Genomic DNA, 54,357 nt, shown 5'->3' on the forward strand with positions numbered 1-54,357 from the left:
AAGGAGCCCCTGGACACGCTGGCGATCACGTTCGTGCTCTCGGTGCTGTTCGCCAGCTTCGCGGCCACGATCAACACGCTGTTCCAGAGCACGTTCCAGTCCATCCCGCTGATCGGCATGGCGCTGTTTTTCTTCGTCGTCGTCGCGCCCGCCGAGGAGACCGTCAAGTGGCTTGCAGTCCGGCTCCACGCCTACCGGCGCCCGGAGTTCGACGCCGTCATCGACGGCGCGGTGTACGGCGCCGTCGCCGGCCTCGGCTTCGCGACCATCGAGAACACGCTCTACGTCGTGCAGGGGTTCCTGCGCGCACAGGAGGCCGGCGGCACGCAGGCCATCGGCGCCGCGCTCGGCACGGCCACCTCGCGGGCGCTCGCGGGCCCGGGCCACGTCATCTACTCGGCGTGGGCGGGCTACTACCTCGGGCTGGCGAAGTTCAACCGCGAGAACCGCGGGCCCATCGTGGTGAAGGGGCTGCTGATCGCCGCGCTGATCCACGGCAGCTACAACGTCGTCGTCACCTACGCGCCGCTGGGGCTGCTTCCCGGCTGGGGCTATCTGGGCTTCGTCGTCCTCTTCGACGGGCTGTTTTTCTACTTGCTCTACCGGAAGCTGGCACGCTACCGCGACACCTACGCGGACACCGTCGGCGATGGTGCGGGCGACGATGGGCGCAACACCGAGGGAGATGGAACCGTGGGCACGCAGCGTGACCCCGGCGCTGCACCCGAGCGGGGCGCGCTGGAGCACGAGGCCGAAGACGGGCCCGGCATCGACGAGGAGTCCGGAGCGGAGGAATCCGGACCGGCGGGCGCCGAGGACGACGCCGACACCGAGGCGGCGGAGCGATCCACCGACTCCGACAGCGGCGCCGTCTGGGACGACCCGGACCGCTAACTCACCGGGTCGACCCGCGGATCGATCAGTTCGTAGTAGGCGTCCTGCAGGAAGTTCACCGTCACCACGACCAGTACCGGGAGCAACACCACGCCGAAGATCAGCCCCGGGTGGCGACTCCCCACGGCGTCGATGGTCAACGTGCCGAACCCGGGCGTCCGGGTCACCCACTCCACCACGTAGAGACCGACGAGCACGATACCGAGCATCTCCGAGGAGAGCACCGTCAGCAGCCGCGCCGCCGAGTGCGGGAACACGTGCCGACAGATCCCCCAGACGCCGACGCCTTTCGCGCGGGCCGTCTTCACGAACGGCTCACCCGCGTACTGGGAGAGGTCCGCGCCCGCCGCCCGAAGCTGAATCGCGAACAGGTACGCCGTCATCGTGAAAAACGGCCACAGCATCGCTCGGAGGTTCCGCGGGCGCAGCGGCCCCGCCTGTGAGTCGTAGCCCAACTCCACGATGGAGTTCGTCAGCCGGAACACGAACACCGGGAGGTAGATGTGGATCAGGTAGGCAAAGAGGAAGACGGGCGTGGCGACGGCGGCGGCGCCAAGCACCGTCGCCTTCTTCGTCAGGTCCCCGCGCTCGACAGCGACCGCGAGCAACTGGACCACCGTCCCGGCGACGATGGCGATGAACGCCGCCGGGATCAGGTAGATCAGCGTCACGAGCAGCGAGTCGACCAGCATCGAGGTGATCGACATCACGCCGGTGTACGTCTCGATGCTCCCCAGATCCAGCGTGAGCAGGCGCACGGCCCACGCGAGGAACTGCTCGAGGAGCGACGCCGCCTGCTTGGCGAAGCGCGGCTGCTGGTAGGTCGTCGCGAACGACCGCGGAACGTAGCCAAGCGGCCCCGCGTTGGGGTTGGGCGCGAACGCCATCGCGAGAAAGGAGATGGTGTACGCGACTGCCAACGAGATCGCTGCCCGGCCCGCCCGGGTCAGGAGTGCGCCGGTGCTCATCGTGGACTCGGGTCGGGGGGGCCTCCGAGTGTCGTGGACCGAGCGATTCGACCGGGGGAGGGCGGCCAGCGGGGCGACATCCTATCCCATGTGGGGAACACACAAGCTATTAGTCGTGTCGGCTCGGCTTCGTCTCCGTACCCCCGATGCGTGAGGAGCCCTCCACCGAGCCCGGGCGTTTCGAGGCGATCGACTGGGACAAGCACGACCCGAACGACGCCGCCGTTGCCCTGCCGCGCTGGCTGCCGGCGGCGGCGGCGCTGCTGATCGCGGCGTTCGCGTACGACTATCTGACCGTCGATGGCCTCCCGGTCGCGATGGACGGCCTCGACTGGCTGTTGATCGCGGGGCTGTACGTCGTCGGGAGCCTGATCGTTCTCCCGATCACGCAGAGCCCGGACCAGGTACGCACCTACTGGGCGCAGTTCCGCACCGACCGACTTGCGGTCGCCTGCCTGGCGTATCTGGGGCTGTTCTTCCTCGTCGGCCTGCTCGGCCCGCTCTACTTTCACGAGCCACGGCTGCACGTACTCTACTCCTCCCAGCCGCCGGTCTGGGGGAGCATCGACCCCATCTACGTCCCGCGGTGTTACGGGGAGATACTCAACGGCCGCTGTCAGGGGACGTGGACGTTCCCGCTGGGGACCAACGGAATCGCGGGCAAGGACATGCTGCCGCTGCTGGTGCTGGGGACGCGGACCAGCCTGAGCGTCGTCCTCGGCGCCGCGGCCATCGTCGTCCCGACGGGCGTCGGCGCCGGCGTCGCCGCCGCGGAGTTGGGCGGACACGTCGAGACGGTACTCATGTGGCTGGCCGAACAGCTCCAGACGTTCCCGGCCATCCTGATCTACTTCCTGCTGTTTTTCTGGATGGTCGAGGGACGGCTCCGCCTGCTGATCGCCGTCCTCGGGTTCGTTAGCTGGGGCGGGCTGGCACGCCTGGTCAGAAACGAGATCCGGGTGCGCCGCAGCGAACAGTTCGTGCAGGCCGCGGAACTCGGCGGCGTCGGCTCGGCGCGGCTACTGGCTCGCCACCTCCTGCCGAACATCGCGCCCTCGGTGCTGACCAACGTCACGCTGCAGGTGCCGCTGTTCGTGCTCGTCGAAGTGTCGGTCTCGTTCATCGTCATCGCGCTCTCGGGCGGCACGACGACGTTGGGCGACCCCACGAACTTCTCGTGGGGCGAAATCATCTACAACTCCCTGTTCTCGGTGGGTGCGCCCGCGGCGTGGTGGCTCGCGGGGTTCCCGCTGGTCCTCCTGTTCCTGACGGTCTTCTCGTTCAACGTCGTCGGCGACGCGTTCGTCGACGCCTTGGAGCCCCGGAGCGACTAGTCGCCGGGGCCGGTCTCCACCCGCGGGTCGAACAGCGCGTAGTACGTCTCGCGGGCGGTGTTGACGACGGCGACGACGAACACCGGCAGCAGGACGGCCGCGAAGATGAGCCCCGGCGCGCGACTCCCGGCGGCGTCGATGGTCATCGCGCCGAACCCGGGCGTGTGCGTCACCCACTCCACCGCGTAGAGACCGACGAGCACGATCCCGAACATCTCCGAGGAGAGCACCGTCAGCAGCCGTGCCGCCGAATGCGGGAACACGTGCCGACAGATCCCCCAGACGCCGACGCCCTTCGCGCGGGCGGTCTTCACGAACGGCTCGCCGGCGTACTGGGCCAGATCCGTCCCGGCGGCCCGGAACTGGATCGCGAACAGGTAGAGCCCCATCGTGAGCCCCGGCCAGATCGCCGCCTCGAGGTTCCGCCGGGAGAACGGGCCCGTGGACTCGTCGTAGCCCAGATCCGCGATCCCGCCGGTCGTCTCCATCACGAACCCCGGCAGATACACCTGCAGCACGTACGCGACGAGGAACACCGGGACGGCGACGGCGGCGGCGCCGAGCAGTTTCGTCGTCGTGCTCAGGTCCCCGCGCTCGACGGCGACCGCGAGCAGTTGGACGACGGTGCCGGCGACGACGGCGAACAGCAGCGCCGGAAGCAGGTAGATCAGCGTCACGACCACCGCGTCGACGAGGACGTCGCGAAGGACGACCACGTCGTGGCCGAACCCGATCTGGCCCAGATCGAGCGTGACGACCCGGCCCAGCCAGTCCAGATAGAGGCTCGACAGGGCGGCGTCCTGCGAGGCGAACGCTGGCTGGCGGTAGAGCCCGCTGAACAGCCGCGGCTGGTAGGCGGCGGTGGTCGCGTGGGGGTTCGGAACGTACGCCAGCGCGAGGAACACGCCGGTGAACACCACCCATAGCGACAACACGACGCGGGCGACACGCGTCCCGGTGGCGATCAGCAGGCTACGCATCGCTGGACGGGAGCGCACGAGGAGTGGTTGACGGGACGGGGACGACCGACTGTGGAGGGAGGCGGACCATCGCGGAGCTTTTTGTGACACATTGTCACAAGCTATTAGTTCTTGCTCACCGCGGTTGGGAGTACCCCTCCGCATGAGCGAGCCCTCCCCGCCGGACGCCGGTCGGTTCACGGCCGTCGACTGGGACGAGTTCGACGCCAGCGACGGCGCCCCCGCGGTGCCGCGCTGGCTCCCAGTCGGCGCCGTCGTGCTGCTGGCGGCGTTCGGCTACGACTACCTGACCGCCGACGGCCTCCCGGTCGTGATGAGCGGCCTCGACTGGCTGCTGGCGCTCGGCCTCTACACGTTCGGCTCCGTGGCCGTCGCCGCCCTGCTCGGCGCGCCCGCACAGGTCGCCCACTACTGGGGCCAGTTCCGGAAGAACCGCATCGCCGTGGCCTGTCTCGCCTTCCTGACGGCGTTCGTCACGGTTGGGCTGTTCGGCCCGCTGCTGGTCGGCGAACCCGAGGTGAATGTGCTCTACTCCTCCCAGCCGCCGGTCTGGGGGAGCATCGACACCGCCTACGTCCCCTCGTGTGTGGGTGAGGTCGTCGACGGCCGCTGTCAGGGCTCCTGGCAGTACCCCCTCGGGACGACCGCCATCGACGGGAAAGACATGATCGCGCTGCTGGTGCTGGGGACGCGGACCAGCCTCAGCGTCGCGCTGGGCGCCGCGACAATCGTCGTCCCGACGGGCGTCGGCGCCGGCGTCGCAGCCGCCGCACTGGGTGGCCGGGTCGAGTCGGCGATACTGTGGCTGGCCGAACAGCTCCAGACGTTCCCGGCGGTCCTGATCTACTTCGTGCTGTTCTACTGGCTCGTCGACGGCCGCCTGCGGCTCCTGATCGGCGCGCTCGGGCTGGTGGGCTGGGGTGGGCTGGCCCGCCTCGTTCACGACGAGATCCGGGTGCGCCGGAACGAGCAGTACGCACAGGCCGCCGAACTCGGCGGCGTCGGCGAGCACCGCCTGCTCGGCCGGCATCTGCTGCCGAACGTGCTCCCCTCGGTGCTCTCGAACGTCACCCTCCAGATCCCGCTGTTCGTGCTCGTCGAGGCCACTATCTCGTTCATCCAGATCCCGGTCTCCACCGGGTCGACGACGCTCGGCGACCCCTCGAACTTCTCGTGGGGCCAACTCATCTACAGTTCGCTGTTCACCGTCGGCCTGCCGGCCGCGTGGTGGCTCGCGGGCATCCCCCTCCTGCTGCTCGCGCTGACGGTGTTCTCGTTCAACGTCGTCGGCGACGCGATGGTCGAGGCGCTCGAACCCCGGGACGGAACGTAACGCTTTCCGCCGGCGTCGGCCGACCGGAGGCGTGAAGCGACATCGACTGCCGGGCTACGCCGGCCTGCTGCTCGCCGCGTTCGCCTTGCTGGGCCGCGGTACCGCCGCCGTCGACGGTTTCGCCCCGCGGCTCCCTCTCTTGCTCGGTGCCGCGCTCGCCGCCACCGTGGCCGCCGTCGTCGAGTTCCGCGCACTCCGCGGCGCCGACGCCCTCGCCTTCGACCGCGGTGACGCCGCGGACTTCCTCGCCGTCGTCGCGGGCGCAGTTCTCACCTACTGGCTCAGCGTCGACGCCGGCTTCGGCCCGGTCGTCGCCTCCGCAGTCGTCGGCCTCGCGGCCGGCGTCGCGCTCCCGCGGGTCGACAGCGCAGCCTACTGTGGCTCGTTCGTCGGGATGGTCTCGCCGGCCGTCTTCCCGGACGCCGGTCTCGTCGTCGCCGCCGGCGCCGCAGCAGGCGCGCTGTTCGTCGCCGCCCGCGGCGCGTTCGACGGCTTCGGCGGGAAACTCGGCACGACCGCCTTCTTCGGCATTCTGGCCGTCGCCGCCGGCACGGCTGCGGAGTTCGCGGCCGGCACGGCGCCGCCGTGGAGCGAAGCCGCACTGCTCCTCCCAGTCACGGCCGTCGCCGCCGCGCTCACGGTCGCGCTCGGGTTCCGATACGGTCTCGGGTCCGTCATCGCCTCCGCCGCCGTCGGCCTGTTCGGGGGCCTCGTACTGCCGATGCTCCACCCCGCAGGCGACCTGCTCGCAACCGCCGCGTTCTGTGCCACGTTCGTCGGTATGGTCGCACCAGCGCGGATCGACGGCGAACTCCGGGTTGGCGCGGCGGGCGCGCTCTCCGGAGCCGTCTTCCTCGCTGTCTCACCCGTGTTCGCCGGCGCGGGCGGAAAGCTCGGGACGACGGCGTTCGTTTCCTGTCTCGCGTGCTACGGCGTGAGCGAGGGGTACGAGCGGCTCCGATCTCCCTAAATCCGACACCGCCTTTCGGCTCCGGCCCAACTGACGGGTATGAGCGAACGGATCGAGGGCGAGGTGATCCACGCCGTGCCGCCCGCCGAACTGGGCGAGCACGATCTGGACCCGGACCTGCAGTCGCTGGCCGAGGGAAAGCACGTGCTCGTCTGCCGGCGCGGCGGTCAGCCATCTATCTTCGAACTGGCGTGGGCGATGCTCCGCCGGAAGCCGATCCAGCCGGTGACGCTGATCAGCGAGTCAGCCGTCGCGGAGGGCGATGTCGTCGACGTGGACGCCGAAGAAACGACGATTCCGGGCGTCTACCGCACGATATAGCGTCCCGGCCGGGAAACGAACAGCCCGACCGCGAGCAGGTACGCCGCGGTGCCAACGAGGTACGTCCCGCCGCCGATAGTCGGCGCGGCGCCGAGGCCGAGTCCTGCACCGCCGAGCGCGCCCCCGACCGCGGCCACGAGCGGGAGCGCACAGCCCGCACACGAGCCGAGCGCGAACAGTCCTCCAAGGCCGGCTGAGAGCCCCGATTCCGCAACGTCACGAACTGAAAGCGAGAGCAGGTAGCCGAGCGTCGCCACCCCGACCAGCCGATAGGGCAGCAGCGTGAGCGAGAGTTCGGCGCCGCGGTAGCGCAGCGCCGGCCCCCATCCCGGCGGGAGCAGCGCCACGTCGACGCCCGAGGTGGCGCCCGTCGTTGGCGAAATTCCGCCCATCAGCCACGCGAGCCCCAGCGCGTACGCGACGCCGACGCCGGCCGCGAGCCAGCGAACCCGCCGACTCCCAGCGGGCCGGCGGGCGTGACGAACGGCGACGGCGGCGACGGTCACCCAAACGAACGGCACCGCGAGCATCGCCGGCGTCGAGAGGCCGGCCGGCGTCGCCCAGAGGTAGCACAGCGCCAGCGCCGACTGCGCGCCGAGTGCGAGCACGGCGGTTCTGGCGGGTGCCGGAAGCGACCACGTCGGGGACGAACGGGCGAGGGAGCGGGCGAGACGGCTCATCGCTCCTCACCTCCGTCGGTCGCGACGCTTCCGTCACGAACGGCGGCATCGGGACGCGGCGGCCGTGCCCGCTGGGTAGTCGACGGCTCGGGATCCTCGTCCGGCCCGAGCGAGCGCGCGGTGTTCCCGACCACGAGCAGGCTCGAAGTCGCCATCGCGACGGCCGCGAGCAGCGGCGTGATGACGCCCAGTACGGCCGCGGGCACCGCGACCGCGTTGTAGCAGAACGCCCACGCGAGGTTCTCCCGGACGCGCCGACGGGTCGCCGCCAGCGTGTCGAGCGCGCGGTCGACCGCCGCGAGATCGCGCCCCACGAGCACCGCGTCAGCAGCGTCGGCGGCGAGTTCGGTGCCCGAGGCGACCGCGATGCCCAGATCCGCCGCGGCCAGCGCGGGCGCGTCGTTGCTCCCGTCGCCGACCATCGCGACGGTGCCCTCGGGCCGGAGCCGTCGCACGGTTTCGGTCTTCCCTGCTGGCGGGAGGCCGGCGTACACCTCGTCGATACCGGACGCCTCGCGGAAGCGGTCCGCGGCGGCGCCCTCGTCGCCGGTGAGCACGACCACGCGGCGGTCCTCGCTCAGGCGGGCGACGGCGTCCTGCCACCCCGGGCGTGGCTCGTCAGCAGCGACGAGCACCCCCCGGACGGCGCCGTCACAGCCGACGTACATCGCGAGGTTGCCTCCCTCGTCGGCGTCGATGTAGCGCTCTCGGAGTGCTTCGGGTACCTCCACGTCTTCGAACAGCGAGGCGTCGCCGACGGTCACTCTTGGACCACCCTCCACCTCGCCCGAGACCCCGCGACCGGGGTGGGCCTCGTAACCGTCGACCGACGCGTCGGCACCGGAGTTCGCGGCGTCGACGACAGCCGACGCGACGGGGTGGTCCGAGCGCGCCTCGACCGCGGCCGCGCGAGCGAGCAGCGTCTCCCGGTCGACGCCCGGTGCGGTTTCGACGCCCTGCAGCGCCATTTCGCCGGTCGTGAGCGTCCCGGTCTTGTCCAGCGCGATCACGTCGACCTGCTGGGCCGTCTCGACGGCGCTCCCGTCGGTCAGGACGACGCCGTCCTCCAGCAGCGAGCGCGTGCCGGCCGCGATGGCCAGCGGCGTCGCCAGCCCCAGCGCGCAGGGACAGGAGACCACGAGCACCGCCAGCCCGGTCAGTAGCGCCTCGGTGAGGGTAGCGCCGAGCAGCAGGTGGCCCGCGAACGCGAGGAGGCCGAGCACGAGCACGACGGGGACGAACACCGTTGCGAGCGCGTCTGCTAGCCGCTGGGGCGCACCCTCGCCGCGCACGTCCCAGAGTAGCGAGACCACGCGGTCGAGCGTTCGCTCGGCGCCGTCCGCGGCGCGGATCACCAGTCGGCCGTCGGTGACGACTGTCCCGCCCCGTACGTCGTCGCCGGGGTCGTGCCGGACCGGGATCGACTCCCCAGTCACGAGCGACTCGTCGACTGCGGCGGTTCCCTCGATCACTTCGCCGTCGACCGGCAGGCGCTTGCCCGCGCGGACGACTAGTTCGTCGCCGCCCGAGACCGCCTCGACCGGGACGGTCTCGGTTCCGTTCTGCGCGCCGTTTTTCGTGCGGCGGCGTGCCTCCGAGACGCGGTCGCGGGTGAGGTCGGTGAGTTCACCGACCGCGCGGCGTTTGACGCGCTCCTCGTAGTAGCTCCCGACGGTGACTGCCAGTACGACGACGATGGTCACGTCGAAGTAGACGTCGACGCCGCCGGAAAGCACCGCGAGCGCGCTGTAGAGATACGCCGTTGTCGCCGCCAGCGCGACCAGCAGGTCCATGTTCGGCTGTCGGGTCCGGACGGCGACGTAGGCACCCCGGAGAATCGGCTTGCCGGTGTAGCCCAGTACGATGGTCGCCGACAGCCAGACGTTCGCCAGGAGGAACCGGCCGTCGCCGCCCTGAATGTCGAACAGGAGCATCTCGGGGGGGAGCCCCAGATACGTCGGGTAGAGGAACATCACGTACCAGAGCATCGCCATCATCCCGAAGAGGCCGCCGACGAGCAGGCGCCCGACCGTCGCGTCATCGTCGGAATCGGGCTCCTCGGCCGACGCCTGATAGCCGACGCCGGAGACCGCTTCGGCGACGCCATCGACCGTCGCTTCCTCGGGGTCGTACTGGAGTCGCATCGCGCCGGCGGGGTAGTTCGCGTCGGCTGCGGCGACGCCCTCGCAGTCGGTCGCGCGGCGTTCGAGAAACGCCTCACAGCTCGCACAGTGCATCCCGTCGACCCGGAGATATACAGTCTCGGCGTCGCCGGGGATGTCGGCGGAGTCCGCGACGGACTCGCGAGCCTCCTCGGGGTCGGCGGCCGCCGGGTCGTCGAGGTTCCGGGCGACCTCCAGACAGCCCCGACAGCAGAACTGGCCGTCGATGGACTCGGCCGTGAGCGGCGGGTCCGGCGTCTCGAGGCCACAGAGCGTGCAGTCGGTCATGGCGTCGGCACCTCCGCGTACTGTGGCAGGTGGATCTGCGGAACCGGGACGCCCAGCAGGCCGAGCCCGTGGAGCAACGGCAGCAGCCCCAGCAGCAGGAACGCGGCGCCGAGCGCGCGGTGGAGCCGCGAGCGGATCGCCGCCGGCACCGCGCCGAGCACCGTCGCGTAGCCGACCATCGCCGGCGCCGTGCCGATTCCCAGCGTCCCCAGTGCGAGCGCGCCGGCGAGCGGCGACCCCCGGGCGAACGCGTAGAGATACGCCGGGTAGAGCAGCGGACACGGCAGCAGCGCGTGGATCGACCCCAGTAGCGCGATCTTCGGCCCCTCGGCCCACGTGGTCGCGCGCTCCTGTGCGAAGCCCGCGAACCGTGCGACGGCACCCGAGACGCCGGGGATCGGTAGTTTTCCGGGGTCGACCGGGCGCCCGCGGAGGTAGCCCGCGCCGACAGCCAGCACGGCGACGCCGGCGACGACGCCGACGACGCCACGAACGAGATCAGCGGCGGCGAAGACGCTGCCGCCGGCGACTGTCACAGCGCCCAGCGCGCCGAGCAGGGCGCCGATCAGCGCGTACGTGCCGACGCGACCGAGCGTGAGCAGCCCCTGCTGGCGCACGTCTCGGAGCGTCACCCGGCCCGACTGGCTACCGGCGTCGCCGGCGTAGGCGGTCACCAGCGGCCCGCACATCCCGAGACAGTGGGCGCCGCCGAGCAGGCCGACCAGCAGGAACGCGCCGAGTTCGGCGGCGCCGACGGCTGGGGCCATCGGCTCAGACCCGGTTCACGTCGCGGGTTTCCTCGTGTGGGCCGAACATCAGGTAGAGCCCGCCTGCGATCAGGAGGACACAGATGCTCGAGGTGAGCGCGGTGGTCACGCCGCCGGCGATAGTCAGCGCGTACACCCACACCGGGACGAGCGCCGCGAGCGCGATGGCGGCCGATCTGCGTGCAGACATGTGTACCACCACATAGCGGCCCGGAAAGCTACTCGGCTTCGGCGGTTCCTAACCTGTGGGAACCGGCGGGGCCGGCTTACCAGTTGGGTGGCTACGGGCCGATATGGCATCGATAGGGGATAGACAGCCACGCCCGACACGGCGACAGCTGCTCACCGCCGGCGCGGTGGCGGCTGGCGGATCGCTGCTCGGCGCAGGCCGGGCTCGGGCCCAGAGCGACCAGTTCGACGGCTGGTTCGACGACGTTTCGAACTACGACGGCGTCGTCGACGCGACCGGCCAGTCGGAGGTGACCGTCGATGTGGGCGTCGACAACGGGGGCCAGCCGTACGGCTTCGGCCCCGCCGCGGTCCGCATCGACCCGGGCGCGACCGTCGTCTGGAAGTGGACCGGCAACGGCAACTCACACAACGTCGTCGCCGAGGACGGCTCCTTCGAGTCCGAACTCTCAGCCGAGGAGGGCCACACCTTCTCTCACACCTTCGAGAGCGAGGGGACGTTCAAGTACGCCTGTACGCCCCACAAATCGCTGGGGATGAAGGGCGCCATCGTCGTCGGGGGTTCCGGCGGCGAGGTCGCCGAGCCGGATTACGACGGCTGGTTCGACGGGGTCGAGAACTACGACAGCACCGTCGACCGACGTGGCCAGTCCGAGGTGACCGTCGACGTGGGGGTCGACAACGGCGGCGACCCCTACGGCTTCGGGCCGCCGGCGGTCCGAATCGATCCGGGCGCGACTGTCGTCTGGGAGTGGACCGGCCGCGGGAGTTCCCACAACGTCGTCGCCGAGGACGGCTCCTTCGAGTCGGACCTCGCGGCCGAGGAGGGCCACACGTTCTCTCACACGTTCGAGGAAAAGGGCGTCTACCGCTACGTCTGTACGCCCCACCGGTCGCTGGGGATGAAGGGCGCTATCGTCGTCGGCGACGTCGGCGGTGGCGGCGGCGGCGGCGGTGGCGGCTCCGGTGGCGGCGGCGAGGGCGAGGAAGCCGCCGGCGGCGGCTTCTCGATTCCCATGCCCTCGGACTTCGTCGGCTGGCTGGCCGTGGTCGTCGGCGGCAGTGGCGCGCTCGCGGTCGGGAGTGTGCTCGCCGCCGAATCCTACTCGGCGTATCGCGAACACGACCAAGCCGAGGAAGCCTACGTCGGCGAGCAGGCGACCGACGCGGTCGAACCGGCGCCCGAAGTCGAGATCGGGGAGGGGTACGACCCGACAGGCACGGCCACGCTGGTCGCGGGCTACTTCCTCCTGATCGCGCTGCTCTGGGTGTTCATGTACTTCGTCGAGTTCCTCGGCGGCCCAACTATCACTGGCTAACTATGCACGTTCACCGATTCGAGAGACTCTGGTTCGCCGCATCGCTCGTCCTGATCGTCGCGTTCCTCGGGACCATCGTCTACGGCGCAGTCGGCCCCGGTGTGGCGATGGTCGACGACAGCGGCGGCACGGTCGAGCCGTCGGTCATCGCGAACGGCGACTACGAGGCCGCGGACAACTTCCGCGAACCCGGCGTTTACGACACCGAGTCGGGCGTCGATGTCTACGTCGTCGCTCGACAGTACCTGTTCCAGCCCGGGACGACCGAGCCGATTCGGGTGCCGGCCGGGGAGCCGGTGACGTTCCACGTCACCTCGCCCGACGTGACTCACGGCTTCAACCTCGCGGGGACGAACGTGAACTCGATGGTGATCCCCGGACAGGTCGCGGAGTTCACCGTCACGTTCGAGGAGACGGACGAACACGGCATCGTCTGCCACGAGTACTGTGGCAGCGGTCACCACACGATGGAGGGGAAAGTCGTCGTGGTCGAGCAGTCGCAGTTCGAGGGAGGTGAGAACTGATGGCTACTGAACACACTGACGGGACGGCGTTCGAGAGCGACGAAGAGTACGTCGAGGTCGACGACGGCACGCGCCGCCGCCGCGCGTTCGTCGATCAGTTCCCGGACGCCGCCCGGACCGCCCGGATCTGTCTGGGCATCGCCTTTGCGGCCTTCGGCGTCGGGGCGCTGTTCGGCCTGATCCAGGCGCTCCACCGCACGAACGCGCTGCGGATCATCCCCTCGTCGGACTACTACACGATCCTGACGGGCCACGGCGTGCTGCTCGCGCTCGTGTTCACCACGTTCGGCATCGCCGGCCTGTTCCACTGGGCCAACACCAGAAGCCTCGGCGTCGCGCCGACGAGCAGGCGGTTGACACAGGGCTGGCTCTGGACGATGTCCATCGGGACCGCGCTTGCGGCCGGGACGATTCTCGCCGGCCTCGTCGAGGAGATACCGGCGAGCGCGGACGTGCTGTACACGTTCTACCCGCCGCTGGCGGCCCACCCGCTGTTCTACATCGGCACCGCGCTGCTGATCATCGGCTCCTGGGGGGCGGGCCTCGACTGGTTCCTCCAGTACCGTGAGTGGCGCCAGTCGAACCCGGACTCACGCATCCCGCTGCAGTCGTTCATGGTGCTGACGACGATGCTGATGTGGTATCTCTGTTCGACCGGGGTGGCCATCGAGGTCGTCGTCTTCCTGATCCCGTGGTCGCTCGGCCTCATCAGCCAGGTCGACCCGCTGCTGACCCGGACGCTGTTCTGGTACTTCGGCCACCCGGTGGTGTACTTCTGGCTGCTGCCGGCGTACGTGGTCTGGTACACCGTGCTGCCCAAACTCGCGGGTGGACGGCTGTTCAGCGACCCGCTCGCGCGGGTGACGTTCATCCTGTTCCTCCTGCTGTCGACGCCGGTCGGGTTCCACCACCAGTACACCGACCCCGGCATCGCCTCGGGCTACAAACTAGTGGCGATGACGAACACGTTCTTCCTGCTGTTGCCGTCGTTACTGACGCTGTTCACCGTCGTCGCGAGCATGGAACACGGGGCGCGCCAGGGCGGCGCGACGGGGCGCCTCGCCTGGCTGAAGGACCTCCCGTGGGAGCGCCCCGAGTTCTCGGGCATCGCGCTCGCGGGGATCATGTTCGCGGCCGGCGGCTTCTCGGGCATGATCAACGCCGGGATGAACATCAACTACCTCATCCACAACACCATCTGGGTGCCCGGCCACTTCCACCTCACCGTCGGCACGGCGTACGCGCTGACGCTGATGGCGGTCTCCTACTGGCTGATCCCCCAGATCACGGGCAAGCGCCTGCAGTTCCGCGGGCTGGCGGCGATCCAGCCGTTCGTCTGGTTCGTCGGCATGGTGCTGATGTCGAACGCGATGCATCGTGGCGGCCTCGCGGGCATCCCCCGACGGACCGCCGAACCGCAGTACGAGCAGGTCAGCTTCGACGCCGTCGTCGGCACGGTCGGCGAGATGCGCGTCCAGATCGCCATCGGCGGCACGCTGCTGTTCGTCGGCGCGCTGCTGTTCCTGATCGTGATGGCCGGCACGTGGCTGCTGGGCAAGCCCGACAGCCAACTCCGGGTCAACGGCTCGCTGCCCGAACCGCTCTCCGGACCCGAGGAGTCGCCGCAAGTGCTGGACAACCTCAAACTCTGGACGGCCATCGCGGTCGCACTGGTGCTGCTGGCCTACGGCGTCCCGATCTACGACATGCTCGCCGACGGGATCCTCGCGCCCGGCAGTCCGCTGATCCCGGTGTAGCGAGCCCCCGCTCCGCTTTCCGTGATGACTGACTCACCATCTGAGACCGACGACGCTCCCGAAACCGCCACGAGCGACGGCGACGACGAGTCGGAGATCGACCGCCGGCGCCTGATCCGCTGGATCGCGGTGCTTGCCTTCGCGGTGCCAGTCGTCGTCGAGGCGCTGACGTTCGGCAACATCATCGGCGACGAACTGCTCCCCGGCGGCGACGCGGCGACCGGCACACCGACCGAGACGGATCACCCGGACGCGGTCGGCGTCGACGACGAACTGCTCTCCGAGACGGCCGCCACGGAGACGGTCGCGACCTCGGAGGTTCGGGAGAGCGACTCCGGCCGGACGTACGTGCTCAAAGTCGAGGTGACCAACGACACCGACGCGCCCGTCGAACTGCGCCTCCGGACACTCCGCCTGCGCGACGACTTGACCATCGACGGCGTCTCGAGTACGGGAACCGTCCAGCCCGGGTCGTCGAGTCCGGTCACGGCCGCCTGGTCGGTCCCGACCGACGCGACGCCCGCAGCGGTACAGGCCATCGCGATCCGCGACGGTGGGACGGTCGTCGACGAGTTCGTCCCGCTCTCGCGGCCGCCGATCGTCGGCTGAGCCGCGGCTGGATCGCTGCCGACTTTCGTCGCCTACCGCCAACCGATCACGCTCTGGTAGGAGACGGCCAACAGGATCCCCGCGAAGACTGCCGGGAGCAGGACCGACATGATCGGGCCGATGTCCGTGGCGACGTATCTGGCGACGGCGATCAGCAGGCCGAACATCCCGACCGTGACGAGAACCATGAACAGGAACCGCAGCCACTGGCCGATGGGGTCTGGCCCGAGCCTGCCACCGCCACGGGACGCCGGGGACATGTCTGTTACGTTGATTGTGTGGCAGATAGGTGTTTCCCTGGTAGCGTATGGCGTGGTGAGAGTTGGGGTGTGGCTTCTGGGGGATTGGTTCGAGAGGAGGAGGGATTGTGAACTACGTCCGGACTCGCTACGCTTGGCAGAAGAGCCGGAGGAGGGATTGTGAACCACGGTCGTTCCGCTCGCTATCGCTCGCTTCACTCCCTGGTACAAATCCCACGTGCCGCTCTTCGTCTCACTTCGTTCGACAGAAGAGCCGGAGGAGGGATTTGAACCCTCGACCTATTCCTTACGAAGGAATCGCTCTGCCAGCTGAGCTACCCCGGCGCGTCCATCCCCACGTACCGGCAACGCAGACATAAGGGTTCCGAAACCCGGCGCAGTCAGTCGATCCGGTCCAGCCGCGCGTCCAGACAGACGTTCAGTTCGTGGGGGGCGTAGGACCGCACGACGCGCTCCTCCAACGTCGTCACTTCGTACTCGTCGCCGGCGGCGTCCTCGAGTGCCTCCCGGCCGCGCTCGAACGGATCGTCCTCGTGCTGGATGTCGTACAGATGCACCACCGCCGAATCGTTCGCGAACGCCACCGCGGCGTCGGCGAACTCCGCGGCGGTGTGGGGGAGGTTCATCACTAGCCGATCCGCCCAGTCGGCGTACTCGTCGGTCAACGCCCGGACGTCGCCGACGTGGGCCGTGATCCGGTCGGCGACGCCGTTGCGCTCGGCGTTCTCCCGGAGGTACTCGATGGCTTCGGGGTTGATGTCGCAGGCCACCACTTCGGCGCCCGCGTCGGCCATCGGGATGGCGTACGGGCCGGCGCCGGTGAACATATCCAGCGCGTGCTCGCCGGGTTCGACCTGCTCGACCACCCGATTTCGCTCGGTGGCGAGGCGCGGCGAGAAGTACACCTCCGACACGTCGACGGCGAACTCGTGGCCGTACTCCCGGTGGACCGTCTCGGTCGGCGGGCGCTCCTCGCCCTCGTCGGCCAGCACCTCCCAGTCCCGGACCCGCGTCTCGCCTTTCACTTTCGAGTCGCGGTTGAGCACGCTCCGGACCGGGATATCCGACTCCATGATCGCCTCGGCGATCTCCGCGGCACGCTCGGGGCCGTCCTCGTCGACGAGCACCACGTCGCCCAGTCGCTCGTAGGTCGGCTCCTCGCCCAGTAGGTCCGCGGGCGTGCGCTGGGGGGTGCGTGCGGGCACGTCGTGGCGCTCGATCTCGAGATCCTCAGGCACCGCCTCGGGGTCCGTGACGGGGATGTACAGCTGTCCGTCGTCCTCGGCGGCTCCACTTGCCGCCGAGCCGTCCGAAACGTCGATGCCGAACTCCTGATCGATCACGTCCGCCTCCGCGAGACGCTGTCGGGCCGTCTCGCCAGACTCGCGGGCGACGACGACGCAGGGCCGCTCCATATCGAACCTCGGCGCCCGGTGGGAGTAAGCGTGGCGGTCGGCCCTAGGCGAGCGCTTCCAGTAGCTCCGGCGCCGACGCGGCGACCCCCTCCTCGCCCCGGAGCGCCCGGTAGCGTTCGGCGGCAGCCTGTGAGACCGTCCGCTCGGCCAGCGACCGCTCCTCGACGCAGTAGACTGGCTTCCCGGACTCGGAAACCCGGTCGAGGACGGGCACGAGCCCCGAAGTCAGGTCCACGTCGGCGACGACGACGGCGCCGGCGGCCGCAGCGAGTTCGCCGACTCGGTCGAGCGCCGCCGAATCGACGCCGTCCAGCGCCCCCACGGCGACGGTATCCATCTCTAGGGCGTCCGCCACTGTGGCGTCGCTGTCGCCGGCGGCGACGGGACCGACCGTCGTTTCGACGCCCGCGCGGGAGAGTCGGGCCAGGAGCGGGCCGGCACGACCCCCGCCGGCGACGACGTGAACACGGTCGACGGATGGGATATCCGGCCCGCCGGCCGCGGCGGCGTCCTCGGGGAGGACAGTCACCCGGGGGCGGTCGGTGATTGGGTCGTCGGTAACTACTGTATCCACGTCGAACGCCCGGCGCAAGGTTGGTGTCGTGAGCACCGACTCGGGCGGGCCGTTGGCGATGACGCCGCCGCCAGCGACGACGACGATCCGGTCGCAGTACCGCGCTGCGGTGTCGAGGTCGTGGATGGCAGCGACGGCCGACCGGCCCTCCCGAACCAGTTCCGAGACGGTCTCGAACGTCCGGAGCCGGTGGTTCGGGTCGAGGCTGGCGGTCGGTTCGTCGAGCAGCAGCAGGGGGGTCTCCTGGGCCAGCGCGCGGGCGAGCAGCACTCGCGAGCGCTCGCCGCCGGAGATTTCGGTGATGGACCGACCCGCGAACTCGACGACCTCGGTGCGCTCCATCGCCCGCGTGACGGCGTCGTGGTCGGCTGCCTCCATCGCGCCGAACCGGGGGACGTGCGGGGTCCGGCCCATCTCGACGATCTCCCGGACGCTGAACGCAAAGGAGACCGAGGTGTCCTGCGGGACGGTGGCGACCCGGCGCCCGACAGCTTTCGCCGAGAGACTGGCGACGGGGTCGCCGTCGACGAGCACTTGGCCGGCGTCGGGGGTGAGCGTCCCGCGCGCGGCGCGCAGGAGCGTCGTCTTCCCAGCACCGTTCGGGCCGACGAGGCCGACCAGTTCGCCCCGTTCGACGGTCAGGTCGACGCCGTCGAGCACCTCGGTGTCGCCGAGGTCGACTGATAGGTCGCTGACCGAGAGGACTGGCTGGTCGCTCATAGCTCGTGGACCCTCCGTTTGCGCAGCAGGAACAGGAAAAAGGGCGCGCCGACGGCGGCCGTCACGATGCCCACCGGGAGCTCCTGGGGCCCGCTCCGGGCGGCGGTGTCGGCGGCGACGAGGAACGCCGACCCGGCCAGCGCCGACGTGGGCAGCAGCACGCGGTGGTCCGGGCCCACGACGAGTCGAAGCACGTGGGGAACGATCAGGCCAACGAAGCCGATGACTCCCGAGACGGCGACGGCGGCGCCGGTGATCAGCGCCGAGATGGCGAGCAGCAGTTGTTTGGTGCGTTCGACCTCGATCCCGAGGCCGGCGGCCTCCTCCTCGCCCAGCAGCAGAACGTTCAGGTCCCGCGCGTACGCGAGCAGGACGGCGAAACAGGCGAGCACGAACAGCGGGAGCACCGGCACGCCGGCGACGGGGACGAAGTCGTCCCAGCCGGCGTTGTCCAGATGGCCCATCAGCCAGTACACCACCTCCCGCATGCTCTCGCCGGCGTTGAGCAGGAGGAACGAGGTGATCGCGCCGAGGAACGTCTGGACGGCGACGCCTGCGAGCAGCAGCGTCGCGACGGGCGTCTTCCCGCTCTCGGTCGCGATGGCGTAGACGCCGAAGGCGGTCACGAGCGCGCCTGCGAACGCGGTGGTTTCGAGGCCGAACCCGAACGGGAGTACCGCGGGAGCGACGATGGAGAGCACCGCGCCGACGGCCGCGCCCGAGGAGACGCCGACGATGGAGGGGTCGGCCATCGGGTTGCGGAAAAAGCCCTGCATCACCGCCCCGGCGGCGGCGAGCGCGAACCCGACGAGCGCCCCCAGCAGTATCCGCGGCAGGCGGACGCTCATCACGATGGCCCGATGGGACTGCTGCAGCGAGAACGAGAACGGGTGGCGCCAGGCGAAATCGCCGCCAGCGAAGGTGGGGACCACGACCGCCTCGAGGATCGCCTTGAGGACGGTCTCGGCCGGAACCGGGACGGGGCCGATCCCGGCGCTGAGGACGACGACGGCGACGAGGGCGGCGCCGAGGACCGCCGACCAGCCGGCTGCTCGTCGAGCGGCGTGCATATGCAAAGCTGAGTTGGGTTAGGTAAATACTTATTGCACTAGACGCCAGCTACGGGTGATGCGAACGTATGCGACGCTATTGATCGTACTGTGTACACTGCTCGCTGGGGTCGCCCCGGCCGGCGCCGTTTCGGCGCCAGGCGCGGCGACTGCCGCGGACGCGGGCGCCGCTGACCACACGCTCCAGCCGGACGTGCCGGAGTGTTCCTACCCGTTCACCGCCACCGACGCGACCGGTGAGAACGTGACCGTCGAGGAGGCCCCCGAGACCGTGACCACGCTGGGCGCGAGCGCGTCCCAGACGATGTGGGATATCGGCGGCAAGGAACAGGTCGTCGGCCTCGGTACCCACTCCTACTACCTCGCCGACGCCGAGAGTCGAACGAACGTCTCCGCGGCCGGCTTCGGCTACAGCACCGAGGCCGTCGTGGGTACGGAGGCCGACCTCGTGCTCGCGTCGAACATCGTCAGCGACGACACCGTGGCCGCGCTGCGGGACGCCGGCATGACGGTGTACAAGTTCCGTCCGGCAACGTCCGTCGAGGACGTGGCCAACAAGACCACGCTGATCGGGAAGCTGACCGGCAACTGCGTGGGTGCCGCCGAGGCGAACGCGTGGATGAACGCCAACGTCGAGACTGCCGGGAACGTGACCGCCGACGTCGAACAGCCCGAGGTGCTCGTGCCCCTCGGCGGGAGTTCCCTCGCCGGCGATGGGACGTTCATCAACGCCATGGTGACGACTGCCGGCGGCACCAATCTCGCCGCCGACGCATTCGACAGCCCCTACCCGTACGGCGTCTCCGACGAGACGATCCTCGAACTCGATCCCGAGATGCTCGTACTCCAGGAGGGCTCCGAGAGCCTGATCAATCAGCAGCCCTACGCTGCGACGACTGCCGGGCAGAACAACGCCAGTGTCGTTGTGAACCCGAACTGGCTCAGCCAGCCGGCGCCGCGCTCGGTCGTGTTCGCGACCCGGAACCTCACCGACGGGTTCCACCCCGACGCGGCCGCGAACACCGAGTGGACCGCCCGGAGTGAGGTGACCGTCGATGTCGAGACGGCGACGCCGACCGAGGCCGTGACCGAGACGCCGACGCCCGAGTCGACTGCGACGCCCGAGTCCACCGAGACGACTGAGACCACGTCGACTGACAGCCCCGGCTTCGGCGGCCCCGCCGCCGTCGCCGCCCTCGGTGCCGGCGCGGCGCTGCTCGCCCGCCGGGACTGAGCACCCACCAAAACCGCTTTCCCCGCGGACCGCCCAGTTTTTCGCATGATCGAGAACATCGTCTACCCCGCCTACGTCGACGCGGCGTACAGCCGGTCGGAGGGGCGGCGAGTGCCGGAGGGCGAGGCCGTCGAGGAGCCGACGGTCGACGAGATCGCGAAGGCCGTCCAGCAGGTCGGCTACGACGCCGTCGTCGAGCGGGACAAGACCTACTCCCGCGAGTACGAGCAGCGCGGCCGCGTGCTCGTCCAGGGCGCCGACGACGCCTCGAAGAACGACCTCGTGCAGGCTATCGCGGCGTACGTCGCGATCCTGCGGGACTGATGGAGCGCGTCGGCACGGTCTCCCGGACCGCACAAGGACTCGCCATCGCCCGCTGTCCGGGCGCTGAACACCCGCCCATCGGTCGCAGCGTCGTCGACGAGAACCTCGACACCATCGGGCGAATCGTCGACGTGTTCGGGCCGGTCGAGCAGCCCTACGTGGCCGTGACGGCCAACGACCCTTCGCGGCTCACGTCGCTCGTAGGCCAGAAGCTCTACGCGCGTTGAGGCGCGACCACAACCGCCAAACCCCCCCCGAGCGAACGCCGGGTAATGACTTCCCGCGCGTTTCGGGGGACGGCGTTTGCCGCCCTCCTCTTCCTCCTGGTCCAGTTGGGTGCGCTCGCGCTGATTCCCGCCTTCCAAGCCAACGGCTACCAGCAGTTCGAGAACCCACAGGACCCGACGAACAGTCTGGTGTACGTCGGCCTGATTCTCGTGATGACGGTGCTGATGCTCGCGGCGTTCAAGTACGGCTACGACTGGGTCGTCCGGGCGTTCGTCGTGTTCACCAGCGGCCTGCTCGCGTGGTACGTGCTGGGCGTGTTCCTGCCGGGCGTCGTCGCCATCCCGGCCTCGGCGCTCGTCGCAGTCGCGCTCTGGGTCTACCCGGAGTGGTACGTCATCGACGCCGCCGGCGTGGTGATGGGCGCGGGCGCGGCCGGCCTGTTCGGCATCAGCTTCGGCCTCCTGCCGGCAATTTTGCTGCTCGCGGTGCTCGCCGTCTACGACGCCATCTCGGTGTACGGCACCGAGCACATGCTGGACCTCGCGGAGGGCGTGATGGATCTCCGCATCCCGGTGGTGCTGGTGATCCCGCTCACGCTGGGCTACTCGATTCTCCCTGATGACGAGGAGGAAGATGGGGAGGCCGAAGAATCGGACGACGAATCCGCCGACGAGACGGACAGCCACGACGAGGAGGCGTCGACGCCCGCCGACGAAGCGGCCGTCGAGGGCGAGGGAGAGGCAATCGACGAGCGTGATGCGTTCTTCATCGGCCTCGGCGACGCCGTGATGCCGACGGTGCTCGTCGCCAGCGCCGCGCAGTTCCTCGACGCCGGATCGCTCGGCTTCGCCCCGATTCCGGCGCTGAACGTCCCCGCGCTGACGGCGATGGTCGGGACGTTCGTCGGCCTGCTGATCCTGCTCCGGATGGTGTTCGCCGGGCGGGCCCACGCCGGCCTGCCGCTGCTCAACGGCGGCGCTATCGGCGGCTACCTGATCGGTGCGCTCGCAGTGGGCGTGCCGCTGACGACCGCGCTGGGGCTTTAAGTACGGTTCGCGGTCGCAGTGGCGCGAAGCGGTCGCGCCTCCGTGCGCGACCCGGGCGCGAGGGATGAGCGACTGTATGGGAGCGAATCGGTTGGGGAGGCCGTGGCTGCGGTGCTGCGTTTTGCGGTCACAAGTGGCCGAGGGAACTCCGCGGTGCTGTTCGTGGTCTCAGAAACGATCCGTACCGCCGAAAACCGCCCTCCGAAGAAACAGACCGCTACTCCTCACCGTCGACGTACTCATCGACGCCCTCCCGGACCATCACCGCCATCCCGGTTCCGAAGTCCCGCATCCCCTCCGCTGAAAGCTCCGCCCGCCCGACGCCCAGCAGCTCACCGCCTTCGTGGACCACCATCACTTCGTCGCCGGGGCGGATGTCGTCGCCGCACTCCTCGACGAACTTCGCGAACACGTTCTCGCCGTCGCGGACGAACGGCTCGGACTCGTCGCCGACGACCACGCGATAGGCGGGGGCGTCGAGGTGGTCGTGGAGACGCCGCCCGCCCGCGAAGCCGAGCGTGAAGCGACCGTCGGTGCCCATCGACGCCAGTCGGCCGTCCGGGGCGTGGATCTGGCTCGGCCGGCCGCCGGTGGAGTAGTCGATTTCGAGGTGGGCCTCCGCGGGGAACAGCGCGTCGCCGGCGCCGCGGCCGAACTGGTAGTCGGCCGTGGTCCGCAGGTCCGCACGCGAGGTCTTGGCCATGGGCTATCGACGCGACTCGGTGGAAAAAGCGTCCCGGATGCTGCCCGGGGAGGTTCGATGCGACTACTTCCCGCTAGCGCGGCGGAAGAAGGCGACGGCGGCGCCGAGCAGCGTGAGGTTCTGGAGGAACGACGTGAGTTCCTCGCCGCGGGAGTCCTCGTCGACGGCCCAGAAGTCGTGCATCAGGGGCGTGACGCCGGCGAAGAAGGCGCCGACGGCGCCCGCCGAAAGCTTCGGGAGCGTCCAGGACGCAATGCCGAGGCTCCCGCCGAGCAGCAGTCCGCTCGAAGCGGGAACGAGTCGGTCGGCCAGCGGAACGCCCTTCGCGTCGGCGTAGGCGATGCGTCCCTCGAGGTTCGTGAGGTTCAGTACAGCCAGTGCGGCAAGCCCGCTCGCAAAGAGAAGGCGGCCGAGGAGTGACGGCGCACGGCCGTCAGTCGTCTCAGTATCAGACACAGTAGAGCCGAATCGGTTCACGCTTTTAATCTCGTCCGTACCGGCCGCCGGCCAGCGAATCAGTCACCTGCAAAACTGATCAGCGCGAGGACCCTACAGTAGGAACTCCTCCTCGCGCTCGGACATGTCGTGGAACGCGTCGGCGGCCTCGACCAGTTCGTCGGCGGTCGAACTCTCGAAGGAGAACACCTCGATCCGGACGCCCTCGTGGCGCAGGTGCGAGCAGAGACGCGCGAAGTCGCCGTCGCCGCTGACCAGTACCAGGGTATCGACCTTCTCGGCCAGCGTCACGGCGTCGAGCACGATACCCACGTCCCAGTCGGCCTTCTGGGAGCCGTCGCCGAACGTCTTGATCTCCTTGATCTTGGTCTCGAAGCCGATCTCCTCCAGCGCCTCGAAGAAGGACTCCTCGTTGGGCGATTCGGCACGGATCACGTACGCCAGCGCCCGCACGAGTTCGCGGTCCATCACCGCCTTGTCCAGCAGGCCGGCGTAGTCGATGTTGCGAGAGTAGAGGCTCTGAGCGGTGTGATAGAGGTTCTGCGCGTCGGCGAGCACCGCGACGCGCTGGCCCTCGTGAATCTCGGTCATTATGGATTCGTTGCTCGTCTTCGCTTAAAAAGCACCGTCTCGGCCGAGACCGAGCCAGAAACGTTTTGTCCGTTGGCCACTCGGTCTCACCCGTGACGCAGACGCTGGGGCTCGGCGGCGCCGCTTCGCGGAAAGCCCCGGCTGTCGCCTCCCGCTGTAGCAAACGCGGGAAACGCTGATTTCTCCCGCTCTCGGCCGGTGTCGCGCCCGGTCGCTGGTGGACTCCGGATTGCACCGCGCAGCGACCGCTCCACACCACACCCAATGACCACACCGTTCAGCGGGGTCTTCCCCGCCATGACCACTCCCTTCCGGGAGGACGAGAGTATCGATCACGACCGACTCGCCGCCGACGCCCAGCGCCTCGAAGCCGCCGGCGTGGACGGCCTCGTCCCCGTCGGCTCCACCGGCGAATCGGCGACGCTGACCCACGACGAACACGCCGAAGTCGTCGAGACCGTTGTCGACGCCGTCGAGGACGTGTCCGTCATCGCCGGCGCCGGGTCGAACGCGACTCACGAGGCCGTCAGCCTCGCCGAGGACGCCGAGGAGGCCGGCGCCGACGCCATCCTGCTGATTTCGCCGTACTACAACAAGCCCGAGGCCGCGGGCTACCTCGAACACTACCACACCATCGCCGACGCGGTCGATCTGCCACAGATCGTCTACAACGTCCCCTCGCGAACGGGCCGGAACGTCCCCGTCGACGTGGTCGCCGAACTCGCCGAACACCCGAACGTGCAGGGCTACAAGGCCGCCAGCGGCGACCTCGGCCGTGTTTCTGAAGTCATCGAGCGCACGCAGGACGAGGAGTTCTCGGTCCTCTCGGGCGACGACGGCCTCACGCTCCCCATCTGCTCGCTGGGCGGGACCGGGACCATCAGCGTCGTCGGCAACGTCGAACCCGAGCGCACGGGCGCGCTCGTCGGCGCCGTCGCCGAGAACCAGAGGTTCTCGGCTGCCAACCAGAAATCTTCGATTTCTGGTGACGTCGCGGAGGACGACATGGGCCGGGCCCGTGACCTCCACTACGAACTCGCGCCGCTGATCCGCGAACTGTTCACCGAGACCAACCCCATTCCGGTGAAGGAGGCCATGGCCATCCGCGAGGATCACCCGCCGCACGTTCGCTCGCCGCTGACGCGCCTCTCCGAGGGGAAGCGTGAGGCGCTGGCCGACGCGCTGGCCGACCTCGAGGACGGCACGCCGGAGGTGGACGCCTGATGGCGGTCGAACCGGTCCGCCTCGTCGTCACCGGCGCCACCGGCCGGATGGGCGAGGAACTCATCGACACCGCGGGCGACCGCTCGGACGTCTCGGTCGTCGCCGCCATTTCGCGAACACCCGGCAACGTCGCCGCCGAAGCCGCGGTCGGCACCCACCTCGACGCGACCCTCTCGGACGAGGAGCGCGTCGATGTCGTCGTCGACTTCACCGCCCCCGAGGCGACCGCCGAGTACGCCGAGATCGCTGCCCGGCACGGCGTCGCGTTCGTCACCGGGACGACCGGGCTGGAGGGCCACGACGCCGACCCGCTGGGCGCGCTCGACGCCGCCAGCGAATCCGTCCCGGTCCTACACGCCAGCAACTTCTCCCGCGGTATTGCCGCCCTTCGAGGGGCGATCCGGGAGGCAGCGGCCTCCCTCCCGGACTACGACGTGGAGGTCACCGAGACTCACCACAACGACAAGCGCGACGCCCCAAGCGGCACCGCGCTCACGCTGATCGAGGACGTCGAGAGCGAGCGCCCGGACCTGACGGAGCGCCAGCACGGCCGCGAGGGCGAGCAGCCACGCGAACCCGGCGAAATCGGTGTCCACGCCCGCCGCGCCGGCGACGTGACCGGCGAGCACGAGGTGCTGTTCGCAGGCAACCGCGAGACTGTCTCGCTTTCCCACTCCGCGGGCGACCGCGGAGTGTTCGCTGAGGGCGCCCTCGACGCCGCCGCCGCCATCGCCGGTCGCGAGGCCGGCCGCTACCAGTTCACTGACCTACTCCGAGACTGATCCCCTACACAACCTGCCCCAAACCCACCAATGAGCCTCGAAACCGAGATCGCTGACCTGTGGAACCGCTACCAGAACGGACTCACCGCCGCCGACGCCGGCACGAGCGAACTGGAGACCCTCGACGCCTTCCTCGCCGCCCTCGAAGCCGGCGAGTACCGCGCCGCCGAGAAGGTCGGCCCCGCCGACTGGGAGGCCGTCGAGTGGGTCAAGCAGGGCGTCCTGCTCAACTTCGGCCTGCGCGAGACCGAGCCCCGAAGCTACGGCGGCGTCGACTACTACGACGTGCTCCCGCTCCGTGAGACCGACGACCTCGCGGACCGCGGCGCGCGCAACACGCCCGACGGCACCGTCCTCCGCCCCGGCTCCTACCTCGGCGAGGACGTGATCATGATGTCGCCGAGTTTCGTCAACATCGGCGCCTACGTCGACGACGCCGCTCTCGTGGACTCCAACGACGTGGTCGGCTCCTGCGCCCAGATCGGCGCGGACGTGAAGCTCGGGGCAAACACCCTCATCGGCGGCGTGCTCGAACCCGTCGAGGACGCGCCGGTCGTCGTCGAGGACGGCGTCTCGCTGGGCGCTGGCTGCCGGGTCACCTCCGGATTCGTCGTCGGCGAGAACTCCGTCGTCGGCGAGAACACCCTCCTGACGCCCCGCATCCCGGTGTACGACCTCGTGGAGGAAACCGTCCACTACGGCCGACTGCCGCCGGAGCGCCGCGCGTTCCAGCGCTACGTCGAATCCTCCGTTTCGGACGAGGAGCTAATCCCGGGCAAGGCCTACAAGCCGGCCGTCGTCGCCACCAGCCTCGAACAGGAGACGCTCGAAGCGACCCAGCGCGAGGGCGCGCTGCGGGAATGAGCGCCGACGAGGGCGACGGATCGGCCGACGACCGCGCCGCCGCCGAAGGCGGGCCGACAGTCCGCCGACTCGCGGACTGGGACCGCAAGACGCTCCGTAGTCTCGCCGACGAGCACGGGACGCCGCTGTACGTGTTCGACCCGGCGCGAGTCCGCGAGAACTGTCGCCGCCTCGAGAACGCGTTCCCCGACGCCGAGATCCAGTACGCCGCGAAGGCCCACACGGCCCGGGAAACCCTCCAGACAGCCCACGACGAGGGGCTGGCCATCGAGTGTGCCTCCGCCGGGGAGGTCCGGCGCGCGCTCCGGGCCGGAATCCCCGGCCAACACGTCACCTACACCGCAGTCAATCCGCCCGCGGCGGATCTGGACTACGTCGTCGACGCATGGCGCGAGCACCCCGACCTTACCATCACCGCCGGCGCCGCGGACACCATCGACCGCCTCGAAGAGCGGGGCTTCGACGGCCGCCTGCGTCTGCGGATCAACCCCGGCGTCGGCGCCGGCCACCACGAGAAGGTGGTAACTGGGGGTCACCCGAAGTTCGGCGCCGGCCTCGACCGAGCGCCGGATCTCGCGGCCCGGATCGCCGAGTCGTTCGCGTTCGCGGGCATCCACGCCCACGCTGGCTCCGGAATCTCGGGCGACGACCTCGAAGACCACCGCGAACTGGTTCGCCGGATGGGCGACCTCGCCCGCGACCTCGAGTCCTCCGGCATCCCTGTCGAGACGGTCGACGTGGGTGGTGGCTTCGGCGTCCCGTACCGCGAGGACGCCCCCGCACTGAACCTCGACGCCGTCGCCGACGCGACCCGAGAAGCCCTGGGGCAGATCGAGGGCCAGTTGGCCATCGAACCCGGGCGCTACGTCGTCGCCGACGCGGGCGTCCTGCTGACCCGGGTGAACACCGTGAAGGAAGCCCCCGAGATGGTCGTCGGCGGCGTCGACGCCGGGATGACGACGCTGCTGCGACCGGCGATGTACGACGCGTATCACGCGGTTCGGAACCTTGAGCAGGGAGCGAGCGACCGAGACGCGGTCGGCGTCACCATCGCGGGGCCGGTCTGTGAGACCGCGGATCTGCTCTGTGAGAACCGGCCGCTTCCCCGGCCTGCGCGCGGTGACCTGCTCGCGGTCGGCAACGCCGGCGCGTACGGCTACGAGATGGCGTCGACGTACAACTCCCGGCCGCGACCCGCCGAGGTCACCCTCGCTGGCGAGACGCTGCGGCGCGCCGAGACGCTCGCGGACGTGAGCCGCCTCGATGCGCCGGAACCCACAACTCCCCGGAGCCACGAGGACCAGCCATGACCGAGGTGCCGTTCGAGAAGTACGACGGTGCGGGCAACGACTTCGTCGTGGTCGATTCGGAGGCCGACCCCGTCGAGGACCGCGCGGCGTTCGCCCGGATCCACTGCGACCGCGAGGCCGGCGTCGAGAACGCGGCCGGCGCCCGCCACGGCGCCGACGGCGTGCTGTTCCTCTCACTGGACGAGGGCGCCGACCCCGCCGAAGTGACGATGACGCTCGTCCAGCCTGACGGCTCCATCGCCGAGATGTGTGGCAACGGCGCGCGCTGTGTCGCGGCGTGGGCCGCCGACCGGTCCGGCCTGTCGACGTTCGACATCGACACGCCCGCTGGCACCCGCCGCGCCGTCGTCGATAGCGACGAGATTGCGGTGGAGATGGGCGAACCGACGTTCGCCCCCCAAAATGTCCCGCTCGCGGGCGACGACCCCTTGATCGACGCGACGCTCGACGAACTCGCGGACACCCCCGCAGTGGGCCACCGAGTGACCGTCGTGAACACCGGCGTTCCCCACGCCGTCGTGTTCGTTAACGACGTGGACGCGGTCGACATCGACGCCGTTGCGCCGCCGATCCGGCACGCCGCGGCGTTCCCGGAGGGCGCGAACGTGACGTTCGCTTCGGTGAGTGCGGACCGAGCAGGCGCACTCGACGCTGCCCCCGATGGCGACGGCTTCCGCCAGCGCACGTTCGAGCGCGGTGTCGAGGGCGAGACCCGGGCCTGCGGCACCGGCGCCGTTGCCGTCGCCGCCGCGGCGAAGCGACTCGGCCGACTCCCCGACGGCGCCGCCGACTCGGAGTGGATCACCGTCTCGCCGCCGGGGGGCGACCTCGGCGTCGCCGTACCGGACGACGAGCCAGCACGGCTTCGCGGCCCGGCCGAGAAGCGCTTCGACGGACAGCTCTCTGTTCCCGAGGACGACCGTATCGCCGGCGTCACCGGCGAGGCGGCGCTGGGTGCCGACCGGCTGAACGAGGATCCGGGGAGCGAGCGATGAGCTTCGACCCGGTCGACTTTCTCGAAAACGCGGTACAGGACGACTCCACTGAGGAGGTGAGCGGAACGCGTGACCTCCTGCTCGCGGCACTGCGCGAAGCGGGCCACGACCCGCACGTCGACGTCGACGAGTGGAACTCGTCTGCTGGCCAGAACGCGCCGCGTTCTGGCGAGGTTGCCAAGAATCGAAGGTTCTCGGCTACCCGCGGGAAGGCAAAGCCTTCCTGCGACGCCGCCGGGAACGTCCGTGTCAGCCGTGGATCCGGATCGCCACATCTCGTCTTCAACACCCACATCGACACCGTCGCGCCCCACATACCCTTCGAGCGCGACGACGATGCGGGGCGGATCCGCGGCCGGGGCTCCTGCGACGCGAAGGGCCCGCTCGCCGCGTTGCTCTCGGCGTTCATCGACGCCGACTGGGACGGCGACGGAACGCTCACGCTCGCGGTCACGCCCGACGAGGAGGTACTCTCGACGGGCGCTCACGCGCTGATGACCGGCGACATCGCTCCCGGCGGCCCGGGCGAGCCAGGCGCGAATGTCGATCCGCTCCCTGAGGCCGACCCAGCGCCGGACGCCTACATCGTCGGCGAACCGACGGGGCTGGATGTCTGTACCGCCGCCCGCGGGCGGTTCGAAGGCACAATCGAGATCGAGGGCGTCGCGGCCCACGCCGCCAGTCCCGAGTCGGGGGTCAACGCCGTCTCCGCCGCCGGGCGACTGCTCGGTGCGCTGGAGACGTTCGACAACGTCGACGCCCACCCGCAGTTGGGCGAGGCGACGCTCGTCCCCACGGGTATCACGGGTGGCGAGTCGACGAATCAGGTCCCTGCTGGCTGTGAGATAACGATTGACCGGCGGAGCGTTCCCCCAGAGACCGCTGAGGGGGTCCGCTCGGCGCTAGCTACCCGCCTCGAGGCGACGCTGGCTGGCGACGCCCCCGAGGGCATCCCCCGGGCCGGCGACGACGCGTCGGTCTCGGTCTCGCTGACCGAGCGCGAGACGCCGTTTCTGGAAGCGTTCGCGACCGATACCGACGAGCCGGTGGTCTCGGCGCTCGCGGATGCTGCGAAGCAGGTCGGCGAGGCCCGAGAACTCGGCGAGCATGGAGCGGTTCGTCCGTTCGGCGCGGCGACGGAGGCATCGTACTTCGCCCCGGCGCCGACGGTGGTGTTCGGGCCGGGCCACCTCGCCGACGAGGAGGGGGCGGTCGCCCACGCCGAGCGCGAGTACGTCGACGTGGCGTCGGTTCGTGCGGCGGCGACGGCCGTTCGCGCGGCGACAGAGCGGCTGTTGGGTGCCGAGGGCGCGCTCGCGCGCTGACCGGCCACCCGTTTTTTGGCCGAGTACCGCGTTCGCTCGGCTATGGAACCGTCCGTCGACGGCCCACGGCTGGGACGGCTTGGGGTGCTCGTCGGCGCCTCGACGCTCTCGCTGACCGCGAGTTTCGTCGGGGTCGTCGCGCTCGCCTCCGGGGAGGCCCGGGGCACGACGGCGCGCATTCCGGTCTACGTCACGGCGACTGCCGTCGTGTTCGTCGCCGGGGTCGTCCTCTTCGAGGAGTCCCGCCATCGAGGACGAAGCGCACTAATCGGCTCGACGCTGGTGGCGGCGGCGACGCTGTTCGTCGCAGGGTTCGGAGGCGAGGGCGTCGTTTACGCGCTCTCGAACCCCGCGGCGGTGTTCGAAGTGCAGCTATTGGGTTACCTCGTTTCAGCGGCGCTGCTGGGGACTGGCGTGGGCTACTGGACGTGGCGCAACTGGGAGCTGCTCCGCGTCGCGGGCATCGCCGACGCGCTCTGAGCGCGCGGTGGAGGAGTCCTGAAACGCCCGAGATTGGCAGAATTTCTGACCCGTGCTGCCCGTGCAGGATTTACTGCGGGTTGCTTATGTGGGTGGCGCTGATCTGTGGACGTATGGGTGAGGATGGAGTAGCGACCCCGAACGGGCGACCAGTGCTGGGGACACTGCTCGACCCGTCGGGAGACACGCAGGCCCGGGAGCTTTCCCTCGCGCTGGCCAGATCGGCCGGTGCGCCGGTTCGCTTCCTCTCGCCGCTCAGGGCGCCCGACACGCAGTGTGCGACGGCCGCCCCGGCGAACGGGCCACCGGTCCGAATCGCCAGCACCGAGACCGCCGAACAGGCCGGCCAGTCCGCTGCCGCGGTCGTCTGTGAGGAGGCTGCCGAGGTCGACGCCGACGTGATCACCGTCGAGCGCCCACCCTCGGAGTCGCCGGGCGCGGGGATCCGCCGGGGGACCACGGATCGCATCGTCGCGAACAGCCCGGTCGACACCGTCGTCGCCAACGGCTGTGGCGAACTGGACGATCTGGCGTCGATCCTGGTCCCGGTCGCCGGCGGCCCGCACACCGAACTCACGGTTCGGGTCGCCCGCGCCCTCGCGGCGCATACGGACGCGTGGATCGAACTGTTCACCGTCGTACCGAAGAATCCGAGCGCCGAGCGGCGCTCTGGGGGTGCCGAGCATCTCGCGGCCGCACGCCGGTTCCTCGATGGGTTCGAGTCGTTCGACACCTGGCTCTACGAGGCCGACGATCCGGCGACGGCTATCGCCGAGCAGTCGACGTACTACGACGCCATCGTGATGGGGGCGCCGACGAAAGGGCGCCTCGAACGGATGGTGTTCGGCTCGACACCCGACAGCGTCGACGAGAGCGTCGATATCCCGGTCGTGACCGCGACATCGAAGTAGTTTCTAGCCGAGGAACAGGTCGACCATGGTCCCGGTGCTCTGGCCGCGATAGAGCTCCGAGTAGCCGCAGTTCGCGCAGGTCACGACCTTGAAGCTCCGGTTCTGGATGTCGAACATCTTCGAGAGGCCGGTGCCGCTGGTCGCGATCTCGTCGATCTCGGTCTCGCTGTGGCCACACTTCGGGCAGCCGTCGTCGTCGCCCGCGCGAGCGCTTCGGTCGTCGTCAGCCGCGGTTGGAGGGCACATGCGGTCAGGTGTTTCCCCGGATCCAGCAAAAAGCTACCTCCAGTCGCCGAAACGACTATCGGCGATGGGGCCGGTCTCCCGATCATGCCCGCCGCGAGTGCGCTGCTGGTCCTCCTGATCGTGCTCTCGATCCTTGGAACGATGGGGCTCTGGTACGCCATCGACAGCGAAACCGCCGGTTCGGAGACGCTCTCACGCGCCGACGCCGAACGCGTGGCACGGCAGGACAGCACGGACCAGAGGCAAGAGGAGGACGACCGGGACGCGTCCGACGACTGGGGGAGCGACGCCGAGTGGGGAGTAGACGAAGCCACCGACCGCCGGTAGCGCCGGCCGCTAGTCGAGTTCGTTGACCAGTTCGTCGGCGACGCCCGTGTAGCCTGCGGGTGTGAGTGCGCGGAGTTCCTCGCGCACGCTCTCGTCGACATCGAGGTCGTCGAACAGATCCCGGAAGTCCGCGAGGGTCACGCGCTGACCCCGCGTGAGTTCCTTCACGCGCTCGTAGGCCGCCGTGTCGCCCTCGCGCCGGAGGATCGTCTGGACGGCTTCGCCGATGATCTCGGGGGTGTTCTCCAGTTCCTCACGCATCACCTGCTCGTTGGGGACGACTTTCCCGAGGCCGGCCGTCGTCTTGCGGTAGCCGATGAGGCAGTGGGCGAACGCGGCGCCGACGTTGCGCTTGACCGTGGAGTCCGAGAGGTCCCGCTGGAGTCGCGAGGAGGTGACGTACTCCCGGAGGAACGTGAGGTCCGAGTTGGCCTTCGAGAGGTTCCCCTCGCTGTTCTCGAAGTCGATTGGGTTGACCTTGTGGGGCATCGTCGACGACCCCGTCTCGGTGGATTCGCTTTCCTGCCCGAGGTAGCGGTCCGAGACGTAGCGCCAGATGTCCCGGTCCAGATCGAGCAGGATGTTGTTCACGCCGGCGAGCGCGTCGAACAGCGCCGCGAGGTCGTCAGAGGGGTTGATCTGGGTCGCGAGCGGGGTGTGTTCGAGGCCGAGACTGTGCACGAAGTCCTCCGAGAACGCCCGCCAGTCCACGTCTGGGTAGGCGGCGACATGGGCGGCGTAGGTGCCGGAGGCGCCCGCGAGCTTTCCGGACAGGTCGTCCGCGGCCGCACGGACTCGCGCCTCGGCGCGCCCGAGACGGGCCGCGAACACGGCCATCTCCTTCCCGAACGTCGTCGGGGTCGCCGGCTGGCCGTGAGTGCGCGCGAGCATCGGCACGCCCCGGGAGTCCTGCGCCATCTCGGTGAGTGCGTCGCGGATCGCCGAAATCTCGGGCAGGAGCATGTCCTCGACGGCGCCTTTCGCGTTCAGTCGGTTCGCGAGGTTGTTCACGTCCTCGCTGGTGAGGCCGAAGTGGATCCACGGATGCAGCCGTTCGGGCGTCTCGGTCCGGAGGAAATACTCGACGGCCTTCACGTCGTGGCGCGTGGCCGAGAACTCCTCGGTGCCCTCGGTCTCGATCTGTTTGACCAACGCGGCGTCGTCGGCGTCGAACTCGTCGACGACCTCACGCAGGTGCGTTCGCTCGGCGGGCCCGACCTCACAGTCGACGCCGTCGGCGTCCGACAGCGCGAGCAGGTACTCCACCTCGACGCGCAGGCGTGCCTCGATCAGGGCGGCCTCGCTGGCGTACGGCACGAGATCCGCGGTCTTGCCGGCGTACCGGCCGTCCAGCGGCGAGACGGCCGCGAGCGGCGACTCCCGGGACAGATCGTTCATGCCCGACGCTCGCCGGGGGAGTCACAAAACCCTGCCGGAGCCGACCGGTGGCAGGTCGCACCTCCGTGCATACGTTCGGCCAACTTCGGCCTGAACCGGGCCGGATGTGTGCCCGAACGTGCGTACTGGGGCTCGCGTGATCGCAACGCTCTTTGCACGTTCGGCCCGCCCATCGCACATGAAGATCGCCGGCATCGCGGGCAACCGCGGCCGAAACCTTCTGCACATTGCGGACATTTCGCCCGGCGGCGCCGAGCTCTCGGTCGTCGTCGCGAACAAGGAGAACGCGCCCGTCCTCGACGCCGCCGCGGAGCGCGACATTCCCGCCGTCGCCGTCGAGCGCGCCGAGGGGGAGTCCCGTGCGGACCACGAGGCCAGCATCCTCGAGGCACTGGCCGACCACGAGTTCGATCTGGTCTGTCTGGACGGGTTCATGCGCGTCCTGACCCCCGAATTCCTCGACAGCGTCGAGACGGTGCTCAACGTCCACCCGTCGCTGCTGCCCGCGTTCCCCGGCGCCGACGCCCACGGGCAGGTAGTCGACTCCGGCGTTCGAACGACGGGTGCGACCATCCACGTCGCCACGGAAGCCGTCGACGAGGGCCCCATCGTCACCCAGGAGTCGGTCCCGGTGTTCGAGGACGACGACGAGGACTCGCTGAAGGAGCGCGTGCTCCACGAGGCGGAGTTCGAGGCGTACCCGCGAGCGATTCGGTGGTTCGCTGAGGGCGCAGTCGATATCGAGCGTGACGAGCAGGGTCGCCCCGTCGACGTGACTGTCGACGCCGACACGGGCGGGGACCTGCCGGCGCGCCGCACAATCTCGAACCGCCGGGAGGACTCGCTGCGATACGGCGAGAACCCCCATCAGGACGCGGCGGTGTACGCCGCCGACGCGAGCGAGGAGCCAAGCGTCGTCCACGCGCCCCAACGCAACGAGGGTGCGAAGGCCCTCTCGTACAACAACTACAACGACGCCGACGGCGCGCTGAACCTCATCAAGGAGTTCGAGGAGCCAGCGGCCGCGGTGATCAAGCACACCAACCCCGCCGGCTGTGCGACCGCCGACACGCTCGCCGACGCCTACCGCGACGCGCTGGCGACCGACGCCAAGTCCGCCTTCGGCGGCATCGTCGCGCTGAACCGCGAGTGCGACGCGGAGACGGCGACCGAAATCGTCGACTCGTTCAAGGAGGTCGTCGTCGCGCCGGGCTACACCGACGACGCGCTGGACGTGCTGACCGAGAAGAAAAATCTGCGCGTGCTCGACGTGGGCGGCCGCACGGACGGCACGCTCGGCCCCGAGGACCGCACCGAGCGCTTCACGGAAAAGGCGCTCGTGGGCGGGCGACTCGTACAGGAGCGCGACCGCTCGACGCTCACGCGCGAGGATCTCGAAGTCGTCACCGAGCGCGAACCCACCGACGAACAGATCGAGTCGATGCTGTTCGCGTGGAAGGTGCTCAAACACGTCAAGTCCAACGGCATCCTGATCGCCTCGGGCACCGAGACGGTCGGGGTCGGGATGGGGCAGGTCTCCCGCGTCGACGCGGTGACGCTGGCGGCGATGAAGGCCGAGAAGGACGCCGAGGGGAAGTCCGCCGAGGGCGCCGTCGTCGCCTCGGACGCCTTTTTCCCGTTCCCGGACGCCGTCGAGGAGGCCGCCGAGGCGGGCGTCGAGGCGGTGATTCAGCCCGGTGGCTCCGTCAACGACGACGACGTGATCGAGGCCGCGAACGATCTGGGGCTGGCGATGGTGATGACCGGCCAGCGCGCGTTCCGGCACGACTGACGGTCCGTTTCGGGCCGTTCTGGCTCGGTGCGCGAGTTCTTCTCACGGCCACGTTCGTGGATAGAGGGTCTGCCTCCGCCGGTGGGTTTATGCTCCCCTGTGCAATCCATCAAGCCGTCCATGCGAGAGCTCCTTACGATGTGGCGCGACACGAGAATGATCATGCTCACCGCGGTGGTGGCGGCGGTGTACGCGGCGGTACTCATCCCGTTCAACGCCATCGTCATCATCCCCGGCCTCACCAGCGTTCGCCCGGCGAACGTGTTCCCGGTCATCTTCGGCATCATGTTCGGGCCGGCCGCGGCCTGGGGCAGCGCCATCGGCAACCTCATCAGCGACATTTTCAGCGGCCAGTTCGGCGCCGGGAGCCTCGGCGGCTTCGTCGGCAACTTCGCGTTCGGCTTCGTCTCCTACCGGCTGTGGGGCAACCTCGGCGCGCTCTCCAGCGGCGAGGAGCCCGACTTCCGCGGGAACTCGGGGCGTCAGCTCGTCGAGTACGTCATCATCGCCGTCGTCGGCTCGACGGCGTGTGCGGCCATCATCGCCTGGTGGCTCGACATCCTCGGCCTGTTCCCGTTCTCGGTGTTCGCGACCATTGTCACGATCAACAACACGCTCGCCTCGGCGGTGCTCGGGCCGCCGCTGCTCTACCTCGTCTACCCGCGGATCAAGGAGATGGGCCTGCTCTACCCCGACGTGCTCCGCAGCGAGGACTACGACACCAGTGCCGGCGCGCGCTCGACGCTCGGCGGCTACGGCGTCGCCGCGACGGCGATCCTCTGGGTCGTCATCGGCGTCGCCATCGGCGTGGGCGTCGAAGGGTTCGGCTTCTTCGTCTCGATGGGGTCGGTGTTCAATCAGGGCGGCTCCACCATCCAGATGGCGCTTGGCGCGGTCGGCTTCCTCAGCCTGTTCGCGTTCAGCTTCCTGGCGCGTGAGCGCTTCTCCCAGATCCGCCGGAACTGACCGGAAGGGTAACGCATAACCGCGACCCTCCCACTTCTCGAACCGATGACTTCCAGTGACGGTATCGCGGCGCGACTCCGGGACGTCGTCTTCTCCTACGACCGGGGCGCGGATCTCGATACCGCCGACCTGTCCGCCGACGCCGATCCCGACGACCGCGAGGGGCCGGTGCTCCGGGGGCTCGACCTCGACGTGCCCGCCGGCTCCTTCACCGTCGTGATGGGCGCCAGCGGCGGCGGCAAGTCGACGATGCTGCGCACGCTCAACGCCATCATCCCCGACTTCATCGACGGCTCGTTCCGGGGCGAGGTCAACGTACTCGGCCGCGATGCCACCCAGACCCGGGTCAGCGAGATGGCCCACGACGCCGGGATGGTGCTGCAGGACTACGAGTCACAGCTGTTCGGGACCAGCGTCGAGGCCGAAGTCGCCTTCGGCCCCGAGAACCTCGCGGTCCCGCCGGAGGATATCGGCCCGCGGATCGACGAGTCGCTCTCCCTCGTGGGGCTCCCGGACCTCGACCGACGGCGGGAGCCTTCGGGACTCTCCGGCGGCCAGAAACAGCGCCTCGTCTTCGCTGGTGTCGCCGCCACGCGACCCGACCTGCTCGTCCTCGACGAGCCGACCTCCGACCTCGACCCCAAAGGCACTCGCGACATCGTCGACGTGGTCACCCGCCTCTCCGAGCAGGAGGGGCAGGGCTGGAGCGGCCCGGAGACAATCGTCATGGTGACCCACAAGATCGAGGAGGCGCTGTTAGCCGACCGCGCGGTGCTGCTGAAAGGCGGGAAGGCGTTCCGCTCCGGCCCGCTGCAGGAGGTGTTCACCGACGTTGAAGCGCTCCGCGAGGCGCGCGTCGCGGTACCGCCGCTTGTCGAGGCGTTCGACGCACTCGGCTGGCCCGACGAGGACCTGCCACTGGTCCCGAAAACGGCCGCCGAGCAGGTTCGCGCGAGCGATCTGACCTACACGGGCCCGAAGAACCCCGAGCAGGCGCCTGCGGGGACGGGTGCCGAAACGGGCGAGATGCTGTTCGAACTCAACGACGTGGAGTACGCCTACGAGACCGACCGTGGCCCCGTCACCGCCGTCGACGGCGTCGATATGGCCGTCAGGGAGGGCGAAGTGGTCGCGCTCGTGGGCCACAACGGGTCCGGGAAGACCACCCTCGCGAAGCACTTCAACGGCCTCCACGCGGCCGACGCCGGCGACGTGACCTACAAGGGGCGGTCGGTGCCGGACTACCGGATGTCCGAGATCGGCCGCGAGGTCGGCTACGTGTTCCAGAACCCCGACCACCAGATCTTCGCCGACACCGTGCGCGAGGAGGTCGCGTTTGGCCCCGAGAACTTCGGACTCGAGGGCGAAGAACTGGACCGGCGGGTCGACCACGCGCTCGAAACGGTCGAACTCGACGGCCTCGACGATGAGGACCCGTTCTCGTTCTCGAAGGGCCAGCGCCAGCGGGTCGCGCTCGCGGGCATCCTCGCGACCGACCCCGAGGTGATCGTCTTCGACGAGCCGACGACCGGCCTCGACGCCGCCCAGCAGCGCCAGTTCATGGACCTCGTGGGGAAACTCAACCGCGAGGAGGGGCTGACCGTGGTGATGGTGACCCACGACATGGCGACGGTGGCGCGCTACGCGCCGCGGACCGTCGTCATGCAGGACGGCCGTGTGGCCTACGACCGCGCGACCCGCGACCTGTTCGCCGACGAGTCGCTGCTGGCGCAGTACGACCTCGTCGCACCGCACCCGACGGAGTTAGCCAACCACGTCCGCGACGACGACGATGCGCCGGCGCTCACTGCCGAGGAACTGGTGACCGCGCTCGGCGGTGAGGGTGTCTACAGCGGAGGTGAACAGTGAGCGATTCCACCTCGCTGTACGTCGACGGCGACTCGCTGCTGCACCGGCTGGACCCGCGCTCGAAGCTCGCGCTCTCGCTGGCGCTGTTCGTGCCAGCGTACGTGTTCGGCCGGCCGGAGTACATCGCTATCCCGCTGGTCGTCGCGTTCGCTGGGCTGCTGGCAGGCGGCGGCTGGCGCAACCTCAAGCGCATCTGGTTCATCCTCGTGGCGCTGTTCGTCGTGGGGCTGGTGCTCTGGCCGAACTTCGTCGAGCCGAGCGGCCCGACGCTTGTCGACGCCGGACCCATACTGCTGACACTGGACCAACTCCTGTTCGCGTTGGGGCGCTCGCTCCGCATCGCGACGTTTGTCGTCACGGGGTTGGCGTACATCTCGACGACGGCCAACGAGGAACTGGTCCGCGGGATGCGCGGGCTGGGGATCCCCTACGCGTTCTGTTTCGCCGTGGGGACCGCGCTGCGCCTGTTCCCAACCTTCCTCGGCGCCGCCGGCACCGTCCGGCAGGCACAGGAGGCCCGGGGACTGGATCTCTCGGCCAGCAACCCCATCGAGCGCATCCGGAACTTCGTGCCGCTACTGATCCCGGTGTTCATGACCGCGTTCAGAAACGTCGAGACCCAGTCGATGGCCTTGGAGGCCCGCGGGTTCGACACGCGTCGGGAACGGACGTTCTACCGCGAGTCCGCCTTTGCTGTTCGGGACTGGGCCGCAGTCGCGCTCGCCGTCGCGGTGGTCGTCGGCGCAGTTGCGCTCTCCTCGACGGGCGTCGGCACGTTCTGAACCGGCTCAGAACGCGCTGCCTTCGTTGCGCCAGTCCTCCGCGTACGCGACCTGTTTCTCGGTGACGGCGTCGGTGTCGATATCGAGCGTCTCGAGCTTTCGCTCAGCCATCTGGCGGTCGAGGCGGTCGGGGATGGCGTACAGCCCCGGCCCGAGGTCGTGGTCCCGGGTCAGCAGATCGTCGGCGGCGACGAACATCATCGCGTGGGTGGTGTCGATGATCTCTGCGGGGTGGCCGTCGCTGGCCGGGCCGGTGAGGTTCACCAGCCGGCCGTCCGCGAGGAGGTTCAGGTGGCGGCCGTCGGGCGTCGTGTACCGGGTGATCCCCTCGCGTGGCTCGCTGACCGATTCGGCGTACTCCGCGAGCCCGTCGAGGTCGATTTCCACGTCGAAGTGGCCGGCGTTGGCCAACTGGGCCCCGTCCTGCATCGCCTCGAAGTGCTCGCGCCGGATCACGTCGCGGGTGCCCGTGCTGGTGATGAAGATGTCGCCGATTTCGGCGGCCTCGGGCATCGACAGCACGCGGTGGCCGTCCATGTGGGCTTGCAGCGCTTTCCGCGGTTCGACCTCCGTGACGACCGTCTGGGCGCCGAGGCCGCGGGCCTTTCGAGCGATGCCGCGGCCGCAGTAGCCGTAGCCGGCGACGACGACCGTCTGGCCGGTGATCACGGTGTTGGTCGTGATGGAGACGTTCACCAGCGCGGACTCGCCGGTGCCGTGGACGTTGTCGAAGAAATGCTTCATCGGCGTGTCGTTCACGCTGTAGACGGGGAACTCCAGCACGCCGTCACGCTCCATCGCCTCCGCGCGGGTGATGCCGGCGGTGGTCTGCTCGCCGCCGCCGAGGATCTGCTTCGCAATCTCTGGGTGCTCGTCGTGGACCTTCGCGATCAGTTCACAGCCGTCGTCGAGCAGGAAGTCCGGTTCGCGCTCCAGCAGTTCGTGCTGAGCCTCGTCGAACTCCGCGTCGGACATCCCCTCGCGCACGAACGCGGTGATCCCCGGCTGATCGTCGAGATACTGGACCACATCGCCGTGGGTCGACTGTGGCTCGGAGGCGGTGAACAGCACCTCCGCGCCCGCGCGGGCCAGCGTCTCGACCAGACAGCCCGAAACCGCCTCCATGTGGGTCGCGAGGCCGATGGTGTAGCCCGCGAGCGGTTCCTCGTCGTCGTACTCGTCGCCGAGGGACTGGAGCACCGGCGTATACTCCCGCGCCCACGACAGCGGATCGTCAGTGGTTGACACGGCTGGGGTTTTGCGCGGGAGGCGATAAAGCGACCGGAGGCGGCCGACGTGGCTAGCGGAGTGTGGGAGTGGGTGGGCGCTCCTCGGATCCCCAACAGCTTTGCCCAACCGACCGGTCAGTCGGCTACATGACCTCCTCCCGAGACGTCCGAACCCTCGACGCGCTTCGAGATCACGCGACCGTGCTAGCCGGGGATTCCGCGGCCGATCTTGAGCCTGTCGCCGACGCGCTAGCCGACAGCACCGTGGTCGGCATGGGCGAGGCAACCCACGGCACACACGAACACTTCCGGCTGAAAGCGGCCCTGTTCCGCCGGCTCGTCGAAGATCACGGGTTCCGGTTGTTCGGCTTGGAGGCCAACTACTCCGAGACGCTGGCGGTGGATCGCTACGTTCGCGGTGCCGACGACGCCCCCGACTCGGCAGCCGACGCGCTGGCGGCGACGTACTTCTGGCCGTGGTACGTGGCCGAACTCCGGGATCTGGTGGAATGGATGCGGGCGTTCAACGAGGGCCGGTCTCGGGAAGAGCAGGTGCGCTTCTTTGGCTTCGACTCACAGCACGTCGTCGGCGGGGCGAAGGCACTCCAGCCGTTCCTCGCGGATGCGGACACGGAGTTGCTGGCGGAGCATCGCGAGACTCTGGAAATGATGGCGGACTGGGGGCTGGATCACGAACACGACGACGAGATACTGGACCCGCGGATCGACCACGCGAGGGCGTCCGTCGACGCCCTCCGCGAGCGACTCGACGAACGGCGGGGCGAGTACGTCGACGCGACCTCGGAGCGGGCCGTTCAGCGCGCGGAACTCCACCTCGCGACCATGGCTGACACGGTGGAGATGCGCGACGCTGACTCGGTCGTCGAGGGAGGCCGTATCCGGAACCGCGCGATGGCCGACGGCGTCGACCGGCTGCTCGACGCGAGCCGCCACGATCGGATCGCGGTCTGGGCACACAACACCCACGTCCAGCGCGTGCCGTCCGAACTGGACGGGGAGGAAGTCAAGCAGACGGGGCAGCATCTCGCCGACCGCTACGGCGACGACTACGCCGCGCTGGGGTTCTCCTTCACCGGGGGCTCGTTCCAAGCAATGGCGCAGGACGACGACGAGTTCGGCCTCCGAGATTGCTCCGTTGAAGCGGCCTCGGAAGGCTCGATCGGCGCGACGCTCGCCCGGATCGACGGCTCGCCACTGTTCCTCGACGTTCGGGACGCCACAGACGACACCCCACTCGACAGTTTCCTTCGCACGGGGCGACTGTTCCGCAGCTTCGGCGGTGGCTACCCCCGAAACGAGTTCGAACCCGAGATGGTGCTCACCGACGCCTTCGACGCGCTGATCCACACCGATGAAACCACGCGAGCGGTCCCACTCGGCCACCCAAGCGAGATCGACAGTTGGGGGTAGGGCCGGTTCCGGCAACCCCGCGCTCGTCCGAAACGGCCAAACGCCCACCGGTCGCAACGTCGCCCATGCAGTACCACGAGGCCGCGAACTTCCTGTTCGACCTCCGGCGGTTCGGCGTGGACCCCGGGGTCGAGTCCGTACGGGACCTGCTCGCGGCGGTCGACGCAGGCTTGCCGGCACAAGGAGCCGGCGAGGACCCCCACGCCGGGTCGGGGCCCGCCTACGTCCAGGTCGCCGGCACCAACGGGAAGGGGAGCACCGCGCGCATGGTCGAGTCAGCGCTCCGGCAGGCCGGCCTCTCGGTGGGGCTCTACAGCTCACCCCACCTCGAGGCGATGGCCGAGCGCATCCGCGTCGACGGCCGGGCGATCCCCCGCTCCGCGGTCGCCGCGTTCGTCGAGCAGGCCAAACCGTGGCTGGTCGACCGCGCCGCCGAGGGCGCGCCGCTGACGTTCTTCGAAGTCGTCACCGCGATGGGGATCTGGCAGTTCGAGCGCCGGGACGTCGACGTGGCCGTCCTCGAAGTCGGCCTCGGCGGCGAACTCGACGCCACCTCCGTCGTCGATCCGGTCGCGAGCGCGGTCACGAACGTCTCGCTGGAACACACCAGCGTTCTCGGCGAGACTGTCGAGGAGATCGCGGAGACGAAAACCCACGTGGCTCCGGAGGGCCGCCGCCTCGTGACCGGCACGGAGGGCGCGGCCCTCTCGACGGTCCGGGACGTTGCGGGTCGCGTCGGCGCCAGCGGCGTGATCACTGTCGGCACCGACGACTGGAAGGGCGAGGGGGCGACCGAGGACGTAGATCACGCTGGCGGCGGATCTGCCGCCAGCGGCGCGCATCCGGACGTGACTGTCGCCTACGAGGGCCGGGTGAGCCACCAGCAGGCCGCGGTCAGCGTGGCGGCCGACGACTGGGCCGTCGACGCCCAGATCCCGCTGCTCGGCGAGCATCAGGCGATGAACGCCGGGATCGCCTGCGTGCTGGCCCGGCAGGTCGGTGAGGCGCTCGACGTCCAGGTCGGCACTGACGAACTGGCCCGCGGCCTCGCCCGCGCGGACTGGCCCGGCCGCTTCGAGGTGATGGCGCAGGCGCCGCTGACGGTGCTCGACGGCGCGCACAACCCCGAGGCCTGCGAGACGGTCTCAGGGACGCTCTCGACGTTCGACTACGACGACTGCCACCTCGTCGTCGCCGCGATGCACGACAAGGACACCGCCGCGATGGCGGCGGCGCTGCCCGACGACGCGACGGTGACGACCTGTGCGCCCTCCATCGACCGCGCGGAGGACCCCGAGGTGCTCGGCCGCACGTTCGAGGAAGCCGACTACGACGCGGTGACGGTGACGGGATCGGTCGCGAACGCGCTCTCGCTGGCGCGCGAGGCCGCCGACGAGGAGGACGCGGTTCTGGTTACTGGCTCGCTCTACGCCATCGCCGAGGCCCGAGCAACGTGGACCCGACTCCAGATCCCCAAACGGGTCGACTCCGTCGACGACGCCGAGAGCGTCCTGCGGGAGGCGCAGGTCTCAGAGCCCGGGATCTGGCGGATGCGCGGGAAGGCCGACCACCGCGTGCTCCACACCCGGGTCCAGGAGCGCCAGGCCGAGTATCTCAAACAGGAGATGCTTTCCCTCGACGGCGAGTGCTCGGCGTCGGCGCTCCGCACCGGCGGCGAGCTCCACGACGTGGTGCTCTCGGGGACGATGGCGCAGTTCAAACGCCTCGCCGAGAAGCTTCAGGGCCAGCCCTGGGGGCTCTCGGAACTTGGCGAAGAGATCCGGGCGCGGTTGGGGATCCAGCACAGCGAACCGGACCGGAATCTCCCGTGGCCCCAGGACCGAACCGTCGTGATGGGGATCCTGAACGTCACGCCCGACTCGTTCCACGACGGCGGCCGGTACGAGCGGATCAAGGATGCCGTTGCACGAGCGGAGGCGATGATCGACGCCGGCGCCGACGTGATCGACGTGGGTGGCGAAAGCACCCGGCCGGGCGCCGACCCCGTCGAGATCGAGGAGGAACTCGACCGGGTGGTCCCGGTCGTCGAAGAACTGGCCGATCTGGAGGTCCCCATCTCGGTCGACACACGCCGACCCGAGGTGGCTCGCGCAGTCATCGACGCCGGCGCCGACGTGCTCAACGACGTTGAGGGGCTGCAGGACCCAGAAATGCGCCGCGTCGCCGCCGAGACGGGCGTGCCGGTCGTGCTGATGCACTCCATCGAGGCGCCGGTCGACCCCGAGAACGAGATCCACTACGACGACGTGGTCGAGGAGACGATCCGCGAACTCGGCGACCGCCTGCTGGCCGCCGAGAAGGCCGGCGTCGACCGCGAGCAGGTGATCATCGACCCCGGAATCGGCTTCGGGAAGACCGCACGCGAGGGGTTCGAACTGCTCGACCGCCTCGCGGAGTTCGAGGCGCTGGGCTGTCCGCTGCTGTTCGGCCACTCCCACAAGTCGATGTTCGGACTGACGGGCGAGCAGGCCGGCGCCGCGCCGAACTCCACCATCGCCGCCACCGCCATCGCGGCGCGCAACGGCGCCGATATCATCCGCGTCCACGACGTGGCCGAGAACGTCGCCGCGGTGAACGTCGCCGACGCGGCCGCGGATCCGGAGGGGTTCGAACCGTGAGCGACGACGGTGGGGAGGGTGGTGACAGGAACGTGGACGGAAGCGAGGAGTTCGGCCCGTTCGAGGCTGTCTACGCCCATCCTGTGGGCCAGTCGACGGCCGCACGGCAGGTCAAAACCGCCGCGGAGTTCGGCTTCGAGGGCGTCGTCGTCCGCACGCGCGAGGCCGAGTACGACCCTGGGGAACTCGCCGGGCGCCACAACATCGACGTGGTTCGGGGCGTCGAAATCGACGCGCAGGACCCGGAGCGCGCGAGCGGCGCCATCGGGAACCACCGGAGCGAGTGCGTCGTGCTGCTGGTCCACGGCGGCACGGACGCACTCAACCGCTTCGCAGTCGAGCAGGACCGCGTCGACGTGCTTACGAAGCCGTTCGACGGCGAGGGTGACGTGAACCACGTGCTGGTGAAGGAGGCAGTCGCCCACGACGTGCGCATCGAGTTCGACCTCGGCCCAGTGTTACGCGACGACGGCGGGACACGGGTGCGACGGCTCCGAAAGCTCCGAAAGCTCCGGGAGCTGATCGACTACTACGACGCGCCGTACGTGGTGAGCGCGACGCCTGCGTCACACCTCCGGCTGCGCGCGCCCCGAGAGCTGGCGGCGGTGGGCGAACAGATCGGCCTCGGTGCCGACGGTGTCCGCGAGGGACTGGCCGAGTGGGGCCGGCTTGCGGCGCGCAATCGGGAGCGCCTGTCCGAGTCGTTCATCTCCCCGGGCGTCAAACGTGGACGGGAAGAAGAATGAAGCGCTCTATCGAGGACCACGCCGCCCGCTTCTCCGCGGTCGCCGCGGAGTACGACGAACAGCAGGACAGCGACGAGTACGGCGCCTGTGCGTCGCTGGTGATCGAGGGAGCCGACCCCGGACCGGAGGAGACGGTGCTCGATCTGGGCACCGGCACGGGCGCCATCGCGCTCGCACTCGCACCCGACGCGGGTCGCGTGCTCGGCCGGGACATCAGCGAGGGGATGCTCGCGGAGGCCCGCCAGAAGGCCGAGGCCGGCGGCCACGAAAACGTCAGCTTCGGCGAGGGCCGATTCCGCACGCCGAACGTCGACGCGGACGTCGACGTGGTGGTCTCGAACTTCGCGATGCACCACCTCGCGGACGAGGAGAAGCGCGAGGCTATCGAGACAATCGCCGCGCTCGAACCGCGGCGGTTCGTGCTTGGCGACGTGATGCTCTCTGCGGCGATTCCCGAGGGTGAGGAGCAGTATTCGCCCGAGGTCGACGACCCCGCGACCGTCGGCGTGCTACTCGAGACCCTGACCGACGCCGGATTCTCCGTTTCGAATGTGACGCTCGTGAGCGACCAGTACGGGGTGCTCGTCGCCGACCGATGAAGCACCTCCCCAAGCATCTCCAGCCACGCTGGCGCTACCTCGCCGTCGCGGTGGAGACCTGGCCCGACGCCGATATCGGCCGCCGGGCGTTCCAGCGCGAACTCTGGTACGCCGGGCAGAACCTGCTCGGGGACCCGGGCAGCGCCGACGCCGACCTCCGCCTCCTGCGCTACGACGTTGCGGAGGGGACCGGCGGCGCCATCGTCCGAGTCCGCCGGGGCGAGGTCGAGGCCGCGCGTGCAGCGTTGGCCTGCGTCGACGAGGTGAACGGCCACCCCATCGGGCTCCGGCTTACCGGCGTCTCGGGCAGCGTCGACGCCGCTTCGGAAAGCTATTTAGGCGATCCAGCCGGCAGTTCGACACAGGAAGAGGTCACGTTCGAGGGTGCCGACCATCCGGCTCACCGCCGGGACGGCGCCGTCGACGTCGAGACGCCGACGGGGTGGCTCGGCGCGACCGTTCACGACTGCGAGTAATCATGCAAGGACAACAACAGCAGGCCTACGACCGCGGTATCACTATCTTCTCGCCCGACGGGCGGCTCTACCAGGTCGAGTACGCTCGCGAGGCGGTCAAGCGCGGCAGCCCCAGCGTCGGCGTCCGGACCCCGGAGGGCGTCGTGCTGGCGGCGGACAAGCGCCGCCGCTCTGAGATGATCGAGCCGGATTCGGTGGAGAAGCTCCACAAGGCCGACGGCCACATCGGCATCGCCAGCGCCGGCCACGTCGCCGACGCACGGAAACTGATCGACGTGGCCCGGCGGGAGGCCCAGACCAACCGACTGCGCTACGGCGAGCCGATCACCGTCGAGACGCTGGCGAAGACGGTGACGGACTTCGTCCAGCAGTACACCCAGTACGGCGGCGCGCGGCCGTTCGGCGTCTCGCTGATCGTCGGCGGCGTCACGAACGGGCGCCCGCGCCTGTTCGAGTGTGACCCCAGCGGCACGCCCTACGAGTGGCAGGCGCTCTCCGTGGGCGCGAACCGCTCGGAGATCCGGGACCACCTCGAAGCCGAGTACGAGGAGGAGATGACCCTGGAGGACGGCGTCGACCTCGCGCTCTCGGCGCTCACGGTCGTCGACGACGAGGAGATGACCCCCGAGGGCGTCGACCTCGCCACCATCGACGTCGAGACCGAGGAGTACGTTCAGTTGCCCGATGAGGAGATCGAGGCGCACCTCGCGGAGCGCGACCTGCTGGCCGAGGACGAACCCGAGGACGACGAAGACGCGGAAGAAGGCAGCGAGGAGTAAGGCGGCGATGGAGTACGAACTCCGCGAGTCGCCGCCGACGGTCAGTCGATTTCTGGAACTCCGCGCCGCCGCGGGAATGAGCGAGCGCTCGCGCGAAGGAGTGGAACGAGGACTGCCGAACAGCGTGTACGCCGTCTCGGTCGTCGACGATGCCGGCGAGACGGTCGGGATGGCCCGAATCGTCGGCGATGGTGGCGCCGTGTTTCACATCTGCGACATGGTCGTCCACCCCGATCATCAGGGACAGGGGCTGGGAAGCCGGATGATGGACGCGTTGATGGACTGGATCGGCGAGAACGCCCCTTCGCAGGCGTACGTGAACCTTCTGGCGGACGTGGATGGTTTCTACGAGCAGTGGGGGTTCGAGCGGAGTGCGCCGGCGTCGAAGGGGATGTACTACCGCGTGTCCGAGGCGTAGCCATCGCTGGGTGGATGGTTTTCGGAGAAATGGTCACGGCGCAATCGCGCGCCGTGATTCATTAGTTCAGTACACGATCACGGCATAGGCTCCGAGCAGCCGACACAGGGTCGGCTGCTGGTCACGTGCCGTCACCAGAAATCTCCGATTTCTGGTTGGCTAACGGGAGCTTCGCTCCCGTGAACGTGATCGGTCAGTACACGACCACGGCATAGGCGCCGTACTCGCGACACGGAGGTCGCTCGAGGTCACGAGCCGTGATCGGTCAGTACTCCTCGTACGCCAGCGTCATCAACCAGTTCGAGAACGCCTCGGACTGGGGATCGACCTCCTCTTCGCCGATGAAGGGGGTCAGCATGTCCCCGGCCATCAGCAGCGAGAACTCCAGGTCACGGGTCCGGGGTTTCAGCAGATACGTGTTGTGCCCGCTGTACACCGCTTCCTCGCGCTGGATCAGGTCCTGTTCGGCGAGGGATTCCGCGATGCGGCTTCCCTTGCGCGAGGAGATGTCCAGTTCCTTCCAGAAGTCGCTCTGGTAGATCCCGCCGGAATCCCGGACAAGCTCCAGCGCACGCCGCTCGTCTTCGCTGAGGTCGAACTCGGCCGCGCTCATACAGAACGGTTCACGGGCCGAGGGTTAAAGGCTACCGTCCCCGCGGCGCAACCGTTATCCGCGCCAGCGCCCTACTCCCTACCGACATGAGCTCCCAGAGCGAACTTACCGAAGAGGACGTCCGTGAGCGGGTCGAAGCCGCTATCGACGAGAACGAGGTCGTCCTGTTCATGAAGGGGAACCGGCTGATGCCCCAGTGTGGCTACTCCCAGCGCGCGGTTCAGCTGATTTCGCAGTACCGCGCGGAGTTCGAGACCATCGACGTACTGCCGGCGCTTGGGCTGTACCGGTCGGTGCTCGAGGAGGAGTCCGACTGGGAGACGATCCCACAGACGTTCGTCGATGGCGAGTTCGTCGGCGGGAGCGACATTCTTGCGGAGCTCGAGGAGCGCGACGAGCTCGCCGAGACCGTCCGCGTCGACGCCTGAACCGCGGGCAACAACAGCTAAAAGCCTCGCCCGCCTACTAACCGACGTACTTGCGGCTCCGCGGCCCGCCGGCCGCGGTACTCCCACACCAACCCACCCATCACCCCACAAATGAATGGTCGCGTATTCCGACTCCACTCGACCCTCGAACTGCCGCTCGAAGATCTCGAAGAGTTCCTCGAAGATCCCGAGCTCCCGCCCGAACTCGACGACGTCGAGCTCACGCGGCGCAACAACACGCTCATCCTGAAAGCGGTCGCCGAAGAGGCCGACATCGGGAAGTACACGCCCACGGCACAGCTGAAAGCCAGCGTTTCCGAGACACGCGTCTACGAGGAAGAGCCACCCAAGACCGCCCCTACCTGGGGCGAGGAGGAAGAGGAGGAGATCCCCTCCGAACTCGTGGAGTTCGCCTGCTTCAAGGGCGACCGCGAGACGGTGCTCCAGAACAGCGCGCTGCGCTTCCCGATGTTCCTCGTGCTGCGCGAACTCGCGCTCATCTCCGAGAAGGGCACCCTGACTGCCGTCCTCGAGAAGGACAGCGATCTCCAGGCGGTCCGCATCGTCGAGGGCGAGGAGCTCCCCGCGAGCGTCGAAGTCGTCGAGAACCCACGGCAGGGCAACGGCGAGGACGGCGGCGTCAACTGGCGGGACAACGAGTTCATCAGCTAATCCGCACCCCCTTCTGCTGACTGCGGCCCGCCGCGGGCCGACTACCTGAACGAGAGGCCACAGCCACACTGCTCCTCGGCGTTCGGGTTCTCGACTTTGAACCCCTTCCCGTGTGCCGACTGGGTCACGTCGATATCGGTCCCCTCGACGTAGGCCACGGCTGCCGGGTCAACGAACACCCGGACGCCGTGGCGGTTGTCGACGACATCATCTTCCGCGGGCGAGGCAGCCAGCCCGAATCTGTAGGAGAGCCCCGCACAGCCGCCACGCTCCACGGCGACGCGCAGGCCGGCTGTCGACGGGTCGTACCCCTCGTCGTCGAGAATCGACGCGATCCGGTCGTCTGCCCGGTTCGAGAGCGTGATCACAGGCTTCGAGGATTGCTCGCTCATCTTCCGACCCCCGTCGCCCCAGCGCTAGAACCGCCGCCGCGACGCGCGAACACGCGGCCGGCCGCTGTCGTCTCCGAATACATCGAGTACGACAGCTACCGAACCGACGGGGAAAAGTGCGACGGCTGGCCCGGATCCGAAGCTTCTCGTCGCCGCGCCCGAGAGTCGACGCTATGAGCGACGACGCGCCGGGGGACGAGAGCCTCCCGGAGGCTGACGATCCTGGCCACGCCCTGCCGGAGGAGGAACTCCAGTACCCGACGATCACTGTCGAGGAGGGAGAGATCGAACCGGACGGCTCGTTCGACCTCTCGACCGAGACCGACCGGGAGGAGATGCGCGAGGTGGCAGAAGCCATCGCCGGCGCGCTGGCCAGTCACGACCTCGGCATCGAGACCGACGAAGGAGTCACCACCCTCGGCGTCGGCCCGAAGGCCGTCGACCTCTCGTTCGACCCCGACGAGAGCCATCGTGGGGAGTTGGAAATCTCGTTCCGTCTGCCCGCGAAGGCGATGTTCGTCGACGACGGCTCCGGCGAGACGGTCGGGTCCCGCGGCGACGCCGGCTTCGTCCCCGAGTCGATGCTGACCAACGACGAGGGCCGATTCCGGTGTTACAGCTGGGTCGACGACCCGGAATCGCCGGAGTGAGGTGACTGTCGAGGGGCGGGGAGCGGGCCGGCGACCGGCTGACACAAGAACTTTGAAGGTCCGTAATTACATCTAATTAGACGATGAGCGAGTTCCCCGACTACCTGGACGTCGACTACACCGGCGGCGAGGGCGAGTCCCCCGAGGACTACCCGAGCCTCCAGCACAAGATCGAGAAGGCCATCGAGGTCACCCGGACGGGCCTCGAGGAGTACGAGAACCCCGCGATCATGTGGACCGGCGGGAAGGACTCCACGCTCACGCTCTACTTCGTGAAGGAGGTCGCCGAGAAACACGGTCTCGAGATGCCGCCCGCGGTGTTCCTCGATCACTACCAGCACTTCGACGAACTGATCGACTTCGTCGAGCACTGGGCCGACGAGTGGGACCTCGACGTGCACTTCGCGCGCAACGAGGATATCGGTGCATACGTCGAGGAGCACGACCTCACGCCGGGCGACGAGATCGAGATCTCGGAACTGAACGAGCAGAACCGTCATCACATCCGGAATATCCTCGAGTACGAGGAGGACACGTTCCCGTTCCTGCTCGACACCTACGTCGGCAACCACCTGCTGAAGACGGTGCCGCTGAACAACGCCATCGAGGAGCTGGACATCGACGGCATCGTCTCCGGCGTCCGCTGGGACGAGCAGGAAGCCCGCGCCGACGAGACGTTCTTCAGCCCGCGCCACGACCCGGAGATCTACCCGCCCCACGACCGCATTCAGCCGATCCTGCAGTTCGACGAGCGCGCGGTCTGGGACTGCTTCTGGCACTACGTCGTGCCCGATACCGTCGAGGCCTACCCCGAGGAGGGCTACGTCCCCGACGACGCCGACGACCTGCCCAACGGCCTCACCCAGGACGACATCCCGGTCTCGCCCAAGTACTTCGCCGGCTTCCGCTCGCTGGGCTCGGAGGTCTCCACCGAGAAGAGCGAGGACGAGCCTGCGTGGCACCAGGACCTCGAGAACACGACCGAACGCGCCGGGCGTGCCCAGGACAAGGAGGACCTCATGGAGCGCCTCCGTGACCTGGGCTACATGTAGCGTCGGGGGACCCGACTGCCGTCCCCGATTCGGACGGAAGCGCCGTCGACGACGCCGATTTTTGCCCGTCTGTGAACCACTATCGGCCGACTGCTTGTAGAAGATAATTTCAAATTTTCTCAATACGTATATTTAAGATATATTTTTCCTATCTCGAACGGTTTGAGACAACATGGAATCCAACAGTTCGAGCATGGCGGCGTACCTCGCGGAGCACCCGAAGATGGTCGGCGTCCTGTTCACGATGCTGCTGTTGCTCTCTCAGAGCGGCACTGTCGCCGGGGCACAGGGCTCCACTGTCGGGCCCTGAGAGCGCCTACTCGAACAGGTCGACCGAGTTGGTCCACCGGAGATCACCGTCGACGATCATCGGGACTCGCTCGGAGCGGAGCGTTTCCTCGAACGTCTCCCGATCGACCCGATAGCTCGCCATCTCGCCGACCGCGAGATACTGCCGCCCGCTCTCCTCGACGTAGGGATGGGTCATCGTCCCGAGGTCGAACCGCGAACTGGGGTACTCCTGATAGGTGAACGTGGCGTGGTCGGGCCCGCGCCCCTCACACCTGAGCAGCAGCGGCGTCCCCGAGTCCGACTGCGAGACCGTCACCCGGCCGTCGCCGACGATGACGTAGTCCCGCCGCGAGATGCGGGTGCGCTGGATCACGTCGAGTGCGCCGTGGAAGTCGAAGCCGATGTCGAGTAAGTGCGCCAGATGCCGGCCGGTCTCGGTCGCCCGCGCGTTGCCCACGGCCGTCAGCGTGACCACGCCCCCGAACGCGCCCGCGTTCACGAGCGCCTGCCCCTGTTCGTGGGAGCGACAGCCGTTCAGCAGGAACGCTTCCACGCCCGTCGACTCGAGCGTCGCGAGGTCGAGATAGCCGTCGCGACACTGGACGCCCTCGTCCTCGACGTGGCCGACGTAGTGGAGGAAGCTGGTGTCCTCGGCCAGCACCTCCCGGAGTTCCGCCGTCGTGAGGTCGTCGTGCCGACGCACTTCGAAGCTGAGCATGTCCAGGAAGCCGTACAGCTCATCGTCGAGTTCGTCGAGCATCTCCGCGTCGTTGCAGACCAGCGTGACCGTGGTCGTCCCGTCCTCGTCTGGCTGCCGGTCCAGCCGCCGGCGGTAGGCGTCGACGGTCGGTTTCGAGGCACCCATCGGGAACCCCTCGCCGACCCAGACGTGCCCGTACGTGTCCGTCGGTACCGGGGAGACGATGGCGCCCTCGTCGGCGTTCTGGGTCTCCTCGGTCGCGGGCCCGCGGAAGAACTCCCCGAGGTCGTCGTCCCCGGTATCAACGGGGTCGGCCCCCGTCGGCGCCGGCGACCGGACTGCCGCGAGATCGTTGACGACGTACGGGAGGATCGCGGCGTTCCGGGCTTCTGGCTCGACATCGGCGGTCAGGTGCCAGTCGAGCAGATCCGCGGTTTTCTCGGTCGGGATCGAAAGGTACGCCGCGGTCCGGTCGGCGATTGGGAGGTCGTACCACCGCTCGGGGTGGATCTCGGTTCGCGCGGCCAGCTGCTCGTGCTCGGCGAGTTTCACGGGATAGCGCCCCTCGGTCCGGGTCACGCAGTCGAGCAGGAAGCAGTGGTGCAGCGTCTCGGCGACTGCCGTCGGCAGGTCGCCGGTGAGGGGGAACGACCCGCCGCCGGCGACGACCCGCGGGTCGCCGACGCCCGTGACGATCTCGGCGCCGAGGTAGTACGAAAGCGGCGCGACCGTGAACACGCTCTCGTAGTCCTCGGGTACCTCGATCCTGATCCCGGTGTCGGGCCGTTCGAGCCCCTCGGCGTCGAACTCGTCGCCGACGACGAGCCGTGGCGGGTGGCCCCGCAGCGTCGGGAAGGAGCGCTCCGGCGAGGTAGTCTGCAGCGCCGAGCCGAACAGCGAGAGCCCCCGGGCGACTCCCGCGGGCGTCTCCGGTACCGTAACCGTCCCGGCCGGTCGCTGGTGGAGCGATCGGGCGCCGACAGTGACGGATCCGGGGTCGTCGAACTGCACCAGCGTGCGGTTCCCCTCGGTCTCGATGGCGGCGGGACCGTCGAACCGGAGATAGAGCTTCATCGGCGTGTTCGTCGCCTCGAAAAACGTCGTCCCGGCGAGGTGCTGCTCGCCGCCGGCGACGAGTTCGCGGAACCCGCCGTCCTCGTCCCGGAGGTGGTAGTCGACGACGGTCGGCAGGCAGAGCTGATCAGTCTGGATCTCGACGGCGGCGTCGAGGGGTGCGGGGAAGGAGTCGGTCGAGGCGGGCGCCGGCTCGATGGGGGCGTCCTCGGTGCCGATGTCGAGGACGTACTCGACCTCCTCCAAGCTGTCGAGCAGCCTGAGCCCCCGGTCGACGGCCTCGAACCGGATCACGGCGCGCTCACCGTGTGCCGCGCCGCGGCCGCGTTCACTCCCTGGGGGGTCTCGGCTGGGCGGTGCATACCTCCCGTTGGCTCAGCGCCGGCAAAAACTGCGCGGTGGGGGCACCGGCGTCGAACCGGAGGCGGTATGTTCCCGGCCCGACTCCGGCCGGACATGACCTGGGTGTGCCTCTTCTCGGGCGGCAAGGACTCCGCGTGGGCGCTCTACCGCGCCCAGCAGGAGGGGCTGGACGTCGGCCGACTCCTGACTGTCCACCCCGCGGGCGACTCGTACATGTACCACACGCCCGCGACGCATCTGGCGGGGCTCGCCGCCGAGAGCATCGGCCTCCCGCTGACGGAGATCGAACCAGACGACTTCGGCGCCGACGACGTCGTCGACGCCGGCGCGCAGGGTGACGCCGAACTGGAGCCGCTGGAGGCCGCGCTTCAGGCGATGGCCGACGATCCGGCGTTCGACCTCACGGGCGTCACTGCCGGCGCCGTCGAGAGCGAGTTCCAGACCGCCCGAATCGAGGGGCTCTGTGACCGCCTCGGGATCGACCTGTTCGCGCCGCTCTGGCAGCGCGACCCCGAGACGCTCGCCGAGGAGATGTTGGCGGCCGGCTTCGAGATCAGGATCGTACAGGTCGCGGCCGCGGGGCTGGACGAGTCGTGGCTGGGCCGCACGCTCGACGCCGATGCGCTCGCGGAACTCCGGGAGCTGAACGATCAGTACGGCGTCCACGTGCTCGGCGAAGGCGGGGAGTTCGAGACGTTCGTTGTCGGCGGCCCGCACATGGATCGCCGGGTCGGGTTGGACCTGCGTAGCGAGTGGGAGGGATCACGGGGCCACGTCGTCGTCGAAGACGCCTGGCTGGAGTGAGTCGGCGACCTCCG

The 54,357-nt window shown here is 69.1% G+C and carries 58 protein-coding genes and 1 tRNA gene (1 of these 59 only partly in view); 39 read left to right on the forward strand and 20 right to left on the reverse strand.

Annotated features, from left to right (window positions below; all coding sequences use genetic code 11):
• Nucleotides 1-894, forward strand: the 3' portion of a protein-coding gene (locus J2753_RS07515) for a PrsW family intramembrane metalloprotease (protein WP_209491322.1). 294 nt of this gene lie to the left of the window's left edge; the window shows 894 of its 1,188 coding nt (coding positions 295-1,188); its start codon lies off the left edge, out of view; its stop codon occupies nucleotides 892-894.
• Here the strand turns inward: J2753_RS07515 and J2753_RS07520 are convergent.
• The gene (locus tag J2753_RS07520; RefSeq protein WP_209491323.1) at nucleotides 891-1,862 is read right to left on the reverse strand and encodes an ABC transporter permease subunit; all 972 of its coding nucleotides are present in this window, start codon (nucleotides 1,860-1,862) and stop codon (nucleotides 891-893) included. The two genes, J2753_RS07515 and J2753_RS07520, sit on opposite strands and share 4 nt — an antisense overlap.
• 146 nt (nucleotides 1,863-2,008) lie before the next feature.
• Between J2753_RS07520 and J2753_RS07525 the strand changes: the two genes are divergently transcribed.
• Nucleotides 2,009-3,196: an ABC transporter permease gene (locus J2753_RS07525; RefSeq protein WP_209491324.1), complete on the forward strand. Its 1,188-nt coding sequence runs from the start codon at nucleotides 2,009-2,011 to the stop codon at nucleotides 3,194-3,196.
• Here the strand turns inward: J2753_RS07525 and J2753_RS07530 are convergent.
• Entirely contained in the window at nucleotides 3,193-4,176 is a 984-nt protein-coding gene (locus J2753_RS07530; protein WP_209491325.1) for an ABC transporter permease subunit, read from the reverse strand. The genes J2753_RS07525 and J2753_RS07530 overlap by 4 nt on opposite strands.
• A gap of 142 nt (nucleotides 4,177-4,318) precedes the next feature.
• On the opposite strand from J2753_RS07530, the gene J2753_RS07535 reads away from it, so the two are divergent.
• The 3 genes from J2753_RS07535 to J2753_RS07545 are packed head-to-tail and all read left to right on the forward strand — an operon-like array spanning nucleotide 4,319 to nucleotide 6,800.
• Complete coding sequence (locus tag J2753_RS07535; RefSeq protein WP_209491326.1) at nucleotides 4,319-5,509, forward strand: ABC transporter permease; 1,191 nt, start codon at nucleotides 4,319-4,321, stop codon at nucleotides 5,507-5,509.
• A gap of 31 nt (nucleotides 5,510-5,540) precedes the next feature.
• Complete coding sequence (locus J2753_RS07540; protein WP_209491327.1) at nucleotides 5,541-6,479, forward strand: hypothetical protein; 939 nt, start codon at nucleotides 5,541-5,543, stop codon at nucleotides 6,477-6,479.
• A 39-nt stretch (nucleotides 6,480-6,518) separates the two neighbouring features.
• A complete protein-coding gene (locus tag J2753_RS07545) occupies nucleotides 6,519-6,800 on the forward strand; it encodes a DUF7526 family protein (protein ID WP_209491328.1) in 282 nt (93 codons plus the stop codon).
• On the opposite strand, the gene J2753_RS07550 is transcribed toward J2753_RS07545, so the two are convergent.
• The 4 genes from J2753_RS07550 to J2753_RS07565 are packed head-to-tail and all read right to left on the reverse strand — an operon-like array spanning nucleotide 6,785 to nucleotide 10,887.
• Nucleotides 6,785-7,480 (reverse strand): DUF7546 family protein, encoded by a 696-nt coding sequence (locus tag J2753_RS07550; RefSeq protein WP_209491329.1) that lies wholly within the window; start codon nucleotides 7,478-7,480, stop codon nucleotides 6,785-6,787. The two genes, J2753_RS07545 and J2753_RS07550, sit on opposite strands and share 16 nt — an antisense overlap.
• Nucleotides 7,477-9,930, reverse strand: a complete 2,454-nt coding sequence (locus J2753_RS07555) for a heavy metal translocating P-type ATPase (protein WP_209491330.1) — start codon at nucleotides 9,928-9,930, stop codon at nucleotides 7,477-7,479. Before J2753_RS07555 ends, J2753_RS07550 begins: the two co-directional genes overlap by 4 nt.
• Complete coding sequence (locus J2753_RS07560; RefSeq protein ID WP_209491331.1) at nucleotides 9,927-10,697, reverse strand: sulfite exporter TauE/SafE family protein; 771 nt, start codon at nucleotides 10,695-10,697, stop codon at nucleotides 9,927-9,929. Before J2753_RS07560 ends, J2753_RS07555 begins: the two co-directional genes overlap by 4 nt.
• Before the next feature lie 4 nt (nucleotides 10,698-10,701).
• Nucleotides 10,702-10,887 carry a hypothetical protein gene (locus J2753_RS07565; RefSeq protein WP_209491332.1) on the reverse strand — a complete coding sequence of 62 codons (186 nt, stop codon included), beginning with the start codon at nucleotides 10,885-10,887 and terminating at the stop codon, nucleotides 10,702-10,704.
• A 103-nt stretch (nucleotides 10,888-10,990) separates the two neighbouring features.
• On the opposite strand from J2753_RS07565, the gene J2753_RS07570 reads away from it, so the two are divergent.
• From J2753_RS07570 to J2753_RS07585, 4 genes are read left to right on the forward strand one after another with little or no spacing between them, the layout of a single operon-like run.
• On the forward strand, nucleotides 10,991-12,205 hold the full coding sequence (locus J2753_RS07570) for a halocyanin domain-containing protein (RefSeq protein WP_209491333.1): 1,215 nt from the start codon (nucleotides 10,991-10,993) through the stop codon (nucleotides 12,203-12,205).
• Between the two features lie 2 nt (nucleotides 12,206-12,207).
• The gene (locus J2753_RS07575; protein WP_209491334.1) at nucleotides 12,208-12,729 is read left to right on the forward strand and encodes a cytochrome c oxidase subunit II; all 522 of its coding nucleotides are present in this window, start codon (nucleotides 12,208-12,210) and stop codon (nucleotides 12,727-12,729) included.
• Nucleotides 12,729-14,486, forward strand: coding sequence for a b(o/a)3-type cytochrome-c oxidase subunit 1 (locus J2753_RS07580; RefSeq protein WP_209491335.1), 1,758 nt, complete (start codon nucleotides 12,729-12,731; stop codon nucleotides 14,484-14,486). Before J2753_RS07575 ends, J2753_RS07580 begins: the two co-directional genes overlap by 1 nt.
• Before the next feature lie 24 nt (nucleotides 14,487-14,510).
• Nucleotides 14,511-15,095 (forward strand): hypothetical protein, encoded by a 585-nt coding sequence (locus tag J2753_RS07585; protein ID WP_209491336.1) that lies wholly within the window; start codon nucleotides 14,511-14,513, stop codon nucleotides 15,093-15,095.
• A gap of 32 nt (nucleotides 15,096-15,127) precedes the next feature.
• Here J2753_RS07585 and J2753_RS07590 read toward each other — a convergent pair whose 3' ends face one another.
• The 5 genes from J2753_RS07590 to btuC all read right to left on the reverse strand — a co-directional run bounded on the left by J2753_RS07590 (nucleotide 15,128) and on the right by btuC (nucleotide 19,134).
• Nucleotides 15,128-15,355 (reverse strand): hypothetical protein, encoded by a 228-nt coding sequence (locus J2753_RS07590; RefSeq protein WP_209491337.1) that lies wholly within the window; start codon nucleotides 15,353-15,355, stop codon nucleotides 15,128-15,130.
• A gap of 251 nt (nucleotides 15,356-15,606) precedes the next feature.
• A tRNA-Thr gene (locus J2753_RS07595) sits at nucleotides 15,607-15,679 on the reverse strand.
• A gap of 56 nt (nucleotides 15,680-15,735) precedes the next feature.
• Nucleotides 15,736-16,770 carry a class I SAM-dependent methyltransferase gene (locus J2753_RS07600; RefSeq protein ID WP_209491338.1) on the reverse strand — a complete coding sequence of 345 codons (1,035 nt, stop codon included), beginning with the start codon at nucleotides 16,768-16,770 and terminating at the stop codon, nucleotides 15,736-15,738.
• A 43-nt stretch (nucleotides 16,771-16,813) separates the two neighbouring features.
• A complete protein-coding gene (locus tag J2753_RS07605) occupies nucleotides 16,814-18,064 on the reverse strand; it encodes an ATP-binding cassette domain-containing protein (protein WP_209491339.1) in 1,251 nt (416 codons plus the stop codon).
• Nucleotides 18,061-19,134, reverse strand: a complete 1,074-nt coding sequence (gene btuC, locus J2753_RS07610; RefSeq protein WP_209491340.1) for a vitamin B12 ABC transporter permease BtuC — start codon at nucleotides 19,132-19,134, stop codon at nucleotides 18,061-18,063. The genes J2753_RS07605 and btuC overlap by 4 nt, the downstream gene beginning before the upstream one ends.
• Nucleotides 19,135-19,192: 58 nt before the next feature.
• Here btuC and J2753_RS07615 point away from each other — a divergent pair, with 58 nt between their 5' ends.
• Genes J2753_RS07615 through J2753_RS07630 form a run of 4 tightly spaced genes read left to right on the forward strand, consistent with a single transcriptional unit; the run spans nucleotide 19,193 to nucleotide 21,966 of the window.
• Nucleotides 19,193-20,368, forward strand: a complete 1,176-nt coding sequence (locus tag J2753_RS07615; RefSeq protein WP_209491341.1) for a PGF-CTERM-anchored ABC transporter substrate-binding protein — start codon at nucleotides 19,193-19,195, stop codon at nucleotides 20,366-20,368.
• A 45-nt stretch (nucleotides 20,369-20,413) separates the two neighbouring features.
• Complete coding sequence (gene srp19, locus J2753_RS07620) at nucleotides 20,414-20,692, forward strand: signal recognition particle subunit SRP19 (RefSeq protein ID WP_209491342.1); 279 nt, start codon at nucleotides 20,414-20,416, stop codon at nucleotides 20,690-20,692.
• Entirely contained in the window at nucleotides 20,692-20,919 is a 228-nt protein-coding gene (locus tag J2753_RS07625) for an H/ACA ribonucleoprotein complex subunit GAR1 (RefSeq protein ID WP_209491343.1), read from the forward strand. The genes srp19 and J2753_RS07625 overlap by 1 nt, the downstream gene beginning before the upstream one ends.
• A 45-nt stretch (nucleotides 20,920-20,964) precedes the next feature.
• Nucleotides 20,965-21,966: a presenilin family intramembrane aspartyl protease PSH gene (locus J2753_RS07630; protein ID WP_209491344.1), complete on the forward strand. Its 1,002-nt coding sequence runs from the start codon at nucleotides 20,965-20,967 to the stop codon at nucleotides 21,964-21,966.
• A gap of 217 nt (nucleotides 21,967-22,183) precedes the next feature.
• On the opposite strand, the gene J2753_RS07635 is transcribed toward J2753_RS07630, so the two are convergent.
• The 3 genes from J2753_RS07635 to J2753_RS07645 form a co-directional block, all read right to left on the reverse strand.
• Entirely contained in the window at nucleotides 22,184-22,669 is a 486-nt protein-coding gene (locus J2753_RS07635; RefSeq protein ID WP_209491345.1) for a PUA domain-containing protein, read from the reverse strand.
• A 63-nt stretch (nucleotides 22,670-22,732) separates the two neighbouring features.
• Nucleotides 22,733-23,125 (reverse strand): DoxX family protein, encoded by a 393-nt coding sequence (locus J2753_RS07640; RefSeq protein WP_209491346.1) that lies wholly within the window; start codon nucleotides 23,123-23,125, stop codon nucleotides 22,733-22,735.
• Nucleotides 23,126-23,218: 93 nt separating this feature from the next.
• A complete protein-coding gene (locus tag J2753_RS07645) occupies nucleotides 23,219-23,716 on the reverse strand; it encodes a LabA-like NYN domain-containing protein (protein ID WP_209491347.1) in 498 nt (165 codons plus the stop codon).
• Between the two features lie 264 nt (nucleotides 23,717-23,980).
• Here J2753_RS07645 and dapA point away from each other — a divergent pair, with 264 nt between their 5' ends.
• From dapA to J2753_RS07685, 8 genes are all read left to right on the forward strand, one after another.
• Nucleotides 23,981-24,940 carry a 4-hydroxy-tetrahydrodipicolinate synthase gene (gene dapA, locus J2753_RS07650; RefSeq protein WP_209491348.1) on the forward strand — a complete coding sequence of 320 codons (960 nt, stop codon included), beginning with the start codon at nucleotides 23,981-23,983 and terminating at the stop codon, nucleotides 24,938-24,940.
• Nucleotides 24,940-25,722 carry a 4-hydroxy-tetrahydrodipicolinate reductase gene (gene dapB / locus J2753_RS07655; protein WP_209491349.1) on the forward strand — a complete coding sequence of 261 codons (783 nt, stop codon included), beginning with the start codon at nucleotides 24,940-24,942 and terminating at the stop codon, nucleotides 25,720-25,722. The genes dapA and dapB overlap by 1 nt, the downstream gene beginning before the upstream one ends.
• A gap of 30 nt (nucleotides 25,723-25,752) precedes the next feature.
• Entirely contained in the window at nucleotides 25,753-26,586 is an 834-nt protein-coding gene (locus J2753_RS07660) for a 2,3,4,5-tetrahydropyridine-2,6-dicarboxylate N-succinyltransferase (protein ID WP_209491350.1), read from the forward strand.
• Nucleotides 26,583-27,896 carry a diaminopimelate decarboxylase gene (gene lysA, locus J2753_RS07665; RefSeq protein WP_209491351.1) on the forward strand — a complete coding sequence of 438 codons (1,314 nt, stop codon included), beginning with the start codon at nucleotides 26,583-26,585 and terminating at the stop codon, nucleotides 27,894-27,896. Before J2753_RS07660 ends, lysA begins: the two co-directional genes overlap by 4 nt.
• Nucleotides 27,893-28,891: a diaminopimelate epimerase gene (dapF, locus tag J2753_RS07670; RefSeq protein WP_209491352.1), complete on the forward strand. Its 999-nt coding sequence runs from the start codon at nucleotides 27,893-27,895 to the stop codon at nucleotides 28,889-28,891. Before lysA ends, dapF begins: the two co-directional genes overlap by 4 nt.
• Nucleotides 28,888-30,216: a M20 family metallopeptidase gene (locus tag J2753_RS07675; RefSeq protein ID WP_209491353.1), complete on the forward strand. Its 1,329-nt coding sequence runs from the start codon at nucleotides 28,888-28,890 to the stop codon at nucleotides 30,214-30,216. Before dapF ends, J2753_RS07675 begins: the two co-directional genes overlap by 4 nt.
• Before the next feature lie 42 nt (nucleotides 30,217-30,258).
• The gene (locus J2753_RS07680; protein ID WP_209491354.1) at nucleotides 30,259-30,696 is read left to right on the forward strand and encodes a hypothetical protein; all 438 of its coding nucleotides are present in this window, start codon (nucleotides 30,259-30,261) and stop codon (nucleotides 30,694-30,696) included.
• A 113-nt stretch (nucleotides 30,697-30,809) separates the two neighbouring features.
• Nucleotides 30,810-31,607 (forward strand): universal stress protein, encoded by a 798-nt coding sequence (locus J2753_RS07685; RefSeq protein ID WP_209491355.1) that lies wholly within the window; start codon nucleotides 30,810-30,812, stop codon nucleotides 31,605-31,607.
• Between the two features lie 3 nt (nucleotides 31,608-31,610).
• On the opposite strand, the gene J2753_RS07690 is transcribed toward J2753_RS07685, so the two are convergent.
• The gene (locus J2753_RS07690; RefSeq protein WP_209491356.1) at nucleotides 31,611-31,853 is read right to left on the reverse strand and encodes a zinc ribbon domain-containing protein; all 243 of its coding nucleotides are present in this window, start codon (nucleotides 31,851-31,853) and stop codon (nucleotides 31,611-31,613) included.
• Nucleotides 31,854-31,937: 84 nt separating this feature from the next.
• Between J2753_RS07690 and J2753_RS07695 the strand changes: the two genes are divergently transcribed.
• Entirely contained in the window at nucleotides 31,938-32,180 is a 243-nt protein-coding gene (locus J2753_RS07695) for a hypothetical protein (protein ID WP_209491357.1), read from the forward strand.
• Nucleotides 32,181-32,189: 9 nt separating this feature from the next.
• Here the strand turns inward: J2753_RS07695 and purB are convergent, their stop codons facing one another.
• Nucleotides 32,190-33,578, reverse strand: coding sequence for an adenylosuccinate lyase (gene purB / locus J2753_RS07700; RefSeq protein ID WP_209491358.1), 1,389 nt, complete (start codon nucleotides 33,576-33,578; stop codon nucleotides 32,190-32,192).
• A 178-nt stretch (nucleotides 33,579-33,756) separates the two neighbouring features.
• Here purB and purH point away from each other — a divergent pair, with 178 nt between their 5' ends.
• The 4 genes from purH (at nucleotide 33,757) to J2753_RS07720 (ending at nucleotide 38,987) form a co-directional block, all read left to right on the forward strand.
• Nucleotides 33,757-35,370: a bifunctional phosphoribosylaminoimidazolecarboxamide formyltransferase/IMP cyclohydrolase gene (gene purH / locus J2753_RS07705; RefSeq protein ID WP_209491359.1), complete on the forward strand. Its 1,614-nt coding sequence runs from the start codon at nucleotides 33,757-33,759 to the stop codon at nucleotides 35,368-35,370.
• A gap of 120 nt (nucleotides 35,371-35,490) precedes the next feature.
• On the forward strand, nucleotides 35,491-36,336 hold the full coding sequence (locus tag J2753_RS07710; protein ID WP_209491360.1) for a QueT transporter family protein: 846 nt from the start codon (nucleotides 35,491-35,493) through the stop codon (nucleotides 36,334-36,336).
• Between the two features lie 45 nt (nucleotides 36,337-36,381).
• The gene (locus J2753_RS07715; RefSeq protein ID WP_209491361.1) at nucleotides 36,382-38,205 is read left to right on the forward strand and encodes an ABC transporter ATP-binding protein; all 1,824 of its coding nucleotides are present in this window, start codon (nucleotides 36,382-36,384) and stop codon (nucleotides 38,203-38,205) included.
• Nucleotides 38,202-38,987: an energy-coupling factor transporter transmembrane component T family protein gene (locus tag J2753_RS07720; protein ID WP_209491362.1), complete on the forward strand. Its 786-nt coding sequence runs from the start codon at nucleotides 38,202-38,204 to the stop codon at nucleotides 38,985-38,987. Before J2753_RS07715 ends, J2753_RS07720 begins: the two co-directional genes overlap by 4 nt.
• Before the next feature lie 6 nt (nucleotides 38,988-38,993).
• Here the strand turns inward: J2753_RS07720 and J2753_RS07725 are convergent, their stop codons facing one another.
• Nucleotides 38,994-40,235 carry an adenosylhomocysteinase gene (locus J2753_RS07725; protein ID WP_209491363.1) on the reverse strand — a complete coding sequence of 414 codons (1,242 nt, stop codon included), beginning with the start codon at nucleotides 40,233-40,235 and terminating at the stop codon, nucleotides 38,994-38,996.
• A 128-nt stretch (nucleotides 40,236-40,363) separates the two neighbouring features.
• On the opposite strand from J2753_RS07725, the gene J2753_RS07730 reads away from it, so the two are divergent.
• The 7 genes from J2753_RS07730 (at nucleotide 40,364) to J2753_RS07760 (ending at nucleotide 47,304) form a co-directional block, all read left to right on the forward strand.
• Nucleotides 40,364-41,647 carry an erythromycin esterase family protein gene (locus J2753_RS07730; RefSeq protein ID WP_209491364.1) on the forward strand — a complete coding sequence of 428 codons (1,284 nt, stop codon included), beginning with the start codon at nucleotides 40,364-40,366 and terminating at the stop codon, nucleotides 41,645-41,647.
• A gap of 65 nt (nucleotides 41,648-41,712) precedes the next feature.
• On the forward strand, nucleotides 41,713-44,286 hold the full coding sequence (folP, locus tag J2753_RS07735; protein ID WP_209491365.1) for a dihydropteroate synthase: 2,574 nt from the start codon (nucleotides 41,713-41,715) through the stop codon (nucleotides 44,284-44,286).
• A 32-nt stretch (nucleotides 44,287-44,318) separates the two neighbouring features.
• Nucleotides 44,319-45,032, forward strand: a complete 714-nt coding sequence (locus tag J2753_RS07740; RefSeq protein WP_209491673.1) for an RNase P subunit p30 family protein — start codon at nucleotides 44,319-44,321, stop codon at nucleotides 45,030-45,032.
• Nucleotides 45,029-45,631, forward strand: a complete 603-nt coding sequence (locus J2753_RS07745) for a class I SAM-dependent methyltransferase (protein WP_209491366.1) — start codon at nucleotides 45,029-45,031, stop codon at nucleotides 45,629-45,631. Before J2753_RS07740 ends, J2753_RS07745 begins: the two co-directional genes overlap by 4 nt.
• Nucleotides 45,628-46,107 (forward strand): Rpp14/Pop5 family protein, encoded by a 480-nt coding sequence (locus tag J2753_RS07750; protein ID WP_209491367.1) that lies wholly within the window; start codon nucleotides 45,628-45,630, stop codon nucleotides 46,105-46,107. Before J2753_RS07745 ends, J2753_RS07750 begins: the two co-directional genes overlap by 4 nt.
• Nucleotides 46,108-46,109: 2 nt before the next feature.
• Complete coding sequence (gene psmA / locus J2753_RS07755) at nucleotides 46,110-46,886, forward strand: archaeal proteasome endopeptidase complex subunit alpha (RefSeq protein ID WP_209491368.1); 777 nt, start codon at nucleotides 46,110-46,112, stop codon at nucleotides 46,884-46,886.
• Nucleotides 46,887-46,893: 7 nt separating this feature from the next.
• The gene (locus tag J2753_RS07760; RefSeq protein ID WP_209491369.1) at nucleotides 46,894-47,304 is read left to right on the forward strand and encodes a GNAT family N-acetyltransferase; all 411 of its coding nucleotides are present in this window, start codon (nucleotides 46,894-46,896) and stop codon (nucleotides 47,302-47,304) included.
• Between the two features lie 265 nt (nucleotides 47,305-47,569).
• Here the strand turns inward: J2753_RS07760 and J2753_RS07765 are convergent, their stop codons facing one another.
• Complete coding sequence (locus J2753_RS07765) at nucleotides 47,570-47,917, reverse strand: helix-turn-helix transcriptional regulator (RefSeq protein WP_209491370.1); 348 nt, start codon at nucleotides 47,915-47,917, stop codon at nucleotides 47,570-47,572.
• Between the two features lie 86 nt (nucleotides 47,918-48,003).
• Between J2753_RS07765 and J2753_RS07770 the strand changes: the two genes are divergently transcribed.
• Complete coding sequence (locus J2753_RS07770) at nucleotides 48,004-48,345, forward strand: glutaredoxin family protein (protein ID WP_209491371.1); 342 nt, start codon at nucleotides 48,004-48,006, stop codon at nucleotides 48,343-48,345.
• A gap of 111 nt (nucleotides 48,346-48,456) precedes the next feature.
• The gene (locus tag J2753_RS07775) at nucleotides 48,457-49,017 is read left to right on the forward strand and encodes a DUF7110 family protein (RefSeq protein WP_209491372.1); all 561 of its coding nucleotides are present in this window, start codon (nucleotides 48,457-48,459) and stop codon (nucleotides 49,015-49,017) included.
• 41 nt (nucleotides 49,018-49,058) lie between these two features.
• On the opposite strand, the gene J2753_RS07780 is transcribed toward J2753_RS07775, so the two are convergent.
• Nucleotides 49,059-49,409, reverse strand: a complete 351-nt coding sequence (locus tag J2753_RS07780; protein ID WP_209491373.1) for a HesB/IscA family protein — start codon at nucleotides 49,407-49,409, stop codon at nucleotides 49,059-49,061.
• 173 nt (nucleotides 49,410-49,582) lie between these two features.
• Between J2753_RS07780 and J2753_RS07785 the strand changes: the two genes are divergently transcribed.
• From J2753_RS07785 to J2753_RS07795, 3 genes are all read left to right on the forward strand, one after another.
• Nucleotides 49,583-50,059 carry a hypothetical protein gene (locus tag J2753_RS07785; RefSeq protein WP_209491374.1) on the forward strand — a complete coding sequence of 159 codons (477 nt, stop codon included), beginning with the start codon at nucleotides 49,583-49,585 and terminating at the stop codon, nucleotides 50,057-50,059.
• 83 nt (nucleotides 50,060-50,142) lie between these two features.
• A complete protein-coding gene (locus tag J2753_RS07790) occupies nucleotides 50,143-51,111 on the forward strand; it encodes a phosphoadenosine phosphosulfate reductase family protein (RefSeq protein ID WP_209491375.1) in 969 nt (322 codons plus the stop codon).
• 172 nt (nucleotides 51,112-51,283) lie between these two features.
• Entirely contained in the window at nucleotides 51,284-51,421 is a 138-nt protein-coding gene (locus J2753_RS07795) for a DUF7503 family protein (protein WP_209491376.1), read from the forward strand.
• A gap of 6 nt (nucleotides 51,422-51,427) precedes the next feature.
• Here the strand turns inward: J2753_RS07795 and J2753_RS07800 are convergent, their stop codons facing one another.
• Entirely contained in the window at nucleotides 51,428-53,470 is a 2,043-nt protein-coding gene (locus J2753_RS07800; RefSeq protein WP_209491377.1) for a caspase family protein, read from the reverse strand.
• Nucleotides 53,471-53,632: 162 nt separating this feature from the next.
• Between J2753_RS07800 and J2753_RS07805 the strand changes: the two genes are divergently transcribed.
• Entirely contained in the window at nucleotides 53,633-54,343 is a 711-nt protein-coding gene (locus J2753_RS07805) for a diphthine--ammonia ligase (RefSeq protein ID WP_209491378.1), read from the forward strand.
• Nucleotides 54,344-54,357 lie beyond the last annotated feature (14 nt).

This window comes from Halolamina salifodinae, from assembly GCF_017874235.1.
Classification (GTDB): Archaea; Halobacteriota; Halobacteria; order Halobacteriales; family Haloferacaceae; genus Halolamina; species Halolamina salifodinae.

Coding starts and splice junctions, on each gene's coding strand:
- J2753_RS07520 (WP_209491323.1), bottom strand. CDS start 1,862: ATGAGCACCGGCGCACTCCTGACCCGGGCGGGCCGGGCAGCGATCTCG.
- J2753_RS07525 (WP_209491324.1), top strand. CDS start 2,009: ATGCGTGAGGAGCCCTCCACCGAGCCCGGGCGTTTCGAGGCGATCGAC.
- J2753_RS07530 (WP_209491325.1), bottom strand. CDS start 4,176: ATGCGTAGCCTGCTGATCGCCACCGGGACGCGTGTCGCCCGCGTCGTG.
- J2753_RS07535 (WP_209491326.1), top strand. CDS start 4,319: ATGAGCGAGCCCTCCCCGCCGGACGCCGGTCGGTTCACGGCCGTCGAC.
- J2753_RS07545 (WP_209491328.1), top strand. CDS start 6,519: ATGAGCGAACGGATCGAGGGCGAGGTGATCCACGCCGTGCCGCCCGCC.
- J2753_RS07550 (WP_209491329.1), bottom strand. CDS start 7,480: ATGAGCCGTCTCGCCCGCTCCCTCGCCCGTTCGTCCCCGACGTGGTCG.
- J2753_RS07555 (WP_209491330.1), bottom strand. CDS start 9,930: ATGACCGACTGCACGCTCTGTGGCCTCGAGACGCCGGACCCGCCGCTC.
- J2753_RS07560 (WP_209491331.1), bottom strand. CDS start 10,697: ATGGCCCCAGCCGTCGGCGCCGCCGAACTCGGCGCGTTCCTGCTGGTC.
- J2753_RS07565 (WP_209491332.1), bottom strand. CDS start 10,887: ATGTCTGCACGCAGATCGGCCGCCATCGCGCTCGCGGCGCTCGTCCCG.
- J2753_RS07570 (WP_209491333.1), top strand. CDS start 10,991: ATGGCATCGATAGGGGATAGACAGCCACGCCCGACACGGCGACAGCTG.
- J2753_RS07575 (WP_209491334.1), top strand. CDS start 12,208: ATGCACGTTCACCGATTCGAGAGACTCTGGTTCGCCGCATCGCTCGTC.
- J2753_RS07580 (WP_209491335.1), top strand. CDS start 12,729: ATGGCTACTGAACACACTGACGGGACGGCGTTCGAGAGCGACGAAGAG.
- J2753_RS07585 (WP_209491336.1), top strand. CDS start 14,511: ATGACTGACTCACCATCTGAGACCGACGACGCTCCCGAAACCGCCACG.
- J2753_RS07590 (WP_209491337.1), bottom strand. CDS start 15,355: ATGTCCCCGGCGTCCCGTGGCGGTGGCAGGCTCGGGCCAGACCCCATC.
- J2753_RS07600 (WP_209491338.1), bottom strand. CDS start 16,770: ATGGAGCGGCCCTGCGTCGTCGTCGCCCGCGAGTCTGGCGAGACGGCC.
- J2753_RS07605 (WP_209491339.1), bottom strand. CDS start 18,064: ATGAGCGACCAGCCAGTCCTCTCGGTCAGCGACCTATCAGTCGACCTC.
- btuC (WP_209491340.1), bottom strand. CDS start 19,134: ATGCACGCCGCTCGACGAGCAGCCGGCTGGTCGGCGGTCCTCGGCGCC.
- J2753_RS07615 (WP_209491341.1), top strand. CDS start 19,193: ATGCGAACGTATGCGACGCTATTGATCGTACTGTGTACACTGCTCGCT.
- srp19 (WP_209491342.1), top strand. CDS start 20,414: ATGATCGAGAACATCGTCTACCCCGCCTACGTCGACGCGGCGTACAGC.
- J2753_RS07625 (WP_209491343.1), top strand. CDS start 20,692: ATGGAGCGCGTCGGCACGGTCTCCCGGACCGCACAAGGACTCGCCATC.
- J2753_RS07630 (WP_209491344.1), top strand. CDS start 20,965: ATGACTTCCCGCGCGTTTCGGGGGACGGCGTTTGCCGCCCTCCTCTTC.
- J2753_RS07635 (WP_209491345.1), bottom strand. CDS start 22,669: ATGGCCAAGACCTCGCGTGCGGACCTGCGGACCACGGCCGACTACCAG.
- J2753_RS07645 (WP_209491347.1), bottom strand. CDS start 23,716: ATGACCGAGATTCACGAGGGCCAGCGCGTCGCGGTGCTCGCCGACGCG.
- dapA (WP_209491348.1), top strand. CDS start 23,981: ATGACCACACCGTTCAGCGGGGTCTTCCCCGCCATGACCACTCCCTTC.
- dapB (WP_209491349.1), top strand. CDS start 24,940: ATGGCGGTCGAACCGGTCCGCCTCGTCGTCACCGGCGCCACCGGCCGG.
- J2753_RS07660 (WP_209491350.1), top strand. CDS start 25,753: ATGAGCCTCGAAACCGAGATCGCTGACCTGTGGAACCGCTACCAGAAC.
- lysA (WP_209491351.1), top strand. CDS start 26,583: ATGAGCGCCGACGAGGGCGACGGATCGGCCGACGACCGCGCCGCCGCC.
- dapF (WP_209491352.1), top strand. CDS start 27,893: ATGACCGAGGTGCCGTTCGAGAAGTACGACGGTGCGGGCAACGACTTC.
- J2753_RS07675 (WP_209491353.1), top strand. CDS start 28,888: ATGAGCTTCGACCCGGTCGACTTTCTCGAAAACGCGGTACAGGACGAC.
- J2753_RS07680 (WP_209491354.1), top strand. CDS start 30,259: ATGGAACCGTCCGTCGACGGCCCACGGCTGGGACGGCTTGGGGTGCTC.
- J2753_RS07685 (WP_209491355.1), top strand. CDS start 30,810: ATGGGTGAGGATGGAGTAGCGACCCCGAACGGGCGACCAGTGCTGGGG.
- J2753_RS07690 (WP_209491356.1), bottom strand. CDS start 31,853: ATGTGCCCTCCAACCGCGGCTGACGACGACCGAAGCGCTCGCGCGGGC.
- J2753_RS07695 (WP_209491357.1), top strand. CDS start 31,938: ATGCCCGCCGCGAGTGCGCTGCTGGTCCTCCTGATCGTGCTCTCGATC.
- purB (WP_209491358.1), bottom strand. CDS start 33,578: ATGAACGATCTGTCCCGGGAGTCGCCGCTCGCGGCCGTCTCGCCGCTG.
- purH (WP_209491359.1), top strand. CDS start 33,757: ATGAAGATCGCCGGCATCGCGGGCAACCGCGGCCGAAACCTTCTGCAC.
- J2753_RS07710 (WP_209491360.1), top strand. CDS start 35,491: ATGCGAGAGCTCCTTACGATGTGGCGCGACACGAGAATGATCATGCTC.
- J2753_RS07715 (WP_209491361.1), top strand. CDS start 36,382: ATGACTTCCAGTGACGGTATCGCGGCGCGACTCCGGGACGTCGTCTTC.
- J2753_RS07730 (WP_209491364.1), top strand. CDS start 40,364: ATGACCTCCTCCCGAGACGTCCGAACCCTCGACGCGCTTCGAGATCAC.
- folP (WP_209491365.1), top strand. CDS start 41,713: ATGCAGTACCACGAGGCCGCGAACTTCCTGTTCGACCTCCGGCGGTTC.
- J2753_RS07745 (WP_209491366.1), top strand. CDS start 45,029: ATGAAGCGCTCTATCGAGGACCACGCCGCCCGCTTCTCCGCGGTCGCC.
- J2753_RS07750 (WP_209491367.1), top strand. CDS start 45,628: ATGAAGCACCTCCCCAAGCATCTCCAGCCACGCTGGCGCTACCTCGCC.
- psmA (WP_209491368.1), top strand. CDS start 46,110: ATGCAAGGACAACAACAGCAGGCCTACGACCGCGGTATCACTATCTTC.
- J2753_RS07760 (WP_209491369.1), top strand. CDS start 46,894: ATGGAGTACGAACTCCGCGAGTCGCCGCCGACGGTCAGTCGATTTCTG.
- J2753_RS07765 (WP_209491370.1), bottom strand. CDS start 47,917: ATGAGCGCGGCCGAGTTCGACCTCAGCGAAGACGAGCGGCGTGCGCTG.
- J2753_RS07770 (WP_209491371.1), top strand. CDS start 48,004: ATGAGCTCCCAGAGCGAACTTACCGAAGAGGACGTCCGTGAGCGGGTC.
- J2753_RS07775 (WP_209491372.1), top strand. CDS start 48,457: ATGAATGGTCGCGTATTCCGACTCCACTCGACCCTCGAACTGCCGCTC.
- J2753_RS07780 (WP_209491373.1), bottom strand. CDS start 49,409: ATGAGCGAGCAATCCTCGAAGCCTGTGATCACGCTCTCGAACCGGGCA.
- J2753_RS07785 (WP_209491374.1), top strand. CDS start 49,583: ATGAGCGACGACGCGCCGGGGGACGAGAGCCTCCCGGAGGCTGACGAT.
- J2753_RS07790 (WP_209491375.1), top strand. CDS start 50,143: ATGAGCGAGTTCCCCGACTACCTGGACGTCGACTACACCGGCGGCGAG.
- J2753_RS07795 (WP_209491376.1), top strand. CDS start 51,284: ATGGAATCCAACAGTTCGAGCATGGCGGCGTACCTCGCGGAGCACCCG.
- J2753_RS07805 (WP_209491378.1), top strand. CDS start 53,633: ATGACCTGGGTGTGCCTCTTCTCGGGCGGCAAGGACTCCGCGTGGGCG.